The following is a 56,235-nucleotide window of genomic DNA, read 5'->3' as shown; positions in this document are numbered from 1 at the left end:
CCCGCGCTTCCACCTGCACTTCACGCCCACGAGCTCGTCCTGGCTGAACCTGGTGGAGCAGTGGTTCGCAGAGCTCACGCAGAAGAAGCTCAAGCGCGGCGTCCACCGCTCCGTCCAGACTCTCGAACGCGACATCCGGGCATGGCTGGCCGACTGGAACGAACACCCGCGACCGTTAGTCTGGACGAAAACCGCCGACGAGATCCTGGACAAAATCGCAGCCCACTGCCACCGAACCTCTGACTCAGGTCACTAGTCGTGCTTGGTCAGGCTGATAGCGGTTCTGGTGCGGTGCGGTGACAGGTGGGGCAGGCGCCGATCCAGACCGCGAGGAGTAAGTGCAGTTGGCGGGCGACTTGGTAGAGGCTCAGGCCGACGCCGTTTCTTTTGGGGACTGGGTGATGCGCTGGAGTGTGCAGAAGGCGTTCACGACGGAGACGAGGGTGACGTGGTGGTGCCAGCCTCGCCAGGTGCGGCGCCCTCGAAGTGGGCCAGGCCCAGGGCCTGTTTCATCTCGCGGTAGTCAAGCACCCGTTCCGCCTTGCGCCGCTCCCGGCCGCGGCTCATCCGCAAGCCCGGCCATCCGCCGGGCAGCAAACCGCGAGCCGCGGGTCGCGGTGTTCGATGCAGCTGGCGGCGCCGCGCTCCGGTAGCGGGCTGCGGCGCCCAACGAGGTCGATCCTATGCTGACGGACGTGCAGCTACTGGGTATGAGCAGTGAGGACGAAATGGTCGCCTGCTTCCTGAGCGGCGAGCTGTCCAGCCGTCGGTTCGGCCGCAACCTCCGGTCTCACCTGGCGGCAGGTGGGCACGCCGAGCAGTTGCTGACGCATCCGGACCTTTCCGACGCGGGGGCGAACTTCGCACGTCACGTCGATCACGCCCTCGCGTTCGGCGACATCCGCGGCTGCGGCAGCCACCGACGCATCGCCGCTCACGCCGCTCGGGACGAACCGCACTCCGAGCGCGGCGGCGACCTCCGCCCCCCTGCTCTGGGTCGAGGGCGCGTCGTGGTGCTGTGGTGTCCTGGTGAGACGGCATCGGGAGCGGTTCAGCCGCAGAGCGCATCGTTGAGGACCTTGTCGATGGGCTTGCCGATGGCTTCGTCGGCAGGCCAGTCGGCGAGGTTCGCGGAGAGCACCACGCGCTGTTTGCCGTCCCTCGTGGTGAACGCGAGCGTCGCATAGCCGGGGATGCCGCCGGTGTGGCCGATCGCCGTACGCCCGCAGCTCAACTCACGCACTTTGAGCCCGAGTCCGTACCCCGCTCCGGGTTCCTTGGTGGCCACGGTGTGGTTCATTTCGTTCCACTGCGCGGGCCGCAGCAGCTTGCCTGACGTGAGCGCCATCAGCAGCTTGTCCATGTCACCCGGCGTGGAGATGATCCCCCCAGCCGGCCCCGCAAGGGACGGGTTCAGCGCGCTGATGTCGGTCTGCCCCATATAGCCGTGCGCGTGCGGCCCGGGTATGACGGAGCTGTCAACGGGCACGACCGTGTGGCGCATCCCCAACGGTGCGATGACCCGGTTTTGCACCTCGGTGGCGTAGGAGTGCCCGGTCACTCGCTCGATGATCAGCCCGGCAACGAGGTAGTTGGTGCTGGAGTAGCCGTAATCGGTGCCGGGCGGGAAGTCGGCGGGCTTGGCGGCGGCCCGCCGTACCTGGTCGGTCATGTCGTAGTGACGGAAGCGGTGACGGATGAACTCCTCGCCCTGCGGCAGGTCCCGCGCGACGTCATGCAGCCCACTGGTGTGCTGTAGCGCCATCCGGACGGTGATCTTGTCGCCCTGGGGCACCAGCCCCGACGGCAGATAACGCGAGATGGGTTCGTCCAGCAACACCTTCCCCTCACCGACGAGTTGGAGCAGCGCCACCGAGGTGAACATCTTGGTGGTACTGCCGACACGGAACTGCCCCTCAGGCGGCACCGGGGTTCCCGTCTTCTGCGCACCCCCCGACCTGGCCAGCCAGGCCCGGTCGCCCTCGGTTACCTTTACCTGCGCGCCGACCGCGCCCCTGTGGGTGAGCAGGTCCAGATCGCGCCGGACCTTGCGGGCCGTACCGGAGTCCGGCTCGCTGTCCGAGCCGCGCGGGCCGTGCGGCCGGTCAGCCGCCGTGGCGGTGGCGGGAACGGCAAGGGTGCCCATCGCCGCGGTGACAAGCAGGCCGGTGAGCAGGGTACGGGAGACGCGCATGGTGCCCCTTGGTGTCGTGTGTCGGGTGATGTGCGTTCGCCTAGTCTGCGCGCCTCGTTTGCGCGGGTCACGGGTGCTGGCACCCCACTTGGGGGGCGGATTTCCCAACCCCCGGGACACCACAGTCCGGATCGTGATCGCGCTTGGCGATAGCCGTCCCGAATGAGGTTCGGTCGCTGATCTTGCCTGTGTGGATGGTATTTGCCCAGCGCGGAGGTGTGGTGTCGGTTGGTCTCGGGTGGCGTCGAAGGGGGTTCGGGCGTGGGTCGACTCCGAGATGGCTCCCCAAAGCGGCAGCCACGGCACGGGCACTGTCTGCCAGTCGTCCGGGCGGAGCTTATGGGCGGTGCCCGATCGACCGACGCCCAGCTTCAGGATCGTGGGCAAAGGCTTGCCGATGTTCCGGATCCGGGCAGATCGACGTCGGTGAGTGCCGCGGGCGCCGTGATGCCGCGCAGGGAAATTCGCTGGCACGCTTTCCGGTGATCTTGTTACGGTGCTGGGGACCGCAGATCGCGGATCCCCTACCGGGCCTGTGTGCCCTAGGAAGAGTGTGTTCATGCCCCGGACCGCGCCGAGCGCGCCTCGCAGCACCGCGTAACCGTCCGTCTCTCCTGCCGCCATTCCTGCGCGGCGACCGGACGTGAGTTCCGGTGCCCTGTATCGCCAAGCAGCACCCTGCCCGTTCTTGGGCGGCGTGTGCGTGGCCTCTTCGTCGAGGACCTCTCGGCCGGCTCTTGCTGTCATCGCAGACTTTTCAGCAAGGAGCACTACGGGTGTCCAACATCAGCAACAACACTCTCAAGGTCGACACGTTCACCTGCGCATGGTGCGGTCTGACCGTTTCCACCTTCGCCGCCGACGGCACGCGGCGCAACCACTGTCCGTCGTGCCTGCACTCCCAGCACGTCAGCGACCACGTCAAGGGCGGCCCGAGCCAGTGCCACGGCCGGATGACCCCGATCGCCATCGCCGTGCTGCGCACCGCTGACTGGATGCTCATCCACCGTTGCGTGCGCTGCGACGAACTCACTTCCAACCCGGTGTGCGCGGACGACAACCAGCTCATGCTGATGCGCATGGCCGTCCGCCCGCTCGCACAGCCGCCGTTCCCGCTCGAAGCCCTCGGCAGCCTGTGACCCCGGACGGAAGGAGGAACACCGTCATGCCACGACGTAAACAGCCACGCGGCCGGGACCGGTCGGCACGGCGTCCGCAGCGGCACAAGGACGTCCTGCACGGTAACGGCGGCCACCGCGCCCACGACTTCCGGTGCGTCAACTGCCGCCTGGACGTATCCCTGACCGCCCCGGGCACGGCTCACCGCAACCACTGCCCGAACTGCCTGGCCAGCCTGCACGTCGACCGCCGCATCCCCGGCGACCGCGCCTCCGACTGCCGCGGGCAGATGGTGGCACTGGCCATGTTCACGCGGCCGGACGGCGAATGGATGATCGTCCACCAGTGCCTGACCTGCGGTGAACTCAGCGCGAACCGCATCGCCGGCGACGACAACGCCCTCGTCCTGGTACGCCTGGCGCTCAAACCGCTCCAGGACACCACCATGGCCAGCCGCACCCTGCTCACCCTGTAGGGAGGAAGCCCGGGGGTACCGGTGCGCAGCACCGGTACCCCCGCCGACCTGCTCGATCAGCAGCCGGAAGCCGTGGCCACCAGGGCCGACGCGGGCACCTTCGGGTGGTAGCGCGCCGCCTCGCCTGCCGGCTGGTCGTGCACGGCCCAGAACCTGCACGGGGAGGCCGCCCAGCAGGTGGCCGATGCGGGGTGCGTCTCACCCGGAGTCGAGCACCACCAGGATCTCCGGGTCCCCAGGCCACATCAACAGCATGAAGGAGGCCTGGCACGCCTGAGTCAGGCCAGTCAGACCGCGGGCGCCGGCCCGGACGGCCCCCGGCGGGGACGGCGAACCCTTCGTGCGTCCTCTCCGGGGTCACCGGTCAGCTGGCATCAGCTGCCGGACACCACGGTCGTCGCCTGCCCGGAACATGGCGCTTCCCTCGACTGCCGAAACGGCTGTACCGAAACCGAGTCGTCGCCATTGGCCGTCGCGCGCAGCCCGGCAGCGGACGCCGCCGGCAGCGAGGTGCGGTGCCCTCTTCCAAGGCCCGCTGAGAGATGATGCGTGCTGTGCTTCCGGCCAGGCTCTCTGAGTTGCGGCTCCTCGCGACGGTTCCTACACCTTGGGAGGCTCTATGCCCATCTCACGCTTGGCGTCAATGACGGGTCCGTCACCGGATCGTTGGGTTTTGTAGCCCTTGGTGCGGGGTGGAGGTGCGGGGGTCGGCGGCTTCGCAGGGGGCGCCGGTGGCGTGGAGGCCGTCGGGTTGCTGGTTGCGGTTGTGCGGGGGGCGAGTCGCAAGACGCGACGCAGGAGGGTGCCGGGGGCGCGGGAGGGTTTGGTCGTCGGGCCGGGCATGGCGTAGCGGACCATGTGGTCGTCGGTTGGAGCGGGTTCCCGTGATCGCGGGCGGGGCTGGTGCGGTCGGCGCTGGGCGGCCTGCTGCTGGTCGGCGTGGACAGTGCGCTCGCCCTGCCGCTGGTGATGATTGGCATCGCTGCCCTGGCGCTGGGTACCGGCCCGCTGTTTGCGCTGGGCGCCGGGCTGGTCGTCGGGCGCGTACCGCCGGAGCGTGCCGACTCGGCGGCGTCGATGTCGGTGACCGGCAACTGCTTCGGCGGCTCGCTCGGCTTCGCGTTGCTCGGCATGGTGGCCGCGGTGGTCTGACGCGGCCGGATAGACGGCACCTGCGACTCGCTGTCCGGCGCGGTAGCCGCCAGCGGGCGCCTGCCCGCCGGCCAGGGCACCGAACTGCTGCACATCGCGCGGCGCCGCTCACCGCAGGCCTGTACGTCACCGGCGTCCTCGCCGCGATCACCTTCGCCAACGTGGCCGTACTGGCCGTACTGGCCGTGCGCCTGCGCCTGCGCCTGCGCCTGCGCCCGGCAACCCGGCGGACCACCCGGCCGCACTCCCCCGCTGCGAGACGCCTGGCTCGTAGCACCCTGCCGAGGCCGATGCCGGCCCCACTCCGCCGAACCTGCCGGCGGGAGCGGACCGGCGTCGGCCAGGAGAACGGCCGGCTTCAATGACGTTGGCTACGGCGGCTCTTGAGCATCAGGGCATCGGAGAACGAGCCGATGTTCGCGGTGCCGCCCCTGGGAAGAGCCTCGGCCAGCATGGCGTGGTACGCGTCGGGGCGGAACTCGGCGAGGGAGAGGAAGCCGTCGCGGAGGTAGCTGGTGGGAGAGCCGTGGCCCCGGCCGTTCGTTCCGTCGACGCGTCCGGCGTACTTGTGCGGTCCCTTGGTCATCACGTCGACGAACATGTCCGCGAGCGGGGTCATCATGGCCGGGGTGATGCCGTATCTGCCGGTGAGGTACAGCTGGTAGATGCCCGCGCAGTCCAGACTGCCGTGGTTGGAGTCCTCGCCGGTCGACTGCGATGGGGAGTAGCCCCAGTCATAGGCGGGTTTGCCCGCGGGATCGGTGTACTTGCGGGTTGTGGAGAAGAACCAGTTCACGCTCGTGCTGACGAGCCGGTCGTAGTGGGCGACGCGCGGTGCGTCGTCGCCCAGGATCTGATGGGCGATCGCCAGGTTGGAGAAGCCGTAGTCGAACATCATCTGCTGGTTCCACGGCACCGGTTTGCCGCCCTGGTAGGGCGAATCCGCCGCGAAGTACTGGCGGTTGCCGCGGGAGACGTCCAGCAGCCGGGCCAGGATGTGCTCGTCGACGGCGGCATCGGCTTGCGCGACGTATTTCTTCGCCCGGTCGAGGTAGGAGGCGCCGTATCGGTGCGGGTCGCCGGTCGGCACACGGTGGTGCCAGATGGCGGGCGTCTGGAGGATCTGCCGTGCGCAGTTGCCGAGGTGGCCGATCGAGTCGCCTTGCTCGCCGCCGGTGCCGACGGGCTGAGCGGTGACGTTGTTCGGCCAGGCGGGGTCGATCTTGCCGGTCCACAGGGTGTGTTGGCCGACCGGGCTGGGAGCGAGGTCGTTGCGCTCGAAGAGCACGGCGTCGCAGAAGCCGATCATCCGGTCGAGTATGGCCGTGTCATGGGAGATCTCGTAGACCCTCCCCATGGCTTTGGCCGCCTGCCCGCTTGGGCCCTGGGCCCAGTTGTTGCCTGTGTTGTCGGGGGCCGGGGTGAGAGTCCGGACGTGTGCCGTGAACGACTTGATCTCGTTCGGTGTCACCGGGCCGTCCCAGCCGTCGATACGCATCACCGGGCCGCCGGCAGGTGCCTTGCCGGGACCGCCGGGTCCTTGCTTCTCGGCCGGATCGGGGGGCCTCGAGGCGTTCGCGCCGGCCTTTTTGTCGCCGCCTGACCCCGTCAGCACACTGCCGAGTGCGATCGCGGTGCCGAGTACGCAAAGGAGCGCCACACACCCGACGATTATCTTGACTGGTTTGCTTCTCACGGATCAGTCGACGTCATCCGCGTGCTCCCGGTTGCGTGGGACCCGGGTTCCGTCACCAGCCGTGCTCTCCGCTACGCCGGTTCGGATCCGTGCCCTCACCGCCATGCCGCCCACTTCTTCACCGCGAACCGGCCCTCTACGCGCCGCACTTCGGCCGCTCCCGGCCCGGGAAAATGCGCAGGGAACAGCAGGGCGCCACGGTCCGCGGTCTCCCCCAGCACCCGGCGCCGGCTTTCCCGTGCGCGGGGCTCGTCCTCGTCGAAGCTGGGGCAGTCGTACGGCTCGACGATCTGTAGGGGGCTGTGCAGCAGGTCCCCGGCGAACACCGCTCGGTCGGTGCCCGACCGCAGCCATACGACGCAGGAGCCGGGCGTGTGGCCGGGGGCGGGCTCGATACGGAGCTGGGCGTCGATGTCGTGGTGTTCGCCCTCCCACAGCACGGTCTGTCCGGCTTGGTGCACGGGGGCGACGCTGTCCTCGAAGACATTGGCCATCCGGGGGCCGGCGCGGGTCCGGTGTCCGTTCGCCGGGTTCCAGTAGTCGAAGTCGGCGCGCGAGATGACGTACTGGGCGTTGGGGAAGGTCGGTCGCCACTCCCCGTCGTCGGTCCGGCAGGTGTTCCAGCCGACGTGGTCGCCGTGGACATGGGTGCAGATCACCGTGTCCACGTCCTGCGGTCGGACGCCCGCAGCGGCGAGCTCCCCGAGGTAGTGGGTGTGCAGATGGTGGAAGGCCGGCATGGCCGGGCGCTCCCGATCGTTGCCGATGCCGGTGTCGATCAGGATGGTGCGACCCTCGCTGCGGATCAGCCAGGTCTGGATCATGATGCGGACCTCGTCGGCGGCCGGGTCCAGGAAGACGGGGGCGAGCCAGTCCTCGTACGCCTGCCAATGCTCGACGGGCACGTCGGGGAAGACATAGTCGCGGGCGCGGCCTCTGGCAGGCAGCTCTACCACGCGGGTGATCTCCACCTTTCCCAGCGCGATGGTGTCCATGTCCTCAGCCTGCGCGCCAGATGCCGCAGGCGCTACCGGCCGCATGACTGCACTTGACTGCGCCTCGGCGAGGAGCGGGATTCGGCAGGATCACAGGCATCGCGCACCGCGGGATGACCGGGACCTGATCGCGTGCCCTTTGGGCTTCCCGGACCTGGGAATTGCGCAAGAAGCGAATAATTCCTCTTCACCAGTACAACGGGAAGAACTGCAACTGATGCAACAGTGCCCGGCCGAAGGGCACGGGGGGATCCCCTGCTTGCGAGCGTCGTCGTCATGGCGTGATCATCCGACCAGCGATCTCTCTTGACCCGCCTCGACAGTTCCCCGTTTCCGCAGGTCAACGGGGTGGCGGAGCAAAGCGAGGGTGATGTCTTTCTCGATCTTTCTCGATCTTTCTCGGGCCTTCTTCATCGTCATGTTCCCACCACGTTCCCAGCCGGGGATTTCTGGGAACGGCGTTTCAGAGGAGGCCGTGCGTCATGAGGGTCGGGCGGCCGACGCTTTCCGATGAGCATCGCAGACGTTTTGATAGGTGCAACATACCCTTGCCTTTTGGGCAAGGGGGACTCGACGCTGCCGACCATGGCCAGACCGCTACCTCGTCCCTGCGCAGCACCCGCCAAGCGTCACACGGTGGAGCGCCGCACGGGTGTGGGCGACGGTGCCCCGACATGCGGTGCTCGGGTGCTCAGAACACAAGCGTGCGCCAGCCCTGGGTGATCTGCTCCCGGACGGCGTTCGTATCCAGGAGCGTGAGACCCGTCCCTTGCTGGGCCGTCAGCAGCTCCACCAGGGCCGCGCCGTCCGCCGGGCGCCCCGCCGGATCGCGGGTCAACGCCCGCCCGACGGCCGCCGCCAGAGCCGGGTCGAGTGCGCGCACCGCCTCCAGCCCGGCGGGCTCGGGCCCGGTGTCCACGATCCGGCGGATCACCGCACCCGTGCTGGCCGCCGCGAACGGGCTGATGCCGTGCGCCGCGGACACCACGCAGCACGCCCATGCCCAGACGTCGGCTGCCGGGCCGACGGGCTCGTCACCGAGCTGCTCCGGCGCCATGTACGTCAGCGTCCCCGGTCCGCCGCCGGTGCGGGTCAGCCGCGTACCGTCGACGATCGCCGCGATGCCGAAGTCGAGCAGGCGCGGTCCGGCGGTGGTCAGCATGATGTTGGCGGGCTTGAGGTCCCGGTGGACCAGGCCGAGCCGGTGCACCTCGGACAGGGCGACGGCCAGGGCCAGCGCCAGGGCCCTCAGTGCCTCGGCGGAGCGGATCGTGCCCTGCTCCCGCAGATGGACGTCGAGGGGTCGCCCGTCCAGCAACTCCATGGCCAGATACGGCCGTCCGGCGTCCACCCCGGCATCCAGTACCCGGGCGGTGTAGGCGCCGGAGACCATGGCCAGCACCTCCGCTTCGCGCTGGAAACGGCGCAACAGCTCGTCGTGGTGGAGGAGTTCGGGATGGATGGTCTTCAGGGCCACCTGCGTCGCCGCCCCCTCCCGCCGGGCGAGGTACACCGTGCCCATCCCACCGGACCCGATCCGGCCGAGCAGCTGGTACCCGGCGATCGTCCGTGGTTCGTTCGGGTGCAGCTCATGGTAGGCGACCTCGCGGGCTGCCTGTGGCGTGGCACCGGCACCCCGATCGGCCTGGGTCGGTAGGTACGCGCCGGGCCTCGCGGGTGGAGAGGCCGGAACGGGCGGCGCGTACGGGACGGGCTGCTCGGAGTGCACCGTCTTCGCGTACGGGGAGGGCGGACTGTACGGGGTGGGCTGGAGCGGAACCGGAGCGGTGGCGGACCGGCGCCTCCAACTGGTCACGAGTGCGACGACCTGGAACAGCAGGGCGGCCACCACCACCCCGACCGGTACGAACACGCCGACCACCACCCGAAGAAGGATCAGGCCGGCCAGCCGACCACGCATCTCGGGTGAGACCCAAGGCCCCGCGGGTATACCGAGTTTCAGCAGGTTGCGCTGCGTCAGGAGCCAGAGGAAAACCCAGAGCACCAGAATCGGGATCCCGCCGACGAGCAGCCACAGCTGCGCGGTTCCGTAGGGGACGTCCAACTCCATGGCGAGGGCCGGGGCAGCTCCCAAGCCGATCGGCTGCGACAGCACATCGAAGCCGGCAACGAAATCGCCGCGCAGCAGGAGTACCAGGCCGATGCCGCCTGCGACTCCGAGCGCCAGCTCCCCGAGGGCTGCCGCCGGGAACCCGTCCGGCGACGCACTCCCGCTTCCGGTCGCCAACGCCCGTTGATACGCGGACCGTTGAGCGCGCAACAGCAGCGGCAGTGACGCCAGTCGCACCACCAGCGTCAGTACGGCCACGACCAGGAGGCCCGAACCCAGCGAAATCACCATGTAGTCGATGTCCGTCATGCTTCCCCCGTGCTCCCCCTGTGCACCCTGTCGACCGAGCAGGGGGAGTATATGTCCGCTTGAGATCACGCCGGGAGACAGGTCGGGCGGCAATGGTCACGTCCGTCCGTGTGACTGAGTGAACCAGGCGCTCATTCACACCCGGCCACCACCTCACCCAGCGGTTCCAGGTGACGCCTTACTGCCTGAGCCTCGGCGCCACCGATCCGGTCACCGAAGGCCCGTTGCCCACTGATCCGTGATGGAGGCAGGTCGCCCCGCCCATGGCCGGCAGCGGCGAGGATCCGTATTCCTACGACGGGAAGACCGAGAAGCGGGAACTTCCGCAGGAGATGGTCACCCCCATCGCCCAGCACAAGTACGACAACCGTGTGGCGTCATGCTCGACTGCGTGGGCGAGGGAATCAGTCACACAGTGCCACGAGGATCCGACGCCCTCGTGGCGGATGCACGGCGAGCTCGTGGGCCGGGATCCCCACCACATCTTCGGTCGCTACGGGGGCGCCGGGGTGAGCGCGTGCGCTGTGGGTGCGCTCCGCGCGCTGCGGCACCAAGCCTTACGCGACGGCCTGCGGGTCGTCACCATCACCATCGGCTCACCTGCACCGAGCGCAGCGCGCAGGAAGGACCGCGGTGGGCCACGGAATGAAGCCCGCTTCGCGGGGCCAGAAGGGAGACTTGATGAACCTCCGACTCGCCCCCGCCGGCGCATAGCCGCTGTCCTGACCGCCCTCGCCCTCGGCGCCACCTGGCTGATCAGCGCAGCCCCCGCCCACGCCGCCATCCTCTGCCCCGGCCAAGTCGAAGTCGCCTCCACCGCCGGGGACTTCTGCGTCACGCCACTCCCCGCTCCTGGGGCAACCGCCAGTGCTTCAGGCGCCACCACCAACACCAACAACACCCCGGCCCCGGTGACAGTGATCAGCGAAACCGGATCACTCACGGTCGCGTCCGACGACATTGTGGATGTGAACTTCACATTCAAGGAAGAAGTCAAGGTCATCTGAGACGGGGAGCGGAACGGCGGGCGCAGCTGGGGAACAACCCCCGGTGCGCTCGACCCGCGTCCCGGCCGAAGCAGTCGGACCGCTGCATGGCACAGGGCTGGACGTGGGCCGCTGCGAGTGCCGCATCAGGCAACGTTCGCCCTGTCGGGTGGTCTGGCCAGTGCGGGTTCAGGGCGGATTGCGATGCCCGTCGGAAGCCTGATGTGCTCCGTGCCGTCCCGGGGGCGTCTGACGCAAGTCGGCGTCGGCATGTAATGACTTTTGGCGCGAGCGTCAGAGCTGGTCAGACGTCCGCACGCAAACGAAAGGCCACGTGAGAGACTTAGCTCATCATTTCCAGAGAAATTGGTACGTATGGTGAGAGACGTGGACGACATAACTGACCCCCCTGGCGCCCAACATTGGGTTCGGGTGAAACCGCGGCCTCTGGCGGCTGCGGGGACAGGGCTGTGTGTCGCGCTGCTGTTGGCCGCACTGTCGCTTCTACTGCTACCGGCGGCCCAGCATCTGCGCTCTCTTCAGGGCGGCGTGCAGGCTCCAGCGACGCTGCATGAGGCCGGCCCGTGCATATTGGGCGATTGCCGGGTCAAGTTCGAGGCCAACGAGCGGACCGTGGTCGCGAATCTGCCGGTGGGCAGCAGCGGCGGGAAGAGGAGTGTCGGCGACCGTATGACCGTCCGATACCAGGCGGACGACCCGCGGATGGTCGCCCATGAAGACGATGTGGATGGCGGCGGGGCGGCGGCGTTGGCGATGACGTCGGGTGTGGGGGCCCTGGCCTTCCTGCTGATGTCGGTCATGGCAGCGGTCCACGCAGTACGGCAGCGGCATTCTCGACGCTAGTGCCGCATCGGGCAACGTTCGCCCTGTCCACGACCGCGCGGAGACGTTCGTCGGCGGCGTGCTTGTTTCGCCAGGATATGTAGCGGCGGATCACGCTCCCCTGCTTTTTGTGGCTTGCGTGGTCGGTGCCGTCGAGGGCGAAGTAGCGCACAGCGGTGAACTGGGCCTCGATCCGGTGGAGACAGGAGCTGTTGGTCGGGGTGTAGGCGATCTCTGCGTTGTTCGCCGCTGCCCACTTCGCGACCCGCTGGCACCGCTTCGTGGTCAGGTGGGGTGAGTGGGTTGTCGCAGACAATCGCGATGCGCACGTCCATCGGGTGCAGTGAGCGCAGGTAGCGGCAGAACTCCAGGAACATTGACCAGTTCTTGGCTTTCTTGATGTGTCCGCAGAGCTGGTCCTCGGTCAGGTCGCAGGCGGCGAACAGGTGCCTGACCCCGTGCGGGCGCGTGTAGGTCGCCCGCCGGCGGGGCCGGGGCTCGCGATCGGGGTCCTGGTGCCTGCCGCCGCGCTCGGCCCGTTGTCGGCCCGGGTGGTGCTGGAGGTTGAGCGGCCCGAACTCGTCCATGCCAAACACGACTTCGGGCTCGCCGTCCTCGGGTATGACCTCGCCATCGGCGATCGCGTAGAGGTGCACGATCCGGGCCTTCTTGGCGGCGTAGTCGGGGTCGCGTGAGGTCTTCCAGGTCTTCACGCGTTGAAAACGACACGCCCTCCTCGCGGAGCAGGATGCGCAGGCCCTCGTGGCCGATGTCGCCGCCCCCCTCGGAGACCAGGAAATCGGCCAGGTTGGCCAGGCTCCAGGTCGAAAACGGCAGGCCGTGCTCGGCCTGCTTGGATGTGGCGATCTTCTTGACCTCCCGTCGTTCCGGGAGGGTGAAGGTGCGGGGCCACCCGCACCTGTACTTGGGGTAGAACGAGTCGAAGCCGTGGTTACTCAGGCCCCGGGCTCGGAGGCTCTTGTGCTTGCGCGTTCATAGTGCCCGCCGTCCTGGAGCGACTGCCGTGGGGAGGGTCCCGACGATGTTGACACGGCGGCGTGACGACCGGTCAGGGCGATGCCGAGGTGTGATGCCGGATATCCCGCCAGCCGGGCCCGGCGCTGCTCGCTCGCAGGTCAGTGGCAGTCAGGCCAGGCAAGGTCGGGGTCCATCACATGGAGGATCCGCAGCGAGATCAGGCGCAGTTGGTCGATCTGCTCGGGTTCCAGGGGGTCCATGACGAGTGACCGTACGTGCTGGACGTGGCCGGGCGCGCTGTCGGCCAGCTTCCGGTAGCCCTGCTCGGTGAGGAGGGCGTTGGTGTAGCGGCCGTCGTCGGGGCAGGGCTCCCGGCGTACGTAGCCGTGCCCCTCCAGTCGCTTGACCACGTGCGACAAGCGGGAGAGCGAGCCGTTGGCGAGGACGGCGAGCTCACTCATCCGCAGCGTGCGCTCCGGCGCGTCGGAGAGGGCGGCCAGCACGAGGTACTCGAACTGGTTCAGGCCGGCGTCGTTGCGAAGCTGGGCGTCCAGGGCAGCGGGCAGCTTGATGAGCATCGCGCTGAACGCCTTCCAGGCGTCGAGCTCGGATGCGCTCAGCCAGCGCGGCTCGTCCTTGTTCATGCCCATGACCTTAACCGATCACTTGACGCTTCAAGTGACGCAGCCTATTTTAGTTGAAGCTTCAATATGTCGCTGTCTCGGAACCCTCATGATCGGAATTCCATGAACACCTTCCTCTGGATCCTCACCGGACTCCTCGCCGTCCTGTTCCTCGCCGCCGGTGCAGCCAAGCTGCTCCAGCCCAAAGAGAAGGTCGTCGCGACCTCCGGCGCCTGGGCAGCGGACTACTCACCCGGCGCGATCAAGGCGATCGGCCTGCTGGAGATCCTCGGCGCCCTGGGTGCCGTCCTGCCTGCCGCGGTCGATACGGCCGTCGGCCTGGTGCCCGCCGCGGCCACCGGACTCGGACTTCTCATGATCGGCGCCGGCGCCGTGCATGCCAGGCGCGGTGAAGGCCGAAACGTCGCGGTGAACGCACTCCTGCTGGCCATGGCGGCGGTCGTGGCCTGGGGGCGATTCGGGCCGTACGCCTTCTGACGGCGAGCGTGCAGAACTGCAGAGGGTGGCGCGGTGGCCATGAGATGTCAGCACTTCACGGAATGCGCTGGAAGGGAAGAACGCGACACTGTCATGGTCCGGCTCACCGACCCGGTAGCCCTCCCCGCGTTCGGCTCGGCCGCGGCAAACCACTGTGTCGTACAGCTGGAGCTGCCCGCCCTCGAATCCACGGGGGCGGCAGTGTCGGCAGAACCCGGAGTCATCTGACCGCCGATGCCGGCCTCGGTAGAACGGAAGGGGGCGCCCAGTGCGGGCGCCCTCTTCAGCGCTCTCACCGGCCGTACCAGCGGAACGCGGAAGGCGAGCAAGAGGAATGAAGACCATCAACCCGGCCGCAGCCCTCATACTGGCGGCGCGTTCCGCGGTCATGGCCATGACCGGCATCACCTCCGCGCACAGCGGCGCGGACACCCACGGCACGGCCGACAACGACCCGGGCGTCAGCAGCGGCACCGTGACCTAGTCGCCGGTAGCAAACCGGAGAACTGGTGCGGCAACACCATCAACGTCACCGGAGCCCTCGGCCCACCTTCGGGAACCCCTGCACAAACCGCTGACCTTGTTTTTAACCCGGCCCGCGGCTCGGCGGTGAACTTCCCCGGCGAGATCGACCCAGCCTACGAACGCGAGCTCGCGCAACTCGACGAGCACGGCCGACGGCCCCTGCGGACAACCGGCACTGCGGGCCCGGGGCAACCACGCCCCCACCCAGGTCGGCTGCCTCCGGATCTTCACCGACAAGAAGTCCGGCAAGAACGTCGAACACGGGGAACCCTGGAAGGCACTCGACTACGCCCGCGAAGGCGACACCCTCGTCGTCCCCTCCCTGGACCGGCTCGGCCGCTCCATCCAGGACCTCATCGCGATCGTGGCCGGCTTGCCCAAGCGCGGTATCGACTTCACCTCGCTGCACGAGAACCTGGAGACCGCCACCCCCAGTGGCCGGCACTTCTTTCACGTCGTCGCCGCCCTGGCAGAGTTCATCCGCGAACTCACCGTCCAGGGCACCCACGAAGGACTCGACGCCACCCGCGCCCGCGGCGCCCGCCCCAGCCGACCACCCGCCAGGACCGAGCAGCAGATCCGGCACGCCCGAGACCTGCTCACCCAGCCGGAGAACACGGTCGTCTCGATCGCCAGGCTCCTCGACGTCAGCCGGAATACGATCTACAACTACGTTCCCGGGCTCAAGGGTGGACGCGACGCGCTCCCTGACACGACGGACGGGCCCGCGTTGCCACAACCTGGACAACCTGCGCACTGACCCCATGTTCCCGCAGGTCAGCGACGTCCGTCCGTTGCTTCTGCGGCGGATACGACGGCGTGGGCCCCGAATACCTGCCCCCGCCGACGGCGCCACAGGACCTCGTCGAACTCTGCTTGAAGTGTGCTGCGTAGCACTGCCATCGGCTGGCCGATGCCCACCCAGCTGATGCGTAAGGGCGGGGGACCGTGATGCAGCCACAGTTGGGGCGGCCTCACCACCACAGCTCTGTCAGGCGTCAGGCAGGTCGGATGGCGATGGTCTTGTCCTTCGCGAAATGGGCCGTTCAGGTCGCCTCACGGATCGGAGGGGATCTGGAAAGCCGTCAGCGAAGGGACGCGGCCTTCTCCAGGAATGTGTCGAGTACTCCGTCCGCGACCTTTACCGTGCCCTGCGGCCGGGTTGCCCCGGGAATGGTTCGGATGACTGACGCCTGCTTCGCCAAGGCTCGGGAGCGGGTCTGTAGCTCGTCGGCTCTCGGGGCGTCTCCGTTCAGCCGTGCCGTGAGGCTGTCGCAGGTAGTGGTAAGGGCGTGTGCCCAGAGGGCCATCGCGTCGAGCCAGGGTTCAGCCTCTGTGATCAAGGCTCTGTCCGGGACGTGGGCGGTGATCCGCTGGGGTGCGTTGACCATTACTGCGGCGTACGCACGTAGACGGGCGACAGCTCGATCTTTGTGGCCTGAGGTCCACAACCTGTCGAACTCTTTCAGGCGGGCGGCGAGGGCGGGTGCTTGGGGTTGCCAGGGTGCGCCCTTCCAGCTGGGTGCCAGGTGCTGGGTGTCGAAGAAGACTCGCAGGGCTTCGGCGGTGTCCGCGTCGCCGTCGGAGAGGTGGTCTGCGGCTGCTTGGGCGCTGACGGCAGGGTCGTAGGCTTGTGGATTCCACGCGTAGTCGGCACCGGTGAATTCGGCTGCTTTACTGGCCGATGCCTGATTCATGGGATTGAGGACCACTCCTGAGAGGTAGTTCCCGAGCGCCCGGGAGCGGTTGGCGTAGGGAGCGAGTAGCAGGCGCCCGGCTGCCTGGTCGGAGTCGTTGACTGGGTAGTTGTCCCAGAGCAGGACGTCGCGATTCCACAGCTCGACGGCTTGTCGTGCCTGATCTGCGGTGATGCTGGTCGGTAGGACGTCGGTGCCGGTCCACATCATCGTGATCCGCTGGTCCAAGCTACGACGCAGGGATTTCTTGTACAGGGTCGCCGACAGGTCGCTGTACTGGGTGGGAACCATTACCAGCGACCTCAACCCACGATGGCGGTCGACGAATTCGTGTTGGATGCGGTTGAGTAGGTCGGACTGGGCAGTGGCCATGGCCTGCTGGGTCACCGCCCCCCACCTGGCGAAGTCCGCCGCACAATTCCACACCGGCAGCGGGTGGATGTCGTCAAAGGCGATCGCGAAGTTGCGGATGCCCAGTTCGTACAGTGAACCGAGCTTGTCCAGGACGGTACGTCGGTCACGCGCCGAGTTGTAGCAGATGGATTTGCCCGGGGAGAGTACGTAGGTGAACCGCACATGGCGACGGCTTGCCGCGTGGGCGAGAACGGACAGTCGCCGGGCTTGCTCAGGCGGATAGCGGTCACGCCACCGGTCGCGCTCGAAAGGATCGTCCTTGGGAGCGTACAAGTACGTGTTGAACTTCATCCGCCCGTAGAAGGTCAGTTGGTCCAGTCGGTCTTCGTGCGTCCATGGTCTGCCGTAGAACCCCTCGACTACGCCGCGCCGTGACATGGCGGGGAAGTCCACGATTGACACACCGGCGACCCGTGACCGGCTGGCAATCTGAGCGAAGGTCTGAGCGGCGTAGTAGACACCGTCAGAGTCCTTGCCGGCCAGCAGCACATCGCCTCGCCCGTTCACCGAATCGGTGGTGATCGCGTACCCCTCGGCAGGAAGCTCTCCGGGGCCGAACGCCGCGCTGCGTTTGAGCAGGGAAGCAACGGCAGGGCTGTCGCTGCGGCCGATCACAACCGTCAGTGCCGTCGGCCGCCCGGCGACCGCAGCGCCTGCGGTGGAAGTGTGTACCTCGCTCGCGCCGGCGGAGCGGAGGGCCTGGACCACCGTCTCTATCGACTGATCGTCCGTGCCGTGGTCGCGCAGTACCTCGACGGTCGACGGGATGTTGAGATCTGGTCCGGTGCGTCGTATTGCCCGCGGCGTCGGGCTGATATGTGGCAGTCCGGGGCCATTCTGGCTGGCGGCTGCGATCCTCGGCGCGGAGGAGCCGGACTGCGATCGTGTGGCCGCGCCCTGCCCTGGGGGTGAGGAGCATCCGGAGAGCATGAACGCACTCATGGCCAGCGTCGCAGCCAGAACCCGACTGATCCGGTTCCCCGTCACTGGCAGCGCCCCCTGCTGACCAGGAGCATCCAGGCAGCCGTAAGCAACACCAGGAACCAACTGCTTGGCACGAGGAGAAATAGCGAGGTGGCGATGGAGGAGTAGGGGTCACCCAACGGAAGGACGAGCCAGTATGTGACGGCACTCGTAGCGATCAGAGCTAGCGTGCACAACGGCCATACCAGCAGCCCGGCCACCTTCACTCGGGTCCGCCAGCCCGGGGTGAGCACCCAAATCAGCCCACCGATCAGATAGCCGGCCACAGGCAGGAGATATCCCCCGAAGACCAGTGCCACCACTGCGAAAGCCTCGCGGCTGCTGTAGGCCCTCTGCCCCATACGACGAGTCCGCGCGGCTTTGGCGACGTCTTCCGGCTGCGGGTTCGGCTGAGGGAGATCGGGTTGATGACGCATGAGATCACTTCCGTGGTGGTCGAAATCGTTAGGGAGATTTGCTACCAGATGACGCAAATCGTTCCAGGAATGGTTTCCATGGCATGGAGATGCACCGAAGTCCGGCTCGGGAACGGGTCCCGACGCCGCGAACGCCCCGGCCATCCGAGGCCCTCGCATGGCAGCGCTGTGGCCTTCACCGGCATCGTCGAACTCCGTGTGCGTGCCCGGCACACCCCTCACGGCACGCGATGTAGCGGGATCACCGAAACCCGCACAGCCCCAACGACTTGGGCCGTCTGCAGCGCGCCCACCTGTATGGCATGCACTGGAAGACTGCGGCGGCGCAGCCAATGGCGCTCGAACGCCACCGCAGGTGTGGAATCGTCAGCGGTCAGCCTGCCCCAGGCCACTGCCCACACGGCACCCTCGTGGCGACCTCGCCGCGCGCCCAGCAACCTGCCGCTGAATGCGTGGTCGACAGAGACGCCCAGCAGGTCCTCACCGCTGAACAATTCGAGCGCGGCTCGGTCGTTGATACCAAGGGCAGGGTGTAACACCCGTCCGCTGGTACCAGAGACGCCACAGCTGTCCTGTGGCGGCCGATTGTTACTGTTCATCAGAATCCTTGCGCAACAGGTGTATTCAACGGGAGAAAACAGTTTGGATCCGGCGGAGCGCCGCGCATGGGTCCTGTGCGGCGTGCCCCGCGTCGGCTGCGTTGCGAGAGAAGCCCTTGAGTGCCGGGCGTTGGCAGGACTACCGCGCGGCATATTTGCGATGTATGGCGCAATTCGCCGGCATGATGCGGTGATCTTCCCGCATCCTCACGTACACAACGATGTTTGGCGCTCTTGACTGCCTTGCTCTTTGGAGAGCGAGCCTCGGTCAGGCTCGATAGTGATCAGGTGCCCCTGGTGAGTTCCGTGAGGACGCGGTGGATGCTGTCGAGTGCGGCGTCAAGGTGATCGGGCTTCAGACCGTGTGTGATCCGAAGATGGTTCTCGACGCCGAAGTGAGCGCCCGCGCTGACCAGAACGTTGCCGCGTGCGCGCAGCGCGTTGGCCACGTCGAGGCTCGCATGGTTGAGGTGGTACTGGACGAAGCCGAGAGCAGTTGCATCCGGCGGGACAATGGACAGGAGTCCGTCGCTGGCGTCGATCCACTGCTGGAGGCGGGTGTAGCCATCGCGGATCAGCGTGCGGTTGCGGGTGAGCAGACGATCGCGGGTGGCTGGGGCGAGTGCGGTTTCGGCGAGGTGCATGGAGAGCTTGCTGGTGGAGATGGTGGCGTACTCGTGGCGCCGCCATGCCGAGTCCATGAGTGTGGGCGGTGCGACGAGCCAGCCCAGACGCAGGCCGGGCAGGCCGAAGGCTTTGGACAGGCTGCCGACGCACACGGTCTTGTCGTAGCGGCCCCAGAAGCTGGGGGTGATCCGGTCGGTGAGGCGTTCGGTACCGCGGTAGACCTCGTCGGCGAGGATCCAGGCGCCGACCCGGTCGGCGGCGGCGGTGATCGAGTCCATCTCGGTCTCGGTGAGGATGGTGCCGACCGGGTTGTTGGGGTTGGTGATGGCGATGAGCTTGGTGTCCGGCCGCACCATGCGCTCCAGGGCATCGAGGTCGGGGCGCCAGTGGTGGTCGGGGTCGAGGGGGAAGGCGTCGACATCGGCGCCGGCGTTGAGCGCGCAGCCGCGGACCTGGCGGTAGCCGGGCTCCATGACGACCACGTGGTCTCCCGGGCTGACGAGGCTGGCGACGGTGATGGCGTTCGCCTCGGCGGCGCCCACGGTGACCAGGACGTTGTCGGGTGCAGCGGAGTGCCAGGCTGCGATCAGGCCGCGCAGGGTGTCGCTTCCGCCGACCGGCGGGTAGTGCAGCGCGATGGCGAGCAGGCGCTGGATCGCCTCGGGGTCGTCGCCGAGGAGTTCGCCCAGGCCTACGGGGTGGCAGCCGCTGTCGGCGAGGTCGTGGGTGACCGTCTGCTCGTAGCGGGACTGCCACTCTTCGAGTGCGAAAGGGGTGAAGGGCATGGTGACCTCTGCTGGCTGAACTGGGTGAGGGTGGGCGGGGTCAGGGGCGTTCAAGCAGGCGAGCGATGGCGAGGTCCTCGACGCCCAGGCCAATGGACCGGAAGAAGACCGGTCGCCCGCCGGACGCAAGCGGGCAGCCGCCGGTGAGGAGCTCGGGCAGGTCGCCGCGCAGGTGCTCGGGGGACCACGGCCCCTTCTCCGCGGCGAGGACCATCTCGCCGGCCGCTTGCCCTGACGGTGGGCCGGTAGTCGCCGTAGACCCCCAGGTCGGCAAGGGCTTCCGGAGCGATCTCGTGGGCGCGCGGTGCGTTGGCGCTGATGGACGTCACGACCGTGCCCGGTGCGAGCGCGGCTGCGTCGATGACGGGCTCGGCCGCCGAGGTGCATAACAGCACGACGTCCGCGCCGGCCACGGCCTCCTCGGCACTCCGGCCCACGACCACGCCTTCGGGGGCGTCCGCCTGGGCCAGCGTGGGGCCGTACATGCGCACCGAGGTGAAGTCCCGCACGGCGCGGGCGTATCGCAGGTGCGCACGGGCCTGGGTGCCGGAGCCGACGACGGCGAGCGCGGCGGCATCGGGCCTGGCCGGTCGACGGCGAGGGCACTGGGGGCGGCGGTGCGCTCCGCCGTGAGCGTGTGGGCGTCACACAGCAGCATCGGTCGCCCGGTGCAGGTGCTCACCACCAGGGTCCAGGCGGCGACGACAGCGGATCGGTTGGTCTGGGGAAAGTACGGCGAGACCTTCACGCCGTGGGCGCCACCGATCACCGCCCGATAGGCGATGACGTCGCCGCCGTCTGGCAGCGGCATGACAGTCTGGGGCGGCTGCACCGCCGTCCCTGCGGCAAGCTCGGTGAACGCGGTACGCAGCGCGTGCAGGACATCGTTGGTAGGCAGGCGGGGCAGTTGCGCCACCACAGGTATTCTGGTGCTCATAATGCGCAACATAATGCACATCAAAGGGAGTGACGTGTCAACACCGTCGGAGAGCGGCCCGACCATGCAGGTCATCGAGCGCCTCGGCCGCGAGGTACGCCGCCGACGCCAGGCGGCGGGCCTGACCGTACAGGGTCTGGCCGACAGCGCAGGGCTCAGCCGCCGGATGCTCACCCAGATCGAACAGGGGACGGCCAACCCCAGCCTGGTGACCATCGACAAGATCGCGCGCGCTCTGGGTGTCGACTTCGCCGCCCTGACCGCTCCACCCGCGACCGAGCCCCTTCACGTCTCCCAAGCGGTCGAGGTCTGGAGCAGCCCCGCAGGCAGTCGTGCCCTGCTGCACGTGGCCAGCGCTCGCCGCGGCGGCCCGGAGCTGTGGGAGTGGACCCTGCAACCCGGCGACCGCTACCAGGCCCAACCCGACCCCCCAGGCTCCGAGGAACTCATCCTCGTCAGCACCGGAACGCTCCTGCTGGAAACCGAAGAGCGGTTGGCCGCCCTGAGCGCCGGAGCCTCCGCCCGGCTGGCAAGCGACCGCCCCTACGCCTACGCTGCCCCCGAAGCCGGGGAACCGACCACCTTTGTCCGCGTCGTGGAGGCCGGCGACTCGCGCACCCGCTGACGACAGCGGCCGACGGAGGAATTCCACCGAGAGTCTGACCAACGGCCACAGCCGCACCCTCTTCGGCTCTGCTGAGGCGGTCCGCGCGGTCTTATGCTCCGCGAGCGTCCCGCGAGCGAGGAGGGAGCCTTGAGGTTTTGGTGTCCATGTCGCTGCCCATCAGAGGGTGTTGGAGTTCCACCACCAAGCGACGCTGCCGGGCAGCTGCCGGGGGCTTTCGGTGGCTCGGAGGGGGGCGGCGGCTACGCCGTCGACTTCCGCGGTAAGGCCCTTGATGTCCTTGACGGACTCGGCATCCTCGCCGAGGCGCGCGGGCACGAAACCCGGATGCGCGGCACGACCTGGTGGACGAGGCCGGCGAGAAGACGGGCGAGCTGCCCGCCGGGGCCTTCGCCGGCGAACTGGAGGTCCCGAAGGCCGACCTGATAAGACCCTCTGGGGGCAATTGCCAGGCCGCCAACCGGAGGAAGAGGGGTTCCTGGGGTGGTCGGCCTGTCAGCCACGACGTCGGCCTCCACAAGGAGAGGAACACCGTCGAGCGCCTGATCAACAAACTCAAGGCGTGGCGGGGCATCGCCACCCGGTAGGACAAGACCCCGGACAGCCACTTCGCCGGCCTCCATCTGCGCGCCGCGCTGACCAGAGCAGCGGCACGGGCCGCCCTGACGACATGTCCGGCGCGCTGCGCGGGCGGCAGGGTGCTGGGCGGGTCGCCGTCGTCGAACACGATCTCGGAACCGCCGGGCAGTGCCGCCACGGAACGGAGGGTCGCGAACACGTTCTCCCGCGTGAGGTACGGGACCACGCCGAGCCAGCTGAAGAAGGGCGGGCGGTGCGGATCGAACCTCGCGGCTTGCAAATCATCGGTGAGAGTCCGCGGTGCGAAGTCCACCGGCAGGAACGTCAGCGACGGCGGCGGGTCGATCCCGGCAGCCGCCGGCATTTCGCGCTTCCACGCCTGGGTCGACGGATGATCCACCTCGAACACGGTCAGGCCCACAGTGCTGTGCGGGTTGCGGCAGGCGAAGGTGTCCAACCCTGCACCCAGCACGACGAATTGACGCACCCCTGCGGCAACGGCGGCGTACAACGCGTCCTCGGCGGACCGACTGCGGGCTGCGATGAACAGCCGCATCAAGCGCCGCTCAGGATGTGCGCGCCTCGCGCACGATGTCGGCCGCGCTCTGACCGAGCAGGCGGATCGCCAGCGGATCGCTGAAGACACGGCCGCCTTCTCTGACTTGGTGGGCCGCGCGATGGCAGCCGCGGACTGAGCGGTAGGACTGGGGCTTCCGAAGCGCATGACACTCAGCCTGCCCTCCCCCATGACCGTGTAAGGCAAGGGAAGACGGGATGGCGGCCAGGGGACGGTTGCGTTCCCGCAAGAAGCAACGCCGAGCAGGAACCTCCGTGCCACCAGTACGCCGCATCGGGCGGGGAACCACAGGGAACAACAGTCCTCCTAGGGCATGATCGCCGCTACTTGACCAGCCTACGCAGGCGCAGGTCAGAAGCCCTTTGCCCCTACCGCCCTCCTGAATGCGGGTGTCGACGGAGCCATGGCCCAACGGGGTTCACTCGATCCTTCTCGACGCCTTCCCGGCGTATTGGCCAGGCGGCACGGAGACGTGGCGCTTGAAGTGGCGAGTGAAGTGCGCCTGGTCGTGAAAGCCGACCTCAACGGCGACCCGCGAGGGTGGGTGGCCTTCCAGAAGGCGTTTGCGGGCCTGCTCGATGCGGGCCCCGGTGACGTAGGCGTAAGGGGTCAGCCCGTACTGCCGCTTGAAGCTGCGCACGAGATGGGGGACGGTCCGGTCAAACCGTCTGGCTGCATCGGCAAGAGTGACTTTGGCGGTGAGCCGGCCATCCAGGAACTCGCGCAGCCGGCGGGCGACGCTCGGTTCCGGCGGAGCCACAGCGGCAGCGCTTGGCTTGAGGTGCCGGCGGAACCGTTCGGCGATCGCGGCCAGCCGGATCTCGATGTCGAGGGGGTCAGGGTCGGTGAGTTGGTCGTGGAGTCGGCTGATGGCGAGGCGCAGTTCACAGTCGTCGAAGGTAGAGGCATCCACGGCAGAACCGACGAGACCTATGGGGAGGAAGGCGCTTTCGAGGTAGAGGTTGCGTTTACGGAACCGGCCGAAGCGCTCCGACGGGTAGCCGTTGTGGACCACCCCGGGCGGGAGGATCGACACGGTATTGCCGGCGGCGGCGTGGTGTCGGGTGTCGAGGTCGTAGCGTATTGCCCCTGCGTCGACGATCAGGACGGTCCAGGTGTCGTGGCAGTGCGCGGGGTAGCGGTATTCGACGATCCGGGCGTGGAACACCTCGGACACCAACGGAACCGGCGGGCGCCAGGCGACGACGCGACACGCGTCGGGTATCTCCTCAGCCACATCAACAACGTACAAGACGGCTGACCAGGGGTCGATCGAGAATCGTTGCCATGGATACGAAACCCGTGAACCTGAGCCAAGCACTGGCGTCCTTCGACGACGTCTACAGCCCGCGGATCGTGGCCCGCATGAACGACTACGACGTGCGGATCGCCCACACCCAAGGGGAGCACATCTGGCACGCCCACGACGACACCGATGAGTTCTTCCTGGTCCTTGACGGACAGTTCGACATCGCCTTGCGCGACGCCGACGGCAACGAGACCACGGTCGTGCTGCGCAAAGGAGACACGTTCGTCGTCCCGAGGGGCACCGAACACAAACCGTCGTCGCCGGGAGGGGCCATCCTCATGTTCGAACCCTCGGGGACCAAGACGACCGGGGACCGCCACGAAGGGGAAGTCCCAGACCACGTGGACAGCACCGCGGGGCACGAACTCGCCTGACCATCTCGTCAGAGCCAGTATCGGAGCCACGCTCGGGCTTGGCTCCGATAGCCTCGACGGCCCGCCTCATTCGTTACACGGCCCGTCAGGTTTGGGACACGATGGCACACGCTCTCGCCCATCTATACCGCCCTGCCCCAAGACGCCGCCGAGGAACGGTCCTCACGGGAGCCGTTGCAATACAGCAGCGAAGTACGGCAACCTCCCCGACCACAACCGACCGGAGCCACCCATCAGTGACCGAGCGATACCCTGGTGTGAGAGCAATGCTCATTGCCTGTGGATCGGCTCGTGAGGGCACGCGAAGGGCGTACCTTCCCGAGTGATCGATCGACTGGTATCGAGTAGGCCCGTGTTGGCCCGCGGGTCGGGAAGGCACGCCCGTGCTCAACGTGGTCAATTCCGACGGCACCACCGCCGACGGCTCCTCCCTGATTGATGAGATCGTCCGTGAGGGCGCCCGGCGCATGCTGGCCGCCGCCCTGGAGGCGGAAGTCAACACGTATATAGCCGAGTTGGGCGATCAGCGGGATGGCACCGGCCGCCGCCTGGTTGTCCGCGATGGCTACCACCAGCCCAGGAAGGTGACCACCGCGGCCGGTGTCGTCGAGGTGAAGGCGCCCCAGGTGAACGACAAGCGCATCGACGAGATGACGGGCGAGCGCAAGCGGTTCTCCTCGGCGATTCCGCCGCCCCGGGCACGGAAGTCCCCGAAGATCAGCGAGGTCCTGCCGCTGCGTTATCTCCATGGTCTGTCCTCGGGGGACTTCGTGCCCGCACTCGAGCAGTTCCTCGGCTCCGCGGCCAGCCTGTCGGCGGCGACCGTCACCCGACTCACGCAGCAGTGGCAGGCCGACCATGTCGCGTTCGGCGAGCGTGATCTGTCCGGCAGCGACTACGTCTACGTCGGGGCCGACGGCATCCACCCGCGCATCCGCCTGCGCGAGGCCAAGTCCTGCGTGCTCGTACTGATGGGCGTGCACGCGGACGGCACCAAGGAGCTGATCGCGATGAACGACGGCTACCGCGCATCATCCGACTCCTGGGCCGACCTGCTGCGCGACTGCCAGCGTCGTGGCATGCGGACACCCGTCCTGGCCGTCGACGACAGCGCCCTCGGCTTCTGGAAAGCCCTGGCCGAGGTGTTCCCCGAAACCCGGCACCAGAGGTGTTGGGTTCACAAGATTGCCAACACCCTGGACACTGTGCCGAAGTCGGCCCAGCCCGGCGCCAAGAAGGCCCTCCAGGAGATCTGCAACGCCGAAGACCGCGACCAACAGGGTGGCCGACCCGCCTCGAAGTTCGAGATCATCCGACGATGTTGGATAGCGCGCTAGATGAATGAGTCCGATGTCTTCAGTGGTCATACGCGATCAGTGATCGCTTGGCTGGGGCGTTGGTGGTCCAGTTGTGCCAGATAGCCGTGGCCAGGGCGAGGAGTCGTTGGCCGGTGCGGGCGAAGACGCCAGCGGGTGTCCGGCCTCCGTGTTGTTCCAGGCTGAGCTGGCCTTTGAGGGTGTCGAATACCGCCTCGATCCACTGGCGGACGTGGGCCAGGCGTCCGTGCCGGACAGGCTCGTTCTTCAGGTCCGGCCGCACCAGATGGACGCCCAGGCACTCCTCGAGGAACGCCTCGAACTTCCGCCCGGCGAAGCCCTTGTCCGCCAGGATCACTTGACCGGAATGCACGAGGTGGTGGTCGCGTTCCAGCAGCGCGGTCATCACCTGGCGTTCGCCGAGTTTGGGGTTGGCCAGGCACCAGGACACCGGCATGCCCTCGGCGGTGGTCAGCAGGTAGAGCCGCAATCCCCAGAAGAAGCGGGAATGGCTTGGGCAGTAGCCGTATCCGGCGTGCCCGGCCAGGTTGGAGCGTTTGACTGTCTCACGGGAGGCCGCGCAGGGCAGAGGCGTGGAATCGATCAGCCGCAGGTCGTCGTTCCACGTGGGAACCTGCCTGGCCAGGGCCTCGATCGCACGGCTGATCAGCGGGCCGGCTGCGTTGAGGCGCTTGTTGTAGGCGGACTGTTGGGGCAGGTAGCGAAAGAGGTGTCCCAGTCGGGCGTGCACGAAGCGGATCCAGTGCCGGGCCGAGGGGAACCCCAGCAGGACCTGGGCGACGGCCAGGCACAGCAGTTCGGCGTCTGTCAGTTTCGGGGGTCGCCCGATCCGGCGACGAGGGGCCACATGGTCGTCGATGAACACGTACAGTGCAGCCAGAAGGGCGTCCAGGTTTGTCGTCACACACGAGCCAACGGGCGCCCTTCGCCATGGTCGCGGCCAGCACAAACATCGGACTCATTCATCTAGGACAGGACCTTCCGGTCGGCTTCGGGTTCCGGCCGTATCGCGGCGACGAAGACCACGGGCCCATGGCTGCGGTGCGGCTGGGGTGTGCTGAACGGGACCGGGTCGACGCCCATTCGGTTGTGGAAGGGCTCCCGACAGCGGCCGAGATCGCCGAAGCCTCTGCCGAGCTGGAGGAGCCGTCCAAGAACCAGGTCCTGGTGGTGTGCGACGGGAGCGTCGTCGGCTACGCGACGATCCGGTGGTGGCAAGAGCGGGACGATACGTGGCTGTACCTGCACCGCGGCTACCTCTTGCCCGAGCATCGCAGCCAGGGCATTGGCTCAGCCATGCTGAGCTGGGCCGAAGAGCGGATCCGCCAGCTCGTCAGTCAGCATGGAACGGCGCGGACGGCAGTGATCGGCGCGAACGCCATGGCCTCCGAACAGGACGCCGCGGCGCTTCTGCTCGCAGCCGGCTACCGAAGTGTCTTCAGCCTGGTCGAGCTGGAACTGGGCGATCTGCAGCAGTTGCCCGAGCGGGGCAGCGAACTGCCGGCCGGGATACGGACGGGGCCGATCGGGACCAGCCACTACCGCGCAGCCTGGAGGACGGTCGTCGATTCGTATGCGGGCACCGGTTTCACTCAGACATGGCCTTTCCAGGACTTCGTCGACACCGCCGACCCGGCATGCTGGAGGGCTGCCTGGAACGGGCAGGACATGCTCGGCGTGGCCCTCTGTTCCATCCGCCGTCACGACCGCACCGCGGGCGAGGTCGAAGAGCTGAGTGTCCGGACGGACCAGCGACGCCTGGGAATTGGCCGGGCCCTGCTGCTGGACGGGCTGCGAAGCCTTCGCGGGCAGGGTGCAACGACCGCCCGGCTGTTCACAGGCACGGCGAATCCGCACCGGTCCTACGATCTTTACGAGAGTGTGGGGTTCCGGCGGCAGAACGAGTACGTCCGTTACCGCAAGCCGCTTGCTTGACCGACCGGTCATTGGGCTGTCCGATCAGTCCACAGGACTTGGCGATACCTCAGGCACAAGATCGTCGGACACCAGCAGAAGACTGCCGTCTCTCACCCCAACTGCCCAGCCCCCAACACAAACTCACTCTGAAATGATCAGTAAGCCTCCGGCGGCATCGTCCTTGCCTGCGGCGACCCTCGCGCCTTGGTTCCACGCATGGCCGTCCGGACACGTCGTGGTCCGCGAAGTCCATGCGGTTCAGCTCAATGCGGTTCAGCTGGATGTCGGCGACGTCGGCGCGGTAGCCGTCACCATGGGCCGTTGCCTCGCCAACTGGGAGATCCGTTGGGTGTCGTGGAACAGAGGGTGGTGCCCCCGGGGAGGCTTCCTCGGGCATGCCGAGAAAGCCCCCTGAGCCTGGCTGTGGTCGATCACGTCAGTTCTGCGGTGATCTGCCAGAACGGCAGGAGAACCCTGCCGTTCTCGTCGACGGCCACGAGGTCGTCTTGCTCCGAGGCGCCCGAGACGGCGGGCGCCAACTTCTGCCATGCCTGGTGGGTCAAACCAGTGGTGTAGTGGCGGGACTCCATGCGCCGGATCGTCCAGTCGTCGCGAAGAGCCTCGCGCAGGCTGCGCTCGTCCGTGGCGGCCGGCATCTTCAGGTGAGCGGCCAACTCGCCGCGGAAGCACAGGACATGAAGCCTTGCGCCGGGTGCACACACCTGACGCAGTCCAGCCAGGTACGCCCGCCGCTGATCGGCATCCAGGCAGTGCAGCATGGCACTGTCGACAACCGTGCGGAAGCCACCAGGGACACCACTGGCGTGCAGATCCGTCGCGTCGGCGACCATGAAGGTCACCGGACTGCCGGCGGCGACCGCCTTGGCCCGGCTGCGCTCGATCGCGGAGGGGGCGGCGTCGAAGGCGGTCACCTCATGGCCGCGGCCGGCCAAGAACAAGGCGTTGTCCCCAAGGCCGCAGCCGCATTCCAGAACCGGCCCGGTGATTTCGCCCGCCGCCTCCAACTCGACGACCAGCGGCTGGGGGGCGTCCAGTTGCCACGGGATCAGGTCCGTCCGGCGATCGTCCGCTCCGAAGGCGACCTCACGCCCCTGGTACATCGCCTCGAAATCCCATGCCGGCTCCTGCCCGCCTTGCTGGTCATGCGCGGTGTGCAGATCGGTCATTCAACCCTCACCTCTTCTAGTAGACGAGGTTGTTCACTAAAGCGAGTGTAGGCAGAAGGGAACGCCAGCGTCTACTGTCGAACCCATGGCAGAGAGTGCGACACCCGGCCGCCGCCGGGGTACGGAACTGGAGCACGCGATATACGTCGCGACGCTCGACGAGCTGGCCGCGAACGGCTACGGCCGACTCACCATGGACGGCATCGCCACCCGCGCCGGCACGGGCAAGGCCGCGCTCTACCGGCGCTGGCCCGGCAAGCAGCCCCTGGTTCTGGACGCCCTGCGCTACGCCCTGCCCCCGCTGCCCGAACCGAACCCGGAGCACTCCGCCCGGGACAACCTCGCCGGCGCGCTGGGCGCCTTGAACGACGTACTGTCGGGCAGAACTCTCGTGCCAGGCATCGAGTTCATCGTCGACATGCTGCACGAGCCGGAACTGCGTGCCATGTTCGCCGAAAGGATCATCACGCCACGCCTGGAGCGCATCGAAGCCATCCTGCGCGCGGGCGTGCACAGGGGCGAGTTCGGCCCCGAGACAGTGCACCCACTGGCCGCCCGCACCGGTCCCGCTCTGATACTGCAGACCTTTCTGCTCACCGGCGAGCCACCGAGCCCCCGGGAGATCGACCTCATCATCGACACCGTGCTCCGCCGGACGGCCATGTGACGGGGAGGCGGCACCTGCTCCCTCCTGTTTGTTTTCGGTGCCGGGGGACGGTCATGACCATGGGACGGTCGCGACCGTGGGACCGCAGCAGACCAACCGACCACCTCGCCACCGGGAGCGGCGCGGCCATGGGGCCGGGGGGTGTGGCTGAGCCCCGGCGGCTGAGGTGTGATCGCCATGGCGTCGTCGGTGACGCTCGCGTCGCCGATGGTCTTGCCGCGGGTACGGGTGGCTTCATGGCTTTCGAGGGTGCGGTCGCGGAGTACGCGCGTTCCTTGCCGGATGTGGCCGCCGGCACGGTGAGGACGACGACGGAGGGGTCGTGGGCCCCCTGGAGTTCGCCGGTGAGGAACTCCAGGCCGACGTCGCTCGCCTTCAGCTCCTCTGCGAGCATGGCCAGGTCGATGCCGCGGCCGAGCCGCTTGTGCTCGTGCACGACGAGGGTGACGCCCACGCCCGACGCGCGGAGCTCCCGACACATGCCGACGGCCTTCTCCAGCTCCGGCGGCTTGGTGGCCCGGGGGGAGCTCTTCTCCCAGAAGATGCGGACGACCCCCGCCTCGCCGAGGGAGTCGAGCAGGGTGTCGAGGGTTCGGCGGGCGCCGAACGCCGCGAAGCGGGCCACGAAAACCTCACCGAGGCAGTCGCCGACCGAACCGGTCACGCCGACCGGGCACACCTCTCCGGTTCAACCGAACGGGGACGCCTCGCCGGTTCGCTCGTGCTGCTACGCCGCCTGCTCGACTTACGGCGCCCCGACAGGACGGCGGGCTCGGAGCAGGCCGGGCCCGCGATCAACTGGGGGTGAAGTACGGGGCAGCCAGGGTTAGATGACGGTGTGTCGGTGTCCAGTGACCGTTTCAGAAGTCGACGCTACTTTCTGCTTCCATCAGTCACTCTGTGTATAGTTTTCTCATGGCCACTCCCAGTGCCGTCCGCCGCATCCTGCTCGCCACCGGCTTTCTGGTACTTGTGCAAGCGGGGCTCGGCTTGGTCGTCAATCTCTATGTCCTCTATCCGACTCACCATCCGGGCTCTCAAGCGGGGGCCTATCTCATCAGGGTCTACGAGAGCTTCGTCTGGGCAGTCGCGCACGGCACTTTCGCCCTCGCCGTGCACACCGCGCTCGGCCTCACGCTCGTCCTGCTGTCGATCATCGCGGCAGTGCGCGCCGTGCTGCTCCGTCAGCGTGCGGTCGCATTCTGGACCGTGCTCGGGGCGCTCCTCGTCATCGGTGCGGCCATCAAAGGTGGGAGCTTCCTCGCCAGCGGCAAGATCCTCGACTCACTGCTGATGGCTCTGCTTGCACTCAGCTCCGAGGTGTGTTTCCAGCTCGCCATCCACCTTCTGCCTTCCGAACGGCACCCCGCCTGATGCCCACATATCGGGGCTCCCGCCGGCGGCCTTTGATGCTCTGAGCTGCGCGTTTGCCATGACACGCGGGTCGGCGATCTTCCAGGGCCCAATTCGGGACGAAGAGGTCGCGGTTTCACATCCCGCCATCTACAGGCACACGGAATACCGGGCCTCGGGCACCCACGACACCGGGCACGCCCTGCCACAGGGCTGCACCGTTCGCCCGCTCCCAGTCCGCTGTCGCGCGGGACCGCGCCCACTGGGCCACGGCTGCCGGCACCAGCCCGACGGGCGGCATCAACACATGGAACGCACCTTCTGGACCTCCGGCAAACCGGCCTCCGGCTACACCCGGCCCGCGCCCTCCTCCGCCCCTGCACCCGCGTCGCCAAGGTGGCCCGGCACCTGCCTCCCGGCTGCGGGCCGGGCGCTCATCGGCAACCGGTACGACCTTGCCACCCACCAAGGGCAGCACTGATACGGCGGGGCCCGACAGCCCATCAGCTGCGAACACTCCACAAAGGCCGACGGGAGTGCGCTTGCCGCCTGCTCTCGCCACCCGCCGTCGGCCGATTCCTCTGGATCTGCTGCCGCCTCCGGCCGACCGAGGGGCAGCGCAGGGAGTGATGCGCCAAGCCGCGGGGCTCCTGGGAGTTGACGCAGCGCCGATCGAACCACGCGGCGCCCGGCGCGACCCGGCAAGAAGAGAAAATGCCTCTTCCTCCTCCCGAGGAAGAGGTGTCAGCAGCGAGAGCCGCATACCCCCGCACCCTGAACAGCGTGTTTCCCGCTTTGCCTCGGAGGGACGGTACGCACCGTGGTACCAACGATGGTACGTAGGGTGGTGCGCACATTGGTACCTACGTTGGTACCACCGTTGGTACCGGCACCCAGGACCGCTTCCGCGCGGCAATGGCCGGCCTCCGACTGTCCGGTCGGAGCACCTGACCTCCACGGCGCGGCCGACCGCAGACGAAGCAGCGCACCACCCTCCACTCACTCCGGCAGCCAGAACGCCTGCCCACGGCACCGCTGTTGACCGGCAGCGACGACGACTGCGGCTGGCCTACAGGACACCTCAATGCCGGTTTGTGCCCCGGGTTCCTCCCGGCGGGGCGGGTATCTACAAGAGCATGTCCCGATCCGGCCCGTTTCCCGACCCTCGCGCGCACAGGCCGGGCGTGCCCGCCACGGCGGACACGCCACACCTGGTCTGCGGGCGGGGCGAACCGCTGACCGCCCGGCAGGCCGTCATCCTGGCGGGCGGTAAGGGCAACCGGCTCCTGCCGCTGACCCGCGAGCGCCCCAAGGCGATGGTGGAGGTCCACGGGGTGCCGATCCTGCGGCACCAGCTCGACTGGCTCGCTCGTTGCGGAGTCGAACGCGTCGTGGTGTCCGCGGGACATCTGGCCGAGGCGATCGTCTGGTACCTCGACTCCCGTCCGTCGCCGCCACGGACAAGGGCGGTGGTCGAGAAACGGCCCCTGGGGCGCGGCGGCGGGCTGCGCCGGGCCGCGGGGGCCCTACCGTTTCCGGGCGAGCCGTGGTTTGCCGTCTACGGGGACATCTGGACGTGTTTTTGCCTGTGCGGGATGCGCGCCCATCACGTGCGCAGTGGTGTAGCGGCGACCGTGGCGCTCGCCGGTCCCGGCCTGCCCGGCAGCGCGGTGGCCTACGACGAGCTGGGCCGGGTCACGGGCCTCGGCCCGGCCACCGCGGGTCCGGGCCGGGTGAACGCCGGTGTGTACCTGTTCGCCTGGCGGGTCGTCTCCCTCCTCCCCGAGGAGGGAGACCACGCCGACAGCACACTGCCCCGTCTGGTCGGTGCCCGCCAGCTGGCTGGTTACGCGATCAACGAGCCCTGGCAGGCGGTGAACACCCCGGCGGACGTGATCAGGTTGGAACGTGATCTCGCCACCCGCCGGGCCATCCGTCAGGCTGCGGCCGAGCGCCCGTCAGGAGAGATCGCCGGCAGGTGAGTTCCGAGGAGGGTTCGGTATGGATGTGTCGCCGGTCGGGGTGTGGAGTACAGCGTTCACTCACGGTGACCCCGATCGAGCACGGGCAGCCGCTTCCGAACTGGAGGAGCTCGGCTACGGCACACTGTGGCTGGGCGGCGTTCCCGGCAGCAACCCGAGCGGGGACCTGCGCAGCAGCCTCAACCTCCTCACGGCGACCCGGCACGCGGTCGTCGCACCCTCCTGTGTCTCCATTTGGAACCTTCCACCCGGTCGGCTCGCCGTTGCCTACCGTGGGCTTCCCGCACCGTATCGGCAACGGACAATGGTCGGCCTGGCCGTAGGTCACGCAGAGATCGCCGCGTCCTACCGGCACCCTTACACGGCGATGTCCGCCTACCTCGACGCGCTGGACGCGTCCGACGGTCCGCTGCCGAAGGGCGCGCGGATCCTGGGCGCGCACCGGCCCCTGATGACCCAGCTCGCTGCCGACCGGGCCGCTGGTGCGCAGCCCTACCTGGTCCCGCCGTCCCACACTGCCCGGGCACGCGCTGCGCTGGGGGCGGGGCCGCTCCTCGCGCCGGTGCAGACGTCCGTGGTGGACACCGACCCGGTCACGGCCCGTGCTACCGCGCGGCGGGCGATCAGCCCGTACCTGACGAAGACCAACTACGTGCGCACGTGGCTGGAGGGCGGGTTCACCCGGGGGGACCTCGCCGACGGCGGCAGCGACCGCTTCGTCGACTCCCTGGTGGTGTGGGGATCCGCCGACGTCGTGGTGCGGCGTGTCCTGGCACACCTGGAGGCGGGCGCGGACCACGTCGCCCTCCGGATCGTCACCGACACCCCGCGCGTCTTCCCCCTCACCGCATGGCGCGCCGTGGCCGAGCACCTGCCTCATCCCTAGCCGGTCCTTGGGGGACCGGACCGGGTTTTGGCGGTAGAGCGGCCACTGCAAACCCGCGTCCACCAGGGTCCGCTACCGCACCCCCGACGGCAGCATGGCAGGTGGTATCGACGGGGCCGTGGCCGCAAGCGGCCACCATGCGACGGAGCTGTTGGTGTGTCAGGTGGTCGTGGTGTGCTCGATCTGCCGATCCGTCCCGCGCTCGGCGTCGGCTGACTTCTCGACAGCGTGGGCGGCATGGGACGGCGGAGGATCGTCGCGTCACGGCATGCCGGGTGCTTACCGCAGACGCTGCCGGCAGGGATGCGGTAGCCCGGCCGTGCCGTGCAGGCCATGTGCTCCGCCCGGATGAAGTAGGTGCTGCTGCGCATAGAACGCTCAGGCATATGCCAATATAAATCCTTATATAAGCCGCTTACTGTTGCGTGCATCTGGGCTCGCGGCAGTGGGCGTCTTCAGCGTCACCGCCCCTGCCTCTGCTGAGGCCGGCCGCACCCGCTCTCCACCACCTCACCGACCCCCTCAGCGTCAGCAGCCCCACGCCGACACCGACACCTGACCCCAGCTCCCACTGCCCCGTCCTCGGCTGTTCCCCGGGGAGTACGGGCACCGACGGAGGAGGCCGTTACGGCCGCAGAGCGCCACGGAGGGACTGGTCCGCGTCGCGCTGATGGAGGCCAGACCCCCCTCTGGGCTGAAGATCGGGCAGCCGGTCGCCGCCATGCGGCTCTCGCCCCGGCAGGAAGTGGGCAGGGACGAATTCGGGCTGCTGAACCTGCTGTTACCGAGACCTCTTGGAGTAGCAATGACCAGTCGCATCTTCCCCTCGGGATCACGCCCCCACAGACTGCCCGACGACGAGGTGATCACGGTTGCGAGATCGGACATCCGCGCCATCACCAGGGTGGAGGTGGACGGTGCAGTGCATCACCTCGGCGAGCATCGGGACTTCCGGCGCAATGAGGCACTGGCCGGCTTCCTCCCGGAACAGGGGCGCCCGTCCCTTGCGTGGGTGCGTCTGCGTGACGGCGAGACGCTGGCCGCACACCAACATCCGACCAAGTCGATGATCCTCGTGTGCAAGGGCTCCGTCCGGCTCATCGGCGACATCCACCAGGACCTGGTCGAAGGGGACGTCGTTTGCGTGCCGCCCGGCTGCAGGCACGGCTTCGAGACCCGGGCCGGTGAGGAGTTCCACGGTCTTTCGGTCCAGTTCGAAGGTGACGGTCTGTACGAGAACGAGGACGCTGCAAGGGTCCGCTTCACCGAGGGCGTGACGAGCTCGCTCGCCGAACTCGACGAGCTCAACGAGAAGTTGCTCCAGCGTCATACGCGCAACGGTCTGTTCAACCTGTTCGCCAGCGGCCGACTACAGCGCGAACCTGAGCTGCGACAGAGATTCGTCGACGCCCTCTACGTGTGGTCGGGCTACTTCCAGCGCATGCTGTATGCGCGTCAGGCCCTGGTCGTCGATCTCCAACTGCGAGAGCAGTATGCCGAGCACCTCCGCGAGGAGTTCGGGCACGACGAATTGCTTCGCCAGGAGCACGGCATCACCCGCCGCGTCTACGACCCGACCCTGGAGGCCGCGTCCAGCTGGTTCGTCAACCAGATGCACCGGGCGAACGAGGCCGCGACGATCGTGATCGTGCACATGGTCGTTGAGTCCAGCGGGCAAGTCTTCGGAGAGGCGACCGGAAAGATCTTCAAGTCCCCGCCGGGGGCCCGCACGTCGTACTTCGAGCTGCACGCCGAAGCCGACGATGACCACCGCGGCATCGGCCGCGACTACCTCCGTGGAATCTCGGCGGTGCAGTTCCCCCACCTGTTGACCGTATGCGAGCAGGCATGGGACCAGATGGATCTCATTCACGAGCGCATCGCCGCCCTGGCCCTCGCGGAGTGACCCCCCGTCAGTCACTTCCGCAGGGGTAGTGACGCCGAATGCCGTGCAGGCGTCTGCGGCGTCGCCACCCCGGTTCGGATCGGGCCTGAGATCGGCCCGAAGGAGAGAAAGGCTCGGTGCGGCACCGTGCAATTCCACAACAACCGATCCGGCCGTTGCGGAAACGAGCTGGGTCTGGCACAGACAGCTGCGGGTGCCCGACCGGACGGGCTCCTCTTTCCGCATCCAAGCAACCGGGCCACCGTCAAGGAACTGTTCCACCGGATCGTCGAGGACTACTACACCTGGCACGGGCAGTGCACGGGCTCGCCCGACACCGCACCCACAGCCCCGCATGATGCACCGGAGCACCGGCAAGGACCTGGCCCCGGCATGGACGCCGTGTGCCGGGTGGTGGGGGAACTGTCAGGGCGTCTCTCTCACGCGTCGGTCCCCTGGCCCTCTCCGATGTATCTGGCGCAGATGACGGGCGACACACCCATCGCTGCGAGCCTGGCCTACTTGTGCGGGATGCTCTACAACCCGAACAACGTCACGCCGGAAGCCTCCCCTGTCACCACGGAGTTGGAGCATGAGGTCAGCGATGACCTGTGCCGGCTCCTGGGCTACGGCGCCCGGGGATGGGCCCACCTCTCCTCCGGCGGACACTCCGCCAACTATGAAGCCATCTGGATCGCCCGCAACCTGCGGGCGGTTCCGCAGGCTCTGGCCGAACACCCTGGTACCCGGGACCTCGTGTCCCACCACGCGCCTGCCACGCTCGTGAATCTGGGCGTCGACGAGGTCCTTGCCCTGCTCGACGCGGCGTCGGCCCGGGATGTACGGGAAGAAGTCCTCCGCCTCGCCGCCGACATCCGGCGCCGCGGCGGACTGTCGGACGCAAAGCTGCTGGTGGCGCGCACAGCGCACTACGCCTGGCACAAGTGCGTCGACCTGCTCGGCATCGGTGCGGGCAACACCGAATGGCTGGAGGTGGACGATGGCCACCGCATGGACCTGAGCGCCGTGCGGAACCGGGTCCACGCCCATCTCCGGCGCGGGCAGCCCATCGTTGCGGTCGTGGCCTGCGCGGGCAGCAGTGGCGAGGGGAGCGTCGACGACCTCGACGGCATCCTCCGACTTCGACAGGAGTGCGAACGGGAGTACGGGGCATCGTTCTACATCCATGTCGATGCCGCCTTCGGCGGATACTGTCGCGCTCTGTGTCTCGACCCGGCGGGCGACATGCTCCCCTACGCCGAGGTCTCGCGGCTCATCCATCCCGCTGTGCTCAAACAGGAGGTCTACGACGCTTTCCGGGCCCTGCCCCGGACCGACTCCGCGACGGTCGACCCGCACAAGAACGGCCACATCCCCTATCCGGCAGGCGCTCTCGCGGTACGGGACAGGAGGCTGGTCTCACTCATCGCCAGCGGCAGCGCACCGTACTTCGGGCACGGTGACGGCCGGCGGCTCCCCTTCGGCCCGCACACGCTGGAAGGCGCCAGACCGGGGGCAGCCGCCGCCGCGGTCTGGGCGGCACATCAGCTCACAAGACCAGACTGCACCGGATACGGACGAGTCCTCGCAGGATGCCTGGCAACCGCCCAGGAACTCCACCACCGTTGCCGCACCAGGGGCGTACTACGCGTGATGGGACGAGAGTTCCGCCTGGTCAGTCGGTTCGAACCGGACCTGAACATCGTCAACCTGACGGTCCAGCCGACGCAGGTGCTCCCCGGGGACGACATGGGCGTGGTCAACCTCAAAGTCCTGGAGGGGCTGAGGGCCGACGCCCTCGCCGACCCTCATGGGCAGCCCTGGGTCTCGTCCAACGAACTCGCGTCAGGTGACGGGGCATCAGCGGGGCTTCATGCACTGCGGCTCTGCGTCATGCAAGAGTTCGACCCGCCGACACTCGACATGGTGTGGCGATCCCTACGCGAGGCCATCTCCCGCCAGCTGGCGGCCGTAGTGGCGGAGCCTCCCGCCACCTGACGCCCCAGCGCAATGCGCGAAGCGGCCGGCCCAGACCCCATGAGTTCCGCCCAAGAGGAATCCCCCATGACCAATCAGGAACGCCCTTCCTACGACACCCACGCTCTCCGGCTGCTCCGCCTGACACAGGGTGTCTGGATCACACAGGCTGTTGGGACGGCTGCCCGGCTGGGCATCGCCGACGCCTTCGACGGCGATGGGAAGAATCTGGACGACATCGCCGAAGCCACAGGTGTGCCCCCAGGCCCCCTGGAACGACTGCTGAGAACCCTCGGCGGTGCCGGACTGTTCACCACGACTGCCACCGGACGGTATGCGCTGACACCGATGGGCGAGTGCCTGCGCAAGGAGCACCCCTGCTCCCTCCACCACCTGGCGATCATGCAAAGCAGCTCCTGGCACTGGCGCGCTGTTGAACAACTCCCGCAGGTCATGCGCGATGGGACATCAGGCGTACGGAACCCCGACGGAGCCACCGGCTACTGGCACTACCTCGCCTCGCAGCCGGAGGAAAAGGACACTTTCGACCGGGCGATGGCAGAGTTCGCCACTGGCCTGACGCAACCACTTCTGCTGTCCTACGACTTCTCGGGGGCCACCGAGATCGTCGACGTCGGCGGCGGGCACGGTGCGCTGCTGGGAGCAACCCTCCAGGCCAACCCGCACCTCTGCGGGATCCTGTTCGACCTCCCGGACACGGCTGCCGAGGCCGCCGATCGGCTGCGTGCCGGGGGGCTCGCCCGCCGGTCCAAGTGCATCGGCGGTGACATGTTCGAAGCCGTTCCGTCCGGATCAGACATCTACGTCCTCTCATCCGTCCTCGTGGACTGGGACGACGCTCAGGCACTCCGCCTGCTGAGCAATATCCGCGACGCCATGGGGCCATCTGGAGGGCTGTTGTCGATCGAGCCGTTCAGTGACAACCACGGTGCCGAGGACGGCAGTTACCACCTGGGGCAGTGGGTGGACCTGTTCGAGCTGTGCATAGGGGGCGGGCGCGTACGCACCAGGTCCGACTTCCAGTCCCTCTTCTCCGCTGCCGGACTACGGATCCGGCGAATCCTCGACGAGAACGGCCCGCTGAGCTTGATGGAAATCGTCCCCCGCTGATCCCGGGGCCCCTCGATGTTCAACTTCACCCACAGCGAAAGGGCAGCCCCGAACGTGACTGACCACGCATGCGCAGGTGGCATGAAGGAAACCGCTTCCGCGAAGGACGGCGCCAGCCCGCTCGCCCGCAAGATCGTGCGGGAAACACCCACACCGCGAGAATTCGACCGCCGACCGGAGGAACTCGGACTCGTCAACCTCTCCTACGACGAAAACCCATTTGGCGGCCCCCACCGCCAATATCCACCGCACACCCCCCAACTCCCCGTGCACAGATACGTCCAGGCGCTCGCCGCCGTCGAACCGCCCGATCCCGACCGTCCGCAGATCACTTGGGGACCGCGCAACGTCTTGCTCACACGAGGCGCGGTCGACGCCCTGGACCTCGTCTTCAAGGCGTGCTTCGAACCCGGGCAGGACGCGGTTGCGGTGACACCACCGAACTTCTCCGTCTTCGACGGATGCGCCGCGCTCCACGGGATCGCATGCCACCAAGTGCCGCTGCACGGCGATCGCTACGACCGGCTCGACACGGAGAGACTGCTCGCCCTGCCCGTGAAGGGCATCATCCTGTGCGACCCCAACAACCCGACGGCTACCCGCGTGCATACCGGTGACATCGAGTACCTGCTGGCGCACTTCGACGGACTGGTCGTCATCGACGAGGCGTACGCAGAGTTCTCCGGCGGCCCATCGCATCGCCATCGCATCGGCGAGCATCCCAACCTCGTCATCCTCCGGACGTTCTCGAAGGCACTGGGGATAGCCGTCCTCCGCTTGGGCGCGGCCATGGCCGCCCCTGCGCTCATCACCGCTCTGCGCCGCGTGTGCCCTCCCTTCAACACCCCCGCCGGTGGCCCGGGCGGCAATGCATCAGCTGGCCGAACCGCAACAACTTCGCCGGCAGCGCGACGCTTTCGTGGCGGAACGCAATACCTTCGCCACGGCACTGAGCCGCTGCCCATCAGTCGTCCACGTGTTCAGCGATGCGGGCTTCCTCGGCGTCGAGGTTGAGGACGCCGACACCGCCAAGACAACGCTCCAACGGGTTGGAATCGCGGTGGCAGCCTGCCCGATGGGCTGGCACGGAGGCCTTCGGATCTCCGTCGGCTCACCGACCGACAATGCTCGCGTGATTGCGGCACTGGACGGTTCCCGGAATTGATCTGCATGTTTGTCCGCCGTATCGGCTGTCGAGACAGGTGTAGCCATGGAAGATGTTTCCACTCCCCATCAGGCCCGGCTCTCCGGCACCAGCTGGGATCCGCAACTCTATTTGAAATTCATGGAGTTCCGGGTGCGCCCGGCCATCGAACTGCTTGAGCGCGTCCCGACCGATCACCCCGCCCACGTCTACGACATCGGATGCGGTCCTGGGCATATCACCCGCCTGCTGTCGAACCGCTGGCCGGACGCAACCATCTGCGGAGTGGACAACTCTGATGAGATGCTCCGAGCTGCGACGGACTTGGCGCCGGAGATCGAATTCGTCCGGGCCGATCTGGACACATGGATGCCTGGTACTCCCGCCGACGTGATTTTCGCCAACAGCGTGTTCCATCTGATCGGTGACCACGACAAACTCCTGCCTCGGCTCCTGGGAGCCCTCGCCCCGCAGGGCGTGCTCGCTGCCCAGATGCCGGACTGCTACGACGCACCGTGGTACCAGCTCATGTGCGAGACCCTCATGACTGCCGGACATGGCGGATCGGCCCTCGGGACACAGCAACTGCGGGATGCGATGTCCGTCAACAGCGTGCACACGCCGGAGTTCTACCACCGGCTGCTCTCCGACCGGGTTGGCGAACTCGACATCTGGACCACCGAATACCTCCAGGTCCTGGACGGCGATGACCCGGTCTACGCGTGGATCAAGGCCGCAGGTCTGCGGCCGGTCCTGAACACTCTGCCCCCCGACGATCTTGGTGTTTTCCTCGGCGCTTACCTTCCGGAACTCCGAAAGGCGTATCCGAAGATGTCGAGCGGGCAGACGCTCTTCCCGTTCCGGCGCACGTTCATGGTGGCCAGGGCCACATGAAACCGCCTGCGCCATCGGCGCCGAATCCTTCGCGAGTACGCGGCTCAAAGCGGACTGTTCAAGAGGGCTCCTGGTGCCGGGTAGTCCGGCACCGGGAACCACAGGTCGTCAGCTCGGATTCCCTCCACCGGGAGACGGCGGCTGAGTGGTCGGCGACAGGGGCGGAGCGGCAGAGGAGGAAGCGGCTGCCGCAAGGTCCTCAACGGAACAGGAGTACGCATGGATACCTCCAGCGTTGGGAAATGCCCTCGCCTCGCCAGCGAAGACATCCACGAGTACAGCTCAACTGTTCGGAGACAACGAGGAGTTAGCCATCTCCCCCTTATCGCCCCATCGCCGACGCAGTACGCTGCTGTGCTCCGCCAGGTGAGGGGACGGCGCTTGTGGACGACCTGATCCGTCACCCCCTCGCCCACGCCCGAATCGCTCAAGGCTGGTCCCAAGAAGACCTCGCACGAAAGGTCCGGCAGTCAGCCCGACGCCGCGGCCTGCGCTCGGGCGTAAACAACAAGCGAATATCGCCATGGGAGACCAACTACGCCGCTCCCAACGAGAAAGCGCAGCTGCTGACCGACTTCTTCGGGGTCGACGGCAGATTCGCCTTGGCTCTTGGCTGGCTCTACTGGCTGCCTGGCAGCGACAGCCCGATACCCCTCGGATCAGACAGCTCTGTTCACGCACTTCGAGAGGCCCCGAGTACAGCCATGGATCGCCGCGCATTCCTGACCCATAGCGCCGCCGCACTAGCCACCTGATCTCAGAGAGCCGCATCCGTTGACTGGCCGCGCCGTTCTGCACAGCGATGACCGGACTCCCGGAGCAGTTCCGCGGCGGTGGGTCATGACCTCAACCGAGCTGCCGCGCGGACTGTGCGCCGAGACGGCCAACCGCCCTGCGTGGGACTTCACGGTGAGGGGCTCTACCGAGCGATATACGCCTACAACCACGCCGATCGGTACGTGAAATAGGTCCTGGCCCAGGCCCGTGCCTACGCCGCGGCACAGCCCGCTGGCGGGACCGAAGCGGGCGTGGATGGCACGTCGAACCAACTCGTTCAAGTGGCCCTCGGCCAACTCGGCATTCCCTACGTGTGGGGCGGCGGCAGCGGGCCAGAGGGCAGGTGGGCCCTGGTTCATTGAGCGGTTTTCATCCCGAAGTCGCTGGTCACGGGGCTGACGTGAGCCGGTAGTGGGGTATTGCTGACGGTCCGGCTGATCGCTTCGCGGTGATCGACTGTCGCTTTGTTCTGATCGTCTCGCATCAAGCGCCCCCTCGGCACTCGAGCGAGGAGCGCATGGGCATCGCTCATGGCCGCGTGCCGTCTGGCGTACCCTCTGGAGGCCCAGGGAATCAAGGAGGCACGGTGACTTCGCCCATGTCGCAGGGCGGCGAGAAGGCTTCAGCGGGCGCAGCTCGGCGTTTGCGTGCGGACGCTGAGCGTAACCGTGTCCAGGTGCTGGCCGCGGCGCGCCAGGCGTTCCTGGAGTCCGGTACGGCCGCTCCGCTGGATGAGATCGCCCGCCGTGCCGGGGTGAACATCGCCACCTTGTACCGGCGCTTCCCCGATCGGGTGGCACTGATCCGCCAGCTCGCCCTCGACGGTTTCCACCTCGTCCTGGAGACCGCGCGAGTGGCCTGCCACACGGCACGGACGGATCCGATGGGCGCGATCGAGGGCTTTCTGTCGGACCTCATCGCTCAGCGCGACATGCTCGTTTTGCCGCTGGTCGGTGGCCCGGTGGTCGATGATCCGGAGATCGCGTCGGTCCAGCGCGAGATCGATGCCGCCTTGGAGGATCTGCTCGCGGCCGGACGGGAGGCCGGCGTGGTCGGCTGCGACATCACGGTCATGGACTTGGTCATCGCCTCGACGCTGGTGTGCAGGCCGCTGCCCCACCTGCCGCGTGACGAGGCCACCGCCTTGGTCACGCGGCATGTGCGCATCTTCCTCGGCGGCCTCGGCGGTGCGGCGGAGCTGCCCGCGGCCCCGACCTATGCGGAGCTGACGGCCCGCTTGCGGGCGGCCGGGGAGGCCGCGAACTCCTCGACCTCGTGACCGGCGATGGGGCGCGTGCCCGTGATGTCGCGGGCCCCGGGTGTCGGTCAGGCAGACACCCAGTCGGTGAGCGCCGCCCTGGCCTGGTCGACGTCCGCCACGGTCCACGCGCGAGCGATGTATCCGTCGGGCCGTATCAGCGCGGCGGCCGGCCCGGACCAGGGCTCGGCCGACGCCACCTGGACCGCCGGCGAGCCCAGCGCGGCGAACTCCTCGGACGGGGTGAAGTCCAGCAGGAGGAAGCGGTCGATACGCAGCCGGCGCAGCAGGGTTTCCCCGTCCGACAGCCGGAGGTCCGGCGCACGGTGCCCGTCCAGGGGGTGTGCCGCATCGGGGTTGTCGTAGGACACGCTCAGACCCGACAGCAGATTGGCAAGGCGCTCGTTGGTCTCCGGCCGGCCGAGCAGCGTGCTCATCAGGTCGCGTAGGGCCGCACCCTCGGGGGTGAACGCGGTCATCAGCGCGGTCTGGGCCTGGGTATTGCACGACAGCAGCCTGGCGACCGGCCGACGTTCACGGTCGTAGGAGGCGGCGCCGTGGGTGATCAGTGGGGTGACTCGGCCCTTGGCCTCGGCCGCGAGCTTCCACGCGAGGTTGACGGCGTCCTGCATGCCGACGTTGACTCCCTGGCCGCCTGCCGGGACGTGCACGTGGGCGGCGTCACCGGCCACGAACACGCGGTTCACCCGGTACTGGGTGGCGTGCCGGGTGGTGTTGCCGGCCGTGAAGATCCACACCGCGTTCCGCAGTCCGTAGTCCGTGCCGGCGACCCGCTTCAGGGTGTCGCGCAGGTCGTCCAGGGTGAGCGGTTCGCTCCGCCCGCAGGATTTCCTTCACCTAGCTCTCCTGCGGCGCCACAGACGGCTCCCAGGGCCGTGGGAGGGAGGCCGCCCGCACCAGGCGAAGCCGGTAGCGTCTACGAGGTGAACGGTGACGCTCTCCCCCACGCCTTTCGCCTGATCGTCACGGGCGGAGGAACCGGCGGCCACACCTACCCCGCACTGACTGCCGTGCGCACGTTGCAGGCCAGGTTGGCGGCTGCCGGCGGCACGCTGGACGTTCTGTGGATCGGGACCCAGGACGGTCTGGAGGCCCGCGTTGCCCCGGCCGAAGGCATCGCGTTCACCACGGTCGCCACGGGGAAGATCCGCCGCTCCAGCAACCCGCTCAAGCTCGTATCGCCGGCGAACGTGCGCGATATGGCACGCGTGCCACTGGGTGTCGCCCAGGCCCGCAAAGTGGTCTCTGGCTTCCGGCCGGACGTTGTGCTCGCAACCGGCGGGTACGTTGCCGTCCCGGCCGGCCTGGCGGCCCGGATGTGCCGCCGGCCTCTCGTGCTGCACGAGCAGACGGTGCGCCTGGGCTTGGCGAACCGGAAGTTGGCGAGTTCGGCAACGCGTATCGCGGTGTCCTCGGAGTCGACGCTGCCGCTCCTGCCCGAGACGATGCGCGGCTCCGCGGTTGTCACCGGCAACCCCGTGCGGCCCGAGGTACTGACCGGGCACGCGGACAAAGCCGTCGCAGCGCTGGGATTGGACCGCTTCGACCGGCTCCTGCCGACCCTGTACATCACAGGCGGCGCGCAGGGCGCCCAGCAGATCAACGACGTGATCGGGGGCGCGCTGCCGTGGCTGCTGGAGCGCGCGAACGTGGTGCACCAGTGCGGGCCGGCCAATGTCGAGGCACTGCGGCAGCACGCCGCGGCCCTGCCCGCGCAACTCGCGGGCCGGTATTACGTGACCGGGTTCGTCGGCCCGGAGCTCCCCGACGTGCTGGCGCTCGCCGACGTCGTGGTCTGCCGCAGCGGCGCCGGCACGCTGGCGGAGCTCACCGCCCTCGGCAAACCGGCGGTGTTCATTCCGCTCGCCTCCTCGGCCGGTAACGAGCAGGCCCACAACGCCAGGCACCTTGCGGAGGCCGGTGCCGCCGTCGCCCTCCTCGGCGATGTCACCGCCGATGCTCTTCGGGATGCGGTCGGGCCGCTGCTGACGGACTCCGCCCGGCGGGGCGTCATGGCACAACGGGCTCGGAGTCCTTCCCCACAGGTCGGGGGCATCCAGGTCGCCGAGGTACAGGGCGAGTTTCAGGGCGGTGTACTCGTCGCCTTGTGACCGTACCGGACGCCGTCCTCAGGTTCGGTACGCCAACCGCTACTCACCGGGCATGTGCTCAGAGGTCGACGCTCGAACTCCTTCCGGGCTGACCCCAGAACAGGATTTGTGGCGAGACCGGTCCGGGTGTCTTGGTTGCCGAGCGAGGCTGCTGCCAGGGTAGGGCCGCCGTGTCAGCGCCGCCGCTACTGCTGCCGGGCCAGTCGCTGATCGCCCAGTACGGGGTGTCGTCGACGGTAACCAACAGTCCGTGGCGGGCCCCGGGTTCAACCTGGTACAACTCCTGCCGTCCACCTACCGGTTCCGGTGGGCGTGGATGCAGAACGGCCGTTCGCACCGTGGCTACTGCTGCTCCCACTGCTCCTTGGTGATCTCGTACCGTACGCCTCCATGCTCGGAGCCCTCGACCATCTCCATGTCGGAGGGAGTAGGGACGGTGTCCGCGAGCGTCATCTCGAGCTTCTCCATGATGTTGCGCGAACCGTGGTTCACGGACATCGTCGCGGCCCAGACCATGCGCACACCGAGCTCCGTGAACGCCTTGCCCAGCAAAGCCCGCGAGCCCTCGGTGGCATAACCCTTTCCCCAAGCCGCCTGCCGCAGCCGGTAGCCGAGTTCGACTTCGTCCAGCGGGCCCTCCGGCTCGGGACGCAGGATGAACCAGCCGATGAACGCGCCGCCGTCCTTCTCGTGTGCGGCGAACAGTCCGAGGTCGCCGCCCCACTTCTCGTAGCCGGCGAGGATGTTCGGCAGGTCGCGCTCGCGGACGAGGTCCGGCGCGGTCGGATTGCCGCCGGTCAGGTAGCGCATCACCGCCGGGTCGCTGTCCAGCTCGATCAGCAGGTCCGCGTCATCGGAAGTGAAGCGGCGCAGGGCCAGGCGCTCGGTCTCCAGGTAGGTGTCCACGAGTCGATCATGCCTGAAGCAAGTCGGGCAGCCCAACGGTTTTCCTCGGCAACTCGGGGGCGTCGCCATGACGTCGCAGGATGTTGCCACGACGTCGCAGGACAGAGAGACGAGTGCGGCCTGGTGCCGGCCCGTTCCCCGTTGCCGCCGAAGGATCGGTCGCTTCCCTCCCATGCCCTCGCCTGCGCCGTGCCCGTCGCGCTGACCGCCTCCGAGCGCCACCGGCTGAAGAGGATGGCTTACGGCCACAACCCAGTGGAGGTTTACCACCGCCGACCTGGACGATCTGCTGACCAGGCTCGACCGGCACACACTCGATCGGCAGGAAGAATCCTCCGCCCGTCTCACCGCATGATCAGCCCCCGAAGGACGTCGAGCGCCGGCCACCAAGCCTCGGTGGCCTCAGACCGCACGTCCGATCTCGTCGGCGAGCAGGATCGCGGCACCCGGGTCCACCGGTGAGGGCGGCACGTCGTCGTGGCCGTCGCCGCCGCCGACGCGTCGCAGGCTGCTGCCGCGGCGCCCGCACCGGTTCCGGGCAGAACGCGGATCAGGCGTTCTTGTACTGGATGTCGTCGGCCGTGTCGAAGTTGTTCGTGCCCACGTGTCGAAGTTGTTCGTGCCCAGCACACCTCGGCGACGGCCCCGGCGTCCAGGACGACCGGCGCGCTGTAGGCGGGCGTGGTGGTCTGGTCCATGATCGAAACCTCCGGGATTCTTCCGTCCCCCGCACCCTCCAGCGGGCACAAAGCAGACGGCCCTGGCACGCCCTGCCCGAACACCGGTCGGTGGGCAACCAGAACCGTGCCCGTCGCACGATCTGCCTGTAGCTCTCGCGGCTCAGACAGGACATGAACGGCACGCCGCACGAAGAGCCCGGAGAGGGGGTGCGACGCCCGGCGCGCGCATCGGGCGCACTTCCCATATCGTCGAAATCAAGGGCGCAACATCCTCAGGATGTCCGCCGGGAAGGGGAGCCGCGATGGACGCGCGGACAGCCGCGCGCTATTCCCTGGCCGGAATCCGACTGGTGAACGGCGCATCGGCACTGCTGACCCCGCGAGTGATGGCCCGCCGGCTCGGTGCGGACCCCGAACAGCCTGCACTGGTCTACGTGCTGCGCATGTTCGGCGTACGTACCGTGGTCATCGGCGCCCAACTGCTCTGTCCCACGGATGCGGACGAGCTCGACCGGATGCTGCGGACCGGCACTCTCCTTCACGCGAGCGACGCCCTGGCCGCCGCCTGCGCCGGCCGCAACGCCCTTCTCCCACGCCGCATGGCGACCGTAGCCACGGTGATCTCGACGGTCAACGTCGCACTGACGCTCGTGGCCCGGGGGTGGCCGTGCCGGCCGCCGGAAGGGACCCCCTCATGAGCACAGCACCACACGGCAGGGCCCCGTGGTTCGTGCAGCTGCACGACCGGCTGGCGGTCGCCGTCGACCAGAAGGTCGGCTGGCAGAACCTGCCCAAGCCCCTCGGCCTGCTGACCCTCGTCGGCCTGCGGGACAACCTGCGCCGCAAGAACCTCTTCGACACCGGCCCCTACCCCTCGTACAACCTGCCGGAGGTCGGCCCGCCGGACGCGCACGACGTCACCGGGCGCACGGCCGACGGGACGTACAACGACCTGGCGAACCCCCGTATGGGCATGGCCCGTTCGCGCTTCGGCCGCAACGTGCCGCCGGACCGGGCCTTCCCCGAACCCGAGCCGGACCTCCTCTCCCCGAGCCCCCGCGAGGTGAGCCGCGCCCTGCTGATCCGGCACGCGTTCGTCCCCGCGGACTCCGTCAACGCCCTGGTCGCCGCCTGGCTGCAGTTCATGATCAAGGACTGGGTCAGCCACGGTCAGGGCACCATGGACCGCCCCTGGAACATCGAGTTGGCCGACGGCGACCCGTGGCCCACACCGCCGATGCTCGTGCCGCGCACCGTCCCGGACCCCACCCGCCCGGACGGGCACGACGGCCTGCCGCCAACCTTCCTCAACAACAACTCACCCTGGTGGGACGCATCCCAGCTGTACGGAAACAACCTCGACGAGCAGCGGTTGCTGCGCACCCGCCACGGCGGCAGGCTCCGGGTCCCCAACGGCCCGCTGTTCCCGGACGACCCGGACAAGGACCCGGCGGGCGTTCCCGGCTTCTGGGTGGGCCTCGCCATGATGCACATGGTCTTCCTGCTCGAACACAACGCCATCTGCGACGCGTTGCACGACGCCTACCCGGTGTGGTCCGACGAGGAGCTGTTCCAGCGAGCACGGCTGATCACTGCGGCCCTCATCGTCAAGATCCACACCGTGGAGTGGACCCCCGCCGTCATCAGCCATCCGACAACCGTCACCGCCATGCACGCCAACTGGTACGGCCTGCTGGGCGAGCGCCTGCACAAGCTGCTCGGCCGCCTCAGCCGGAGCGAGGTGCTCAGCGGCATCGTGGGCGGTCGCACCGACCACTTCGGCGTCCCGTACTCGCTCACCGAGGAGTTCGTCGCCGTCTACCGCATGCATCCCCTCATCCCCGACGACTGGAGCTTCCGTTCGGCCGCGGACAACTCGCTGCTGCAGGAGGCCACCTTCCGGGAACTGACGGGGCGGAACGCGTACGACATCCTCGGCAAGCACACCCTGACCGACCTGCTCTACTCCTTCGGCACCTCGCACCCGGGACTGGTCACCCTGCACAACTACCCGCGCTTCCTACAGGAGTTCCAGCGTCCGGACGGCAGGCTCATGGACCTCGGCGCCGTCGACATCCTGCGCTCCCGGGAAGTCGGCGTGCCCCGCTACAACGAGTTCCGGCGCCAACTCCACCTCCTGCCGGCCGAGGACTTCGACGCCCTCACGGACAACCCCGTCTGGGCCGAGGAGCTGCGCCGGGTCTACGGCGGGGACATCGAGCGCGTCGACCTCTCGGTGGGCATGTTCGCCGAACCCCGCCCACAGGGCTTCGCCTTCAGCGACACCGCCTTCCGCATCTTCGTCCTGATGGCGTCCCGCCGCCTCAACAGCGACCGGTTCCTCACCGATGACTACACGCCGCAGGTGTACACACAGACCGGTCTGGACTGGATCGAGAACAACACCATGACCAGCGTGCTGCTGCGGCACTTCCCGGAGCTGCGCGCGTCCCTGCGGTCGGTGGACAACGCGTTCGCGCCGTGGACCGCGGCAGGGGCTCGCGGTGAGAGCGGACGTGGGTGATGGGACGCGCAACGTGCCACCCGCGCCGGGAGATGCACGATCCCCCGCGCCTGTCGCGCGCGTGCAGCTGCATGCTGGCAGTCGCGGCCCTCGCCGTCTTCGCGGCAGGACTCTGGTTACGCCTCGACGCCTCCGGCGTCAACGACGTGGGGCTGCAACTGGCGGGCAGCGCAGGTAAAGCACACAGCATTGTCAATGGCCGGGCCGCCGACTTCCGCACGGCACTGACGGCCGACTTCTTCCTCGTCGGGGCCTACACCATCGGCACGGTGCTCGTGTTCTGGCTGGGCAGCCGCACCATCGCGGTGCGCATGAGACATCGCTGCCTCGTCGGGTACGGGATCGTCGGCGTCCTCGCCGCATGCGTGTCTGCCGTGACGGAGAAACTGCTGCTCCTCCACGGACTGGGCGGCGCGGATTGGCCGTTCGCGTGGGCAGCCGGCTTCGCGACCGTCAAGTGGCTGCTGCTCGTCCTCACCATGCCCGTCGCGGCGGTCGTCGTCACGATCGTCCTCAAACGAGCCGTGTTCTACGGGTGCGCCCAGCACAGGTACGACAAGGAAGGCAGGGACGACAGGGAATGCGCAAGCCACAAGACGTGCCGATGCGAAAGCAAGCGCAGAGGTGGCAGGACCGGCTCCGGTCCCCATAGGCCCGACGTCGTGCCGCCCTGGCCCGTGATGGAGTGGGGCCGGAGCCGCTGGCCGCGGACCGCGCGCAGTGACCCTCCCCGCTCCAGGGAGACGCGATGGGAGAACGGCAGCCGGGTGCCGCCCGGACGGGAACAGGGCGAGACCGGATTCTGCGTCTCGGGCGGCGGCATCCGCTCGGCCTGCGTCACCCTGGGCGCGTTGCAGGCCCTCCGCGCCCAGTTGTGCGGGGCGCGCTACCTGGTGTCGGTCTCCGGAGGCGGCTACACGACGGGGGCCCTGCAACTGGCGCTGGCCGGGAAGGACCGGTGCGGCGGGAAGGACCGGTACAGGGCCGGTCCCGGCAACGTCTTCATGCGCGGCACGCCGGAGGAGGACCACACCCGCCGGCACTCGAAGTACGTCGCGGAAGGCACCGGCCAGTGGCTGGTCGCCATCGGCGCGGTTCTGCGGGGCCTGCTGGCTTCCCTGGGGCTGCTCACCGCCGCTCTGCTGGTCCTGGGGCTCGCGCTGAGCTGGGGCTACCGTCTCGTTCCGTTGGCGGACCCGACCCGACCCCCGGTCTTTTGGGGGCCCGCGCCGTGGGCCGTCCTGGTCCTGCTCTGCTGCGCCGCCGCGTTCTGGTTCCTCTGGCTGGTGTCCCTGTTCCTCGCCAGGCAGCGCCTGTCGGGCGCTCTGGAGACGGTCTACCGCACGTTCGTGGTGGCGGGCCTGCTGCTGGCCGTCGTGGTGGTCGTCATCCCCGCCCTGGCGTGGGGGACGAAGAACATATGGAAGCTTCCGGCCCCGGATACCGGGGCGAGCGCCGGAGGTGCCGCGCTGCTCACCTATGTGACCGTGCTGCTCAGCACCACATGGCGGCGCATCGAGTCCGCCGAGCAAGCGGTCGAGTCCGCCGAGCGTTCGCGACTGGTGCGCGCTGTGCCCAACCTCACCAAGTACCTGCTGGTGTGGGCGGTTCTCGCACTGGTGGCAATGGCTTCCCTGCTCGTCCTGGGCGGGACGATCGCCGACGGGCGCAGATGGCCTGCGGCCGTTCAGATCGGCCTTCCCGTCGTCCTCGGGCTGGTCGTACTGAGCCTCGACCAGACGTGGATGAGCCTTCACCCCTTCTACCGCGCCCGGCTGGCCACCGCGTTCGCCGTCCGCCGCAGGACCGACACCGACGGTGAACAGATCGCGGTCCCCTACGAGTTCGACGAGTCGACGCCGCTTCCCTGGTACGACAGGCGGCACCCCGACTTCCCCCAGGTCATCTTCGCCGCGGCGGCGAACCTGTCCGGCGACGCCCGGACACCGCCGGGGCGGCACGCGGTGTCGTTCACGCTGTCGCACGACTACGTCGGCGGCCCGGATGTCGGGTACGCCCGGACGGACGTCCTGTGGAACCGCACCCGGAAGGTCATCCGCAAGGACCTCACCGTCGAGTCCGCCGTCGCCGTCTCCGGCGCGGCCTTCGCCTCGGCCATGGGACGCCAGGCCCGCGCGTTCCAGACGTTGTTCGCGCTCTCCAACGCCCGGCTCGGAACCTGGCTCCCCAACCCTGGTGTGCTGGGCGTCCTCTGGGGCAACGATGCCGACTGGGGACTGCCCCCGATGCCGGGCATCCGCCGCCTGCCGTACCTGCTCCGGGAGGTGTCCGGCCGCTATCCGATGGACGACCGGATGCTGCTGGTCACCGACGGCGGCCACTACGAGAACCTCGGCCTGGTCGAACTGCTCCGGCACGGTGTCACCACCGCCGTGTGCGTGGACGCCAGCGGAGGTTCCGGGGCCTTCGCCACCGCTCTGGGCGAGGCCATCGCCCTGGCCCAGGAGGAGCTCGGCGTCGAGATCAGGATTGAGCGCAAGGACTGGGAGAAGCTCGTCCCCGGCAGCGCGCCTCCCCTCACACCGCAGCAGAACCCGTCGACCCCGAGCCCGCCGACCCCGCCGCGCCCGGCACCGCCGAACCCGCTGGCCGCGCTCAACCTCCGGCTCTCGGCCGAGGCCGTGGTCGAGGGGGAGATCGTCTACCCGCGAGCGCTGGTGGACGAGCGCGGCCGAACGCTCGGGACGCGGGGACGGCTGATCGTCGCCCGGGCCGCGCTGACTGCCGACATGCCCTACGAACTCCTCGCATACGCCCAAACCGACCAGGAATTCCCCCACGACGGCACCAGCGACCAATGGTTCGACAGCCGGCGCTTCGACGCCTACCAGGCAGTCGGCCGCTGGATCGGACAGCGGGTCGCGGCACGGCTCCCGGTGGAGAGCGCCACGCCCCGAAGCCGGATGCAGTGGTGCCGGAAGTCCGGGCGCTGAGCAGCGGGACCCGGTGCATGACGGAAGGACGGGCGGAACAGCGTCCGTGCGAGAAGAGCGCTCCCGGGATCACACGATCTCGTTTGCGCGGCGACACCAAGTGCGAGCCAGGCCATCGGCATGACGGCCGCGAGCAAGAGGCGTGCTTCCGCGGGGCCCTTCCCCTGTGCGCTTCCGGGCGCGTCGGAGGTTACGGGGGTTGACGCCTACCAGCCGCTGTCGACGGAGCAGTCAGCCGACAACAACGTACCGCTGAGAGCGTGGTGGAGGAGGCCCAGGGTCATACGTGCGCAGTCGCAGACGGCGCCTTGGTCGGTCACTGCCGGAACCCGGAACCCGGCGTCCAGGTAGGCGGGTTGGATTCGCTCGGCTGTCGGAGCAGTTGCCGGCGGGCGCGCTGCATCCGCTGCGCGGTGCGGTGCACAGAGCGGCCATCGTGAGCAGGCGCATCAGCCGCAACCGGGCGCGGAAGTACTCGGCGTATGAGGCGCTGTACTGGTCCCTGGCGCGCTGGCCCGTGCCCCGGAGCACACCGTTGAGTCCGCCGCCGGGCGCAATGGCCCCACCGCGGCCCGCACGACGAGGCACCACCACAACAGGGTGTCCGCCACAGCGCGGACTCGTCCCGGTCGGCCGACTGCCTGCTGAGCCCGCTCCACGGAGGCGCGGCAGGTCAGCCGATGTGGGCTCTCATGAACACGACCGTATCGACCATCACCGACAACGCCCCTGGCCAGGTAGGTGCTACCGACGACATGCAGCTCCCGAGGTGACGGAGAGCGCCGAGCGGGTCAGCGGTCCTGGCGGCCCGCCGCGCGTTCGTCGGCACTCGCGCCATGAACCCGGATACCGGCGGCACATCCTCGAACCGGACGCTCCAGCCAGCGCCGACTGAGGTTCTCGGCGCGGAGTCGTGGGCAATGATCGACCGCGCACGCAACCAACTATCGCGATCGAACGCCTTTCGATCATGCGTCTACTCCACCGAGCCTTCGCCCCCGCGGTTGCCGCGCCGGCCGCGCTGCTGATGTTCACCGCCTGCAGCGTCGGACCCGAACGAGCCCACGGCGGGGACGCCACCGCCCCGAAGAAGCGCCTGGGCGGGGTCGGAGACCTGTTGGTGGGCGCGGTTCTGACGTTCAGTGGCGGTGAAGTCGACAACCAGAAGTTCGAGCCGCCGCCTTCTACCGACGAGACCTGGCCCTCAAGGCACCGGGTCGAATTCCACGACGACGGCAGGGTGTCGGGGACGTATGGCTACAGTCCCTTCGAACTGGAGGCAAACGTACGAGCCAGTGATCTCACGCTCAGAGAGCAAGGGCCGGCGGCCACGACCGAGGGCTGCCCGCGGAGCGTCGCGGCCTTTGAGCGGCAGTCACCATCTCTGCCCCGATCCTGACGACGCACCGAAAGTGCAGCGAGGATCGCCACAGACATCTGACACAACGAGAACACCCCTACGGACCTCGCCGCCACCTCCGATCCCATGGGCCAGCTGGTCAGCGAGATGATCACCCTGCACACCCACGCCCGACACCTGGAGTGGCCCTCAGAGCATGAGAACTGCCCGGACGCATCACGCCTGTTGACCCTCTCGATCGTCTGGCAGGTCATGGCTGGCTGGCATCGCCGGACCGACGGCGGCGGAACCATCGACGACCTCCTGTCCGACGACACCCGCACGAGCCGCGTGCCGGCCCAGCACGACCGCCCGTCGGATTCCGAGCCCCTCTCCAGTAAGCCGCACCCCTTGACACAGCTCGGGCATGGCTGAGGCGAAGTGGCAGGGGTGCGGCGGCCGTTGCCGATGCCGGCGCGACTGAAGAGCAGGGGCGACTGGCCGCAGGGCTCCTACCGTCAGCAGACGATCGACGCCGGGACAGACCTGAAGCCCGACGAAGCTCTCACGACTGTGGAAGCACTGCGTCCCGTTACCTGATGCCGTGGATGACTTGGGGGTCGGTGGCCGGGAGGCCGGGCTCGGCCTTCATGGCGGTGGGCGACGGGGTCACATAGACCGGGGCGGGGTCGGGTTCGGGGGCGCAGGTCTTGGCGACAAAGCCCTTGCCGGTTGGGAGCCGGCCGTCTCGCAGGTAGGCGGTGAAGGTGTCGTCCAGGCAGGAGTTGCCATGGAAGAGGATCTCGTGGAAGCTGCCGCCCTTCTGGACGACCAGCTTGGATCCGGGTAGCGCTTTGTGCATGGCGATCGCGCCCGGGTAGGGGGTGGCGGCGTCCTCGGTGGCCTGGAAGAGCAGGACGGGCGGCAGGCCCTTGCCGGTGATCTTCAGTCGGCCGTCCTGGTTGCCCTGGTAGGGCCAGAACATGCAAGCGGCGTTGTACCACATGTTGTTGTAGGTGTAGAAGGGAGCGATGGCGTTGACCTTGGCCTGGTCCTTCTTCCAGAACTGCCAGTCGCGCGGCCAGTTGTTCTCGGTGCACTGGACCGCGTTGTACGCCGGGAAGGTGCCGTCGTCGGCGCCCGGGGCCGCGTAGCGGTTGTAGGCGATCCGCAGCGGGCGGGTGTCGTTCTTGGTGAGGTAGGCCGACAGTGCTGTCGCCATCTGCGGCCAGCGCAGGAAGTTATAGCCGCCGCCGTAGAAGGTGTCCTCGAACTCGGCGGGGCCGATCTTGCCGTGAGCCGGGGTGGCATCCACCGGGTTGGTCCGCAGTGCGGCCTCGACCTGGTAGTACTTCCGCTCCACGGTGGAAGCGTCGGTGCCCAGGTGGTAGATCGAGTCGGCCTTGGCGGTCCACGCCGCGAAGGCGTCGAATCGGCGCTGGTGCTCCTTGTCCTGCAGGATGTTGTGGTCGTACCAGGTGATGGTGGGGCCGACGATGCTGTCCAGCACCATCCTGCGCACGTGTGAGGGGAAGAGCCGGCCGTATGTCGATCCCAGCGAGGTGCCCCACGAGCCACCATAGAAGTTGATCTTCTGGGCGCCGAGCGCCCGCCGGATGCCGTCCATGTCGCGAGCGTTGTCGACGGTGGTCATGTGCGGCAGGAACCAGCTCCAGTTCGCGGCACAGTCGGCGGCGTACTTGGCCGACTTCTCAAGCCACGCCTGCGAAGTGCCCTTGCTGACTTGATAGTCCGGCCGCTCGGCGTCGAAGTAGTGCGCGTCGCAGGTGACGTGGGGGTCACTGGCGTTGGTGCCGCGCGGGTCGAAGCCGATCCAGTCGTAGGTCGAGGCGACGTCCTGGGGGATCTTTCCGGAGATGTAGGCGGGCATCCACAGGCCGGAGTCGCCGGGGCCGCCGGGGTTCAACAGGATCGGCCCCTGCCGCTGGTTCTTGGGTGCGGTGGCCGGGAGCCGGTTCACCTTGATCTTGATCTTGGTGCCGTTGGGATGCGCGTAGTCCAACGGCACATCGAGCATGGCGCACTGGAGCGCGGGAGTGGTCGCGTCGTGGCAGGAGTTCCAGGTGAGCGCCCCCTGACGGGCGCCCTCCGATGGGGGCACGGAGGCGGAGGCAGGCGTGATACCCGCTAAGACTCCACCGATGGCGACGACGGCCGATATCAGGCCTCTGGCTCTTCTCATGGGCGCATCATGTGACATGTGCAATATCACATGATGCTTTACGGAGTGCATGTTACCCAACTGTGACCGTGATGCAGGATCCGCTGAGAAGGCGGGCTTGATTCGGCGTGCCGGACACCGCAGATCAGGGGATCTGCCCCCCGGAAGGATGTCCGTCACACCGAATCAAGCCCAAACCCGCCGACAGCAGCAAGCCGCAAGCCACACACGTGGCGAAGCAGGAACTGCCGGAAGGCATGCACAAGTTCGGCGGAAGCGTGAGCGGCGGAGAGCACCTGGGTACTGGCGGGTCGGCCAGCGGTCAAAATCACCGATGCCGGTGTCGAGGGGTTACCGACTCCATCCGTTCGATCCCCCGGGGTCAAGCCCGGAGGCGCGTACACCGTGACGACGGTTATCACGGTGCTGGCCGACGCGACCGGAAACCACGTCACCATCACCACGCGCCACAAGACGATGTTCGGAGTGGGCGGCGACGTCGCCTTCTTGGGGTCCCGGTAGAACTCGCTGAAGAACAACGGAGTAGCCCTTGAAGTGTGGTTTTCGAGGCTTGGAGTCACTCCGCGGGCGAGGTTGGCCGGGGCAGTTCGACTCGACTGCAACCATCGCCTCGGCAAACGCGACCCGACCGCACTTCAGCTCGGGCACGTACTTACGGGTCTGCTGCACGATCGGGTGACATCTGAACTGGCTTGCCCTGTGGGGCGGGTGGGAA

48 protein-coding genes and 9 pseudogenes are annotated in these 56,235 nt (G+C 68.0%); 32 read left to right on the top strand and 25 right to left on the bottom strand.

Going from position 1 to position 56,235, the window contains the following annotated elements:
* Positions 1-256: pseudogene (locus IEZ17_RS34570) on the top strand (IS630 family transposase); the annotation flags it as partial.
* 111 nt (positions 257-367) lie between these two features.
* Here the strand turns inward: IEZ17_RS34570 and IEZ17_RS43280 are convergent.
* From IEZ17_RS43280 to IEZ17_RS34560, 3 genes and pseudogenes are all read right to left on the bottom strand, one after another.
* Positions 368-525 (bottom strand): annotated as a pseudogene (locus tag IEZ17_RS43280) (IS701 family transposase); the annotation flags it as partial.
* Positions 526-701: 176 nt separating this feature from the next.
* Positions 702-938: a hypothetical protein gene (locus tag IEZ17_RS43995; protein ID WP_268249878.1), complete on the bottom strand. Its 237-nt coding sequence runs from the start codon at positions 936-938 to the stop codon at positions 702-704.
* A 113-nt stretch (positions 939-1,051) separates the two neighbouring features.
* Entirely contained in the window at positions 1,052-2,194 is a 1,143-nt protein-coding gene (locus IEZ17_RS34560; protein WP_189307194.1) for a serine hydrolase domain-containing protein, read from the bottom strand.
* A 776-nt stretch (positions 2,195-2,970) separates the two neighbouring features.
* Between IEZ17_RS34560 and IEZ17_RS34555 the strand changes: the two genes are divergently transcribed.
* The 3 genes from IEZ17_RS34555 to IEZ17_RS34545 all read left to right on the top strand — a co-directional run bounded on the left by IEZ17_RS34555 (position 2,971) and on the right by IEZ17_RS34545 (position 4,940).
* A complete protein-coding gene (locus IEZ17_RS34555) occupies positions 2,971-3,333 on the top strand; it encodes an RNHCP domain-containing protein (RefSeq protein WP_189307192.1) in 363 nt (120 codons plus the stop codon).
* Between the two features lie 26 nt (positions 3,334-3,359).
* Positions 3,360-3,788 carry an RNHCP domain-containing protein gene (locus IEZ17_RS34550; RefSeq protein WP_189307190.1) on the top strand — a complete coding sequence of 143 codons (429 nt, stop codon included), beginning with the start codon at positions 3,360-3,362 and terminating at the stop codon, positions 3,786-3,788.
* Positions 3,789-4,691: 903 nt separating this feature from the next.
* Positions 4,692-4,940: a hypothetical protein gene (locus IEZ17_RS34545; RefSeq protein ID WP_229852924.1), complete on the top strand. Its 249-nt coding sequence runs from the start codon at positions 4,692-4,694 to the stop codon at positions 4,938-4,940.
* A 358-nt stretch (positions 4,941-5,298) separates the two neighbouring features.
* Here IEZ17_RS34545 and IEZ17_RS34540 read toward each other — a convergent pair whose 3' ends face one another.
* The 3 genes from IEZ17_RS34540 to IEZ17_RS34530 all read right to left on the bottom strand — a co-directional run bounded on the left by IEZ17_RS34540 (position 5,299) and on the right by IEZ17_RS34530 (position 10,011).
* Positions 5,299-6,438, bottom strand: coding sequence for a hypothetical protein (locus tag IEZ17_RS34540; protein WP_189307189.1), 1,140 nt, complete (start codon positions 6,436-6,438; stop codon positions 5,299-5,301).
* A 293-nt stretch (positions 6,439-6,731) separates the two neighbouring features.
* Positions 6,732-7,631: an MBL fold metallo-hydrolase gene (locus IEZ17_RS34535; RefSeq protein WP_189307187.1), complete on the bottom strand. Its 900-nt coding sequence runs from the start codon at positions 7,629-7,631 to the stop codon at positions 6,732-6,734.
* Between the two features lie 691 nt (positions 7,632-8,322).
* The gene (locus tag IEZ17_RS34530) at positions 8,323-10,011 is read right to left on the bottom strand and encodes a serine/threonine-protein kinase (protein ID WP_189307185.1); all 1,689 of its coding nucleotides are present in this window, start codon (positions 10,009-10,011) and stop codon (positions 8,323-8,325) included.
* A gap of 263 nt (positions 10,012-10,274) precedes the next feature.
* On the opposite strand from IEZ17_RS34530, the gene IEZ17_RS34525 reads away from it, so the two are divergent.
* Entirely contained in the window at positions 10,275-11,018 is a 744-nt protein-coding gene (locus tag IEZ17_RS34525; RefSeq protein WP_189307183.1) for a hypothetical protein, read from the top strand.
* 366 nt (positions 11,019-11,384) lie between these two features.
* Positions 11,385-11,861: a hypothetical protein gene (locus IEZ17_RS34520; RefSeq protein WP_308427742.1), complete on the top strand. Its 477-nt coding sequence runs from the start codon at positions 11,385-11,387 to the stop codon at positions 11,859-11,861.
* Here the strand turns inward: IEZ17_RS34520 and IEZ17_RS34515 are convergent.
* Positions 11,815-12,788 (bottom strand): annotated as a pseudogene (locus tag IEZ17_RS34515) (helix-turn-helix domain-containing protein); the annotation flags it as partial. The gene IEZ17_RS34520 and the pseudogene IEZ17_RS34515 overlap by 47 nt on opposite strands.
* A 188-nt stretch (positions 12,789-12,976) precedes the next feature.
* Positions 12,977-13,462 (bottom strand): MarR family winged helix-turn-helix transcriptional regulator, encoded by a 486-nt coding sequence (locus IEZ17_RS34510; protein ID WP_189307181.1) that lies wholly within the window; start codon positions 13,460-13,462, stop codon positions 12,977-12,979.
* A 102-nt stretch (positions 13,463-13,564) separates the two neighbouring features.
* Here IEZ17_RS34510 and IEZ17_RS34505 point away from each other — a divergent pair, with 102 nt between their 5' ends.
* The 3 genes from IEZ17_RS34505 (at position 13,565) to IEZ17_RS34495 (ending at position 15,224) form a co-directional block, all read left to right on the top strand.
* A complete protein-coding gene (locus IEZ17_RS34505; RefSeq protein WP_189307179.1) occupies positions 13,565-13,939 on the top strand; it encodes a DoxX family protein in 375 nt (124 codons plus the stop codon).
* Positions 13,940-14,273: 334 nt separating this feature from the next.
* Positions 14,274-14,423 carry a hypothetical protein gene (locus tag IEZ17_RS34500; protein WP_189307177.1) on the top strand — a complete coding sequence of 50 codons (150 nt, stop codon included), beginning with the start codon at positions 14,274-14,276 and terminating at the stop codon, positions 14,421-14,423.
* 216 nt (positions 14,424-14,639) lie between these two features.
* On the top strand, positions 14,640-15,224 hold the full coding sequence (locus IEZ17_RS34495; protein ID WP_189307211.1) for a recombinase family protein: 585 nt from the start codon (positions 14,640-14,642) through the stop codon (positions 15,222-15,224).
* 325 nt (positions 15,225-15,549) lie between these two features.
* Here IEZ17_RS34495 and IEZ17_RS34490 read toward each other — a convergent pair whose 3' ends face one another.
* From IEZ17_RS34490 to IEZ17_RS45045, 7 genes and pseudogenes are all read right to left on the bottom strand, one after another.
* Positions 15,550-17,517, bottom strand: coding sequence for a glycoside hydrolase family 84 protein (locus IEZ17_RS34490; protein WP_229852922.1), 1,968 nt, complete (start codon positions 17,515-17,517; stop codon positions 15,550-15,552).
* Between the two features lie 41 nt (positions 17,518-17,558).
* The gene (locus tag IEZ17_RS43275; protein ID WP_229852921.1) at positions 17,559-18,188 is read right to left on the bottom strand and encodes a hypothetical protein; all 630 of its coding nucleotides are present in this window, start codon (positions 18,186-18,188) and stop codon (positions 17,559-17,561) included.
* A 5-nt stretch (positions 18,189-18,193) separates the two neighbouring features.
* Positions 18,194-18,574: a hypothetical protein gene (locus tag IEZ17_RS34480; RefSeq protein ID WP_189307176.1), complete on the bottom strand. Its 381-nt coding sequence runs from the start codon at positions 18,572-18,574 to the stop codon at positions 18,194-18,196.
* A 284-nt stretch (positions 18,575-18,858) separates the two neighbouring features.
* Positions 18,859-19,986 (bottom strand): aminotransferase class I/II-fold pyridoxal phosphate-dependent enzyme, encoded by a 1,128-nt coding sequence (locus IEZ17_RS34475; protein ID WP_189307174.1) that lies wholly within the window; start codon positions 19,984-19,986, stop codon positions 18,859-18,861.
* A gap of 40 nt (positions 19,987-20,026) precedes the next feature.
* Positions 20,027-20,200, bottom strand: coding sequence for a hypothetical protein (locus tag IEZ17_RS43270; RefSeq protein WP_229852920.1), 174 nt, complete (start codon positions 20,198-20,200; stop codon positions 20,027-20,029).
* 16 nt (positions 20,201-20,216) lie between these two features.
* Positions 20,217-20,561: pseudogene (locus IEZ17_RS45050) on the bottom strand (hypothetical protein); the annotation flags it as partial.
* A gap of 29 nt (positions 20,562-20,590) precedes the next feature.
* Positions 20,591-20,923: pseudogene (locus tag IEZ17_RS45045) on the bottom strand (hypothetical protein); the annotation flags it as partial.
* A gap of 34 nt (positions 20,924-20,957) precedes the next feature.
* Between IEZ17_RS45045 and IEZ17_RS34465 the strand changes: the two are divergent.
* Positions 20,958-21,548: an XRE family transcriptional regulator gene (locus tag IEZ17_RS34465; protein ID WP_189307172.1), complete on the top strand. Its 591-nt coding sequence runs from the start codon at positions 20,958-20,960 to the stop codon at positions 21,546-21,548.
* Between the two features lie 159 nt (positions 21,549-21,707).
* Here IEZ17_RS34465 and IEZ17_RS34460 read toward each other — a convergent pair whose 3' ends face one another.
* Positions 21,708-21,866 (bottom strand): hypothetical protein, encoded by a 159-nt coding sequence (locus IEZ17_RS34460; protein WP_189307170.1) that lies wholly within the window; start codon positions 21,864-21,866, stop codon positions 21,708-21,710.
* A 131-nt stretch (positions 21,867-21,997) separates the two neighbouring features.
* Between IEZ17_RS34460 and IEZ17_RS34455 the strand changes: the two are divergent.
* Positions 21,998-22,132, top strand: a pseudogene (locus tag IEZ17_RS34455) (IS5/IS1182 family transposase); the annotation flags it as partial.
* A gap of 74 nt (positions 22,133-22,206) precedes the next feature.
* On the opposite strand, the pseudogene IEZ17_RS34450 reads toward IEZ17_RS34455, so the two are convergent.
* A pseudogene (locus IEZ17_RS34450) lies at positions 22,207-22,683 on the bottom strand (class I SAM-dependent methyltransferase); the annotation flags it as partial.
* On the opposite strand from IEZ17_RS34450, the gene IEZ17_RS43265 reads away from it, so the two are divergent.
* Positions 22,670-22,822 carry a hypothetical protein gene (locus tag IEZ17_RS43265; RefSeq protein ID WP_229852919.1) on the top strand — a complete coding sequence of 51 codons (153 nt, stop codon included), beginning with the start codon at positions 22,670-22,672 and terminating at the stop codon, positions 22,820-22,822. The pseudogene IEZ17_RS34450 and the gene IEZ17_RS43265 sit on opposite strands and share 14 nt — an antisense overlap.
* A 300-nt stretch (positions 22,823-23,122) precedes the next feature.
* Here IEZ17_RS43265 and IEZ17_RS34445 read toward each other — a convergent pair whose 3' ends face one another.
* Positions 23,123-23,881, bottom strand: a complete 759-nt coding sequence (locus IEZ17_RS34445) for a helix-turn-helix transcriptional regulator (RefSeq protein ID WP_229852918.1) — start codon at positions 23,879-23,881, stop codon at positions 23,123-23,125.
* Positions 23,882-23,991: 110 nt separating this feature from the next.
* On the opposite strand from IEZ17_RS34445, the gene IEZ17_RS34440 reads away from it, so the two are divergent.
* Together IEZ17_RS34440 and IEZ17_RS34435 are read left to right on the top strand one after the other, a co-directional pair.
* A complete protein-coding gene (locus tag IEZ17_RS34440; protein ID WP_189307168.1) occupies positions 23,992-24,387 on the top strand; it encodes a cupin domain-containing protein in 396 nt (131 codons plus the stop codon).
* 383 nt (positions 24,388-24,770) lie between these two features.
* Positions 24,771-25,664, top strand: a pseudogene (locus tag IEZ17_RS34435) (IS256 family transposase); the annotation flags it as partial.
* A gap of 79 nt (positions 25,665-25,743) precedes the next feature.
* Here the strand turns inward: IEZ17_RS34435 and IEZ17_RS34430 are convergent.
* The gene (locus IEZ17_RS34430) at positions 25,744-26,628 is read right to left on the bottom strand and encodes an IS982 family transposase (protein ID WP_189307166.1); all 885 of its coding nucleotides are present in this window, start codon (positions 26,626-26,628) and stop codon (positions 25,744-25,746) included.
* 26 nt (positions 26,629-26,654) lie between these two features.
* Between IEZ17_RS34430 and IEZ17_RS34425 the strand changes: the two genes are divergently transcribed.
* The gene (locus IEZ17_RS34425; protein WP_189307164.1) at positions 26,655-27,659 is read left to right on the top strand and encodes a GNAT family N-acetyltransferase; all 1,005 of its coding nucleotides are present in this window, start codon (positions 26,655-26,657) and stop codon (positions 27,657-27,659) included.
* 413 nt (positions 27,660-28,072) lie between these two features.
* On the opposite strand, the gene IEZ17_RS34420 is transcribed toward IEZ17_RS34425, so the two are convergent.
* A complete protein-coding gene (locus IEZ17_RS34420; protein ID WP_189307162.1) occupies positions 28,073-28,828 on the bottom strand; it encodes a class I SAM-dependent methyltransferase in 756 nt (251 codons plus the stop codon).
* Positions 28,829-28,913: 85 nt separating this feature from the next.
* Between IEZ17_RS34420 and IEZ17_RS34415 the strand changes: the two genes are divergently transcribed.
* Positions 28,914-29,495, top strand: a complete 582-nt coding sequence (locus IEZ17_RS34415) for a TetR/AcrR family transcriptional regulator (RefSeq protein WP_189307160.1) — start codon at positions 28,914-28,916, stop codon at positions 29,493-29,495.
* On the opposite strand, the gene IEZ17_RS34410 is transcribed toward IEZ17_RS34415, so the two are convergent.
* Positions 29,461-30,159, bottom strand: a complete 699-nt coding sequence (locus IEZ17_RS34410; protein WP_229852917.1) for a recombinase family protein — start codon at positions 30,157-30,159, stop codon at positions 29,461-29,463. The two genes, IEZ17_RS34415 and IEZ17_RS34410, sit on opposite strands and share 35 nt — an antisense overlap.
* Positions 30,160-30,410: 251 nt before the next feature.
* On the opposite strand from IEZ17_RS34410, the gene IEZ17_RS34405 reads away from it, so the two are divergent.
* The 10 genes from IEZ17_RS34405 to IEZ17_RS34355 all read left to right on the top strand — a co-directional run bounded on the left by IEZ17_RS34405 (position 30,411) and on the right by IEZ17_RS34355 (position 42,803).
* A complete protein-coding gene (locus tag IEZ17_RS34405; RefSeq protein ID WP_189307158.1) occupies positions 30,411-30,869 on the top strand; it encodes a hypothetical protein in 459 nt (152 codons plus the stop codon).
* Between the two features lie 1,163 nt (positions 30,870-32,032).
* Complete coding sequence (locus IEZ17_RS34395) at positions 32,033-32,830, top strand: nucleotidyltransferase family protein (protein ID WP_229852916.1); 798 nt, start codon at positions 32,033-32,035, stop codon at positions 32,828-32,830.
* A gap of 19 nt (positions 32,831-32,849) precedes the next feature.
* Entirely contained in the window at positions 32,850-33,716 is an 867-nt protein-coding gene (locus IEZ17_RS34390; protein ID WP_189307152.1) for a TIGR03620 family F420-dependent LLM class oxidoreductase, read from the top strand.
* Between the two features lie 805 nt (positions 33,717-34,521).
* On the top strand, positions 34,522-35,622 hold the full coding sequence (locus IEZ17_RS34385) for a cupin domain-containing protein (protein WP_189307150.1): 1,101 nt from the start codon (positions 34,522-34,524) through the stop codon (positions 35,620-35,622).
* A gap of 462 nt (positions 35,623-36,084) precedes the next feature.
* Positions 36,085-37,599, top strand: a complete 1,515-nt coding sequence (locus tag IEZ17_RS34380; RefSeq protein WP_189307148.1) for a pyridoxal phosphate-dependent decarboxylase family protein — start codon at positions 36,085-36,087, stop codon at positions 37,597-37,599.
* A gap of 66 nt (positions 37,600-37,665) precedes the next feature.
* Positions 37,666-38,709, top strand: a complete 1,044-nt coding sequence (locus IEZ17_RS34375) for a methyltransferase (RefSeq protein ID WP_189307146.1) — start codon at positions 37,666-37,668, stop codon at positions 38,707-38,709.
* Between the two features lie 15 nt (positions 38,710-38,724).
* A complete protein-coding gene (locus IEZ17_RS34370) occupies positions 38,725-39,723 on the top strand; it encodes an aminotransferase class I/II-fold pyridoxal phosphate-dependent enzyme (RefSeq protein ID WP_189307143.1) in 999 nt (332 codons plus the stop codon).
* Positions 39,724-39,919: 196 nt separating this feature from the next.
* Complete coding sequence (locus tag IEZ17_RS34365; protein ID WP_189307141.1) at positions 39,920-40,747, top strand: methyltransferase domain-containing protein; 828 nt, start codon at positions 39,920-39,922, stop codon at positions 40,745-40,747.
* Positions 40,748-41,130: 383 nt separating this feature from the next.
* Complete coding sequence (locus IEZ17_RS34360) at positions 41,131-41,502, top strand: helix-turn-helix transcriptional regulator (protein ID WP_189307139.1); 372 nt, start codon at positions 41,131-41,133, stop codon at positions 41,500-41,502.
* Between the two features lie 608 nt (positions 41,503-42,110).
* Entirely contained in the window at positions 42,111-42,803 is a 693-nt protein-coding gene (locus IEZ17_RS34355) for a TetR/AcrR family transcriptional regulator (RefSeq protein WP_229852915.1), read from the top strand.
* Between the two features lie 47 nt (positions 42,804-42,850).
* Here IEZ17_RS34355 and IEZ17_RS45040 read toward each other — a convergent pair whose 3' ends face one another.
* Both IEZ17_RS45040 and IEZ17_RS45035 read right to left on the bottom strand, forming a co-directional pair.
* The gene (locus IEZ17_RS45040) at positions 42,851-43,219 is read right to left on the bottom strand and encodes an aromatic-ring hydroxylase C-terminal domain-containing protein (protein ID WP_373300038.1); all 369 of its coding nucleotides are present in this window, start codon (positions 43,217-43,219) and stop codon (positions 42,851-42,853) included.
* A gap of 78 nt (positions 43,220-43,297) precedes the next feature.
* Positions 43,298-43,612: pseudogene (locus tag IEZ17_RS45035) on the bottom strand (FAD-dependent monooxygenase); the annotation flags it as partial.
* A gap of 114 nt (positions 43,613-43,726) precedes the next feature.
* Between IEZ17_RS45035 and IEZ17_RS34345 the strand changes: the two are divergent.
* On the top strand, positions 43,727-44,914 hold the full coding sequence (locus IEZ17_RS34345) for a UDP-N-acetylglucosamine--N-acetylmuramyl-(pentapeptide) pyrophosphoryl-undecaprenol N-acetylglucosamine transferase (RefSeq protein WP_189307137.1): 1,188 nt from the start codon (positions 43,727-43,729) through the stop codon (positions 44,912-44,914).
* 342 nt (positions 44,915-45,256) lie between these two features.
* On the opposite strand, the gene IEZ17_RS34340 is transcribed toward IEZ17_RS34345, so the two are convergent.
* Entirely contained in the window at positions 45,257-45,820 is a 564-nt protein-coding gene (locus IEZ17_RS34340; RefSeq protein WP_189307136.1) for a GNAT family N-acetyltransferase, read from the bottom strand.
* A gap of 982 nt (positions 45,821-46,802) precedes the next feature.
* Between IEZ17_RS34340 and IEZ17_RS34335 the strand changes: the two genes are divergently transcribed.
* The 5 genes from IEZ17_RS34335 (at position 46,803) to IEZ17_RS34315 (ending at position 53,752) form a co-directional block, all read left to right on the top strand.
* Positions 46,803-47,198: a hypothetical protein gene (locus IEZ17_RS34335; RefSeq protein WP_189307134.1), complete on the top strand. Its 396-nt coding sequence runs from the start codon at positions 46,803-46,805 to the stop codon at positions 47,196-47,198.
* Entirely contained in the window at positions 47,195-49,024 is a 1,830-nt protein-coding gene (locus tag IEZ17_RS34330; RefSeq protein ID WP_189307132.1) for a peroxidase family protein, read from the top strand. Before IEZ17_RS34335 ends, IEZ17_RS34330 begins: the two co-directional genes overlap by 4 nt.
* A gap of 71 nt (positions 49,025-49,095) precedes the next feature.
* A complete protein-coding gene (locus IEZ17_RS34325; RefSeq protein WP_229852914.1) occupies positions 49,096-51,978 on the top strand; it encodes a hypothetical protein in 2,883 nt (960 codons plus the stop codon).
* A 913-nt stretch (positions 51,979-52,891) separates the two neighbouring features.
* Entirely contained in the window at positions 52,892-53,377 is a 486-nt protein-coding gene (locus IEZ17_RS34320) for a hypothetical protein (protein ID WP_189307128.1), read from the top strand.
* A gap of 87 nt (positions 53,378-53,464) precedes the next feature.
* Positions 53,465-53,752, top strand: a complete 288-nt coding sequence (locus IEZ17_RS34315) for a hypothetical protein (RefSeq protein WP_189307126.1) — start codon at positions 53,465-53,467, stop codon at positions 53,750-53,752.
* A 157-nt stretch (positions 53,753-53,909) separates the two neighbouring features.
* On the opposite strand, the gene IEZ17_RS34310 is transcribed toward IEZ17_RS34315, so the two are convergent.
* Positions 53,910-55,520, bottom strand: a complete 1,611-nt coding sequence (locus IEZ17_RS34310) for an alpha/beta hydrolase (RefSeq protein ID WP_229852913.1) — start codon at positions 55,518-55,520, stop codon at positions 53,910-53,912.
* Positions 55,521-56,235 lie beyond the last annotated feature (715 nt).

Origin of the sequence: Streptomyces albospinus, from assembly GCF_014648695.1 — a bacterium.
In the GTDB taxonomy this organism is placed as follows: Bacteria; Actinomycetota; Actinomycetes; order Streptomycetales; family Streptomycetaceae; genus Streptomyces; species Streptomyces albospinus.
The sequence above is the reverse complement of the archived record's forward strand: the minus strand, read 5'-3'. Positions and strand labels throughout refer to the sequence as shown.

Bases quoted from the DNA above. Each gene is read 5' to 3' on its own strand.
- IEZ17_RS34560 (WP_189307194.1), bottom strand. From the start codon at position 2,194: ATGCGCGTCTCCCGTACCCTGCTCACCGGCCTGCTTGTCACCGCGGCG.
- IEZ17_RS34550 (WP_189307190.1), top strand. From the start codon at position 3,360: ATGCCACGACGTAAACAGCCACGCGGCCGGGACCGGTCGGCACGGCGT.
- IEZ17_RS34540 (WP_189307189.1), bottom strand. From the start codon at position 6,438: ATGCGTATCGACGGCTGGGACGGCCCGGTGACACCGAACGAGATCAAG.
- IEZ17_RS34535 (WP_189307187.1), bottom strand. From the start codon at position 7,631: ATGGACACCATCGCGCTGGGAAAGGTGGAGATCACCCGCGTGGTAGAG.
- IEZ17_RS34530 (WP_189307185.1), bottom strand. From the start codon at position 10,011: ATGACGGACATCGACTACATGGTGATTTCGCTGGGTTCGGGCCTCCTG.
- IEZ17_RS34525 (WP_189307183.1), top strand. From the start codon at position 10,275: ATGGCCGGCAGCGGCGAGGATCCGTATTCCTACGACGGGAAGACCGAG.
- IEZ17_RS34510 (WP_189307181.1), bottom strand. From the start codon at position 13,462: ATGAACAAGGACGAGCCGCGCTGGCTGAGCGCATCCGAGCTCGACGCC.
- IEZ17_RS34505 (WP_189307179.1), top strand. From the start codon at position 13,565: ATGAACACCTTCCTCTGGATCCTCACCGGACTCCTCGCCGTCCTGTTC.
- IEZ17_RS34500 (WP_189307177.1), top strand. From the start codon at position 14,274: ATGAAGACCATCAACCCGGCCGCAGCCCTCATACTGGCGGCGCGTTCC.
- IEZ17_RS34490 (WP_229852922.1), bottom strand. From the start codon at position 17,517: ATGAGTGCGTTCATGCTCTCCGGATGCTCCTCACCCCCAGGGCAGGGC.
- IEZ17_RS34480 (WP_189307176.1), bottom strand. From the start codon at position 18,574: ATGAACAGTAACAATCGGCCGCCACAGGACAGCTGTGGCGTCTCTGGT.
- IEZ17_RS34475 (WP_189307174.1), bottom strand. From the start codon at position 19,986: ATGCCCTTCACCCCTTTCGCACTCGAAGAGTGGCAGTCCCGCTACGAG.
- IEZ17_RS43270 (WP_229852920.1), bottom strand. From the start codon at position 20,200: ATGGTCCTCGCCGCGGAGAAGGGGCCGTGGTCCCCCGAGCACCTGCGC.
- IEZ17_RS43265 (WP_229852919.1), top strand. From the start codon at position 22,670: ATGAACAGCCGCATCAAGCGCCGCTCAGGATGTGCGCGCCTCGCGCAC.
- IEZ17_RS34440 (WP_189307168.1), top strand. From the start codon at position 23,992: ATGGATACGAAACCCGTGAACCTGAGCCAAGCACTGGCGTCCTTCGAC.
- IEZ17_RS34425 (WP_189307164.1), top strand. From the start codon at position 26,655: ATGGTCGCGGCCAGCACAAACATCGGACTCATTCATCTAGGACAGGAC.
- IEZ17_RS34420 (WP_189307162.1), bottom strand. From the start codon at position 28,828: ATGACCGATCTGCACACCGCGCATGACCAGCAAGGCGGGCAGGAGCCG.
- IEZ17_RS34415 (WP_189307160.1), top strand. From the start codon at position 28,914: ATGGCAGAGAGTGCGACACCCGGCCGCCGCCGGGGTACGGAACTGGAG.
- IEZ17_RS34405 (WP_189307158.1), top strand. From the start codon at position 30,411: ATGGCCACTCCCAGTGCCGTCCGCCGCATCCTGCTCGCCACCGGCTTT.
- IEZ17_RS34390 (WP_189307152.1), top strand. From the start codon at position 32,850: ATGGATGTGTCGCCGGTCGGGGTGTGGAGTACAGCGTTCACTCACGGT.
- IEZ17_RS34385 (WP_189307150.1), top strand. From the start codon at position 34,522: ATGACCAGTCGCATCTTCCCCTCGGGATCACGCCCCCACAGACTGCCC.
- IEZ17_RS34380 (WP_189307148.1), top strand. From the start codon at position 36,085: ATGACGGGCGACACACCCATCGCTGCGAGCCTGGCCTACTTGTGCGGG.
- IEZ17_RS34375 (WP_189307146.1), top strand. From the start codon at position 37,666: ATGACCAATCAGGAACGCCCTTCCTACGACACCCACGCTCTCCGGCTG.
- IEZ17_RS34370 (WP_189307143.1), top strand. From the start codon at position 38,725: ATGTTCAACTTCACCCACAGCGAAAGGGCAGCCCCGAACGTGACTGAC.
- IEZ17_RS34365 (WP_189307141.1), top strand. From the start codon at position 39,920: ATGGAAGATGTTTCCACTCCCCATCAGGCCCGGCTCTCCGGCACCAGC.
- IEZ17_RS45040 (WP_373300038.1), bottom strand. From the start codon at position 43,219: ATGAGCACGCTGCTCGGCCGGCCGGAGACCAACGAGCGCCTTGCCAAT.
- IEZ17_RS34335 (WP_189307134.1), top strand. From the start codon at position 46,803: ATGGACGCGCGGACAGCCGCGCGCTATTCCCTGGCCGGAATCCGACTG.
- IEZ17_RS34330 (WP_189307132.1), top strand. From the start codon at position 47,195: ATGAGCACAGCACCACACGGCAGGGCCCCGTGGTTCGTGCAGCTGCAC.
- IEZ17_RS34325 (WP_229852914.1), top strand. From the start codon at position 49,096: ATGCTGGCAGTCGCGGCCCTCGCCGTCTTCGCGGCAGGACTCTGGTTA.
- IEZ17_RS34315 (WP_189307126.1), top strand. From the start codon at position 53,465: ATGGGCCAGCTGGTCAGCGAGATGATCACCCTGCACACCCACGCCCGA.
- IEZ17_RS34310 (WP_229852913.1), bottom strand. From the start codon at position 55,520: ATGAGAAGAGCCAGAGGCCTGATATCGGCCGTCGTCGCCATCGGTGGA.